Here is a 50460-nt window from a genome sequence, read left to right as displayed (position 1 = left end):
CACCCGCTTCACGCAAGCGATGGGCGAGCTGATTGGCGCGGGCGTTGAGTTGCGCATAGCTGAGTTGTTCAGCCGCAAAAATCAGCGCCGGGGCCTCCGGCGTGGCCAGTACCTGGGCCTCGATCAGGCTGTGCAGGCAGTGTTCGTGCGGGAAGTCGGCGGCCGTGGCATTCCAGTCGCGAACAATCTGTTTTTGTTCAGCAGTGCCAAGCATCGGCACGTCGGCAATGCGCTGGCTGACATTGGCGCAAATGGCCTGCAACAACGCGAGCCAGTGCCCGGCCATGCGTTCGACGGTGCTGCGCTCGAACAGCGCAGTGGCGTACGTCAGGCCTGCGCTGAGGCCGCCGTCATGCTCGGCGGTGTTCAGGGTCAGATCGAACTGCGCCGGGTAGCGCTCCGACACCAGCGCTTCGACCTGCAAACCGGGCAATGCGCGGACCTCGGCGCTGGCCTGGCTCTGGTGGTTGAACATCACCTGGAACAGCGGGCTGTGGCTGAGGCTACGTTGCGGCTGCAAGGCTTCGACCAGTTGCTCGAACGGCAGCTCCTGATGCGCCTGGGCTTGCAGCGCGGTGTGTTTGACCTGTTGCAGCAGTTCGCTGAAGGTGGTGTGCAGGTCAAACCCGGCGCGCAGCACTTGGGTGTTGACGAAGAAGCCGATCAAGCCTTCGGTTTCTGCGCGGGTGCGGTTGGCAATCGGCACGCCGACACGAATGTCAGGCTGGCCGCTGTGGCGATGCAGCAAGATCTGGAACGACGCCAGCAGCAGCATGAACAGGGTGACGCCCTGCTGCCGCGCGACCTGTTTCAAATCATCGATCAGCGCAGGCGCAAGCTCGACCGCCAATCGCGCACCGGCATGGCTTTGCACGACCGGGCGTGGGTGGTCGGCGGGCAACTCCAGAATCGGCTGCTGGTCGCCCAGTTGCTGCGTCCAGTACTGCAGTTGCCGCGCCTGCTCCCCGGCGTCCATCCAGCTGCGCTGCCACAGCGCGTAGTCGGCGTATTGCATGTTCAATTCAGCGAGCCGCACTTCGCGGCCCTGGCTGTAGCCTTCGTACAGGCGCACCAGTTCATCGACCATGATCGGCATCGACCAGCCATCGGAGACGATGTGGTGTTGAGTCAGGATCAGCACGTGTTCGTCAGCAGCCAGATTCAACAGGCGAACCCGCAACAGCGGACCCTGTTCCAGATCGAACGGGCGTTGCATTTCCTGCTGCACGCAGGCTTCAAGGGTCTGGCCGGCAGGCACGGATTCGACCGTCAAGGTCAAGGCGCGCGGCGCATGGATGATCTGCACCGCCTGTTCGCCTTGCTGGCGGAAGGTGGTGCGCAGGGTTTCGTGACGGGCAATCAGCGCGCTGAAACTGTGCTCCAACGCGGCAATGTCCAGCGAGCCGCTCAGGCGCAGGGCCGCAGGAATAATGTAAGCCGTGCTTTCCGGATCGAGCTGCCAGAGGAACCATTGGCGCTGCTGCGCGTAGGACAGGCCCAGCGGCTGACTACGGTCGGCCTTGATAAAGCGTGGCGCATGGTTGCCCTGCCCTGCATCCGCCGCCTGCGCGAAAGCCGCCAGATCACGCGCTTCAAACAGGTCGCGCAACGACAGCTCGACGTCCAGTTGCTGACGGATACGCGAGATCACTTGCGTGGCCAGCAGTGAGTGGCCGCCAAGTTCGAAGAAATTGTCGCTGCGCCCGACTTGCTCGATGTTCAGCACATCGGCCCAGATCGCCGCCAGTTGCTGCTCCAGCTCACCTTGCGGGGCGATATGGGCCACCTGCAACTGGCTGGCATCCGGCGCAGGCAAGGCCTTGCGGTCCAGCTTGCCATTGGCGGTCAGGGGCAGACTGTCGAGGACGATGAAGTGGGTCGGCACCATGTAATCCGGCAAATGGGTGCGCAGTTCGGCTTTCAGCGATTCGCGCAGGGCGTGCGGATCCTGATCAGGCTGAGCCGGCACCAGATACGCCGCCAGCTGCCCTTCGAGGGCCAGCACGATCACTTCGCGCACAGCCGGGTGCGCTTGCAGCCGCGCTTCGATTTCGCCCAGTTCGATACGGAAGCCCCGGATCTTGACCTGATGATCGATGCGCCCGGCGTATTCGATGCTTCCTGCGGTTTTATAGCGAGCGAGGTCGCCGGTGCGGTACAGACGACCGCCGTCGTTGGAAAACGGGTCCGGCACAAAGCGTTCAGCCGTCAGTGCCGCGCGGTTGTGATAACCCCGCGCCAGCCCGGCATGACCGATGTGCAGTTCGCCGCTGCAACCCTGGGCGACCGGGTTGAAATCGGCGTCCAGCACGTACCACGACAGGTCCGGGATCGCCTCGCCAATCGGGCTGGCCGGGTTTTGCGTGTCGGCCTGCTTTATAGGTCGGTACGTCACATGCACGGTGGTTTCGGTGATGCCGTACATGTTGATCAGTTGCGGTGTCTGATCGCCGAAACGTGCGAACCAGGGTTTCAGGCTGGCGACGTCCAGTGCTTCGCCGCCGAAGATGACTTTTTGTAACGATAGCGCCGACGTGGACTCACAGGCCACGTGCATCAACTGCTTGAACGCCGACGGCGTCTGGTTGAGCACCGTTACCCGCTGTTCAACCAGCAGCGCATGAAACTCTTCTGGCGAACGGGTCACGTCACGCGGCACGATCACCAGTCGGCCACCGTGCAGCAGCGCGCCGAAAATCTCCCACACCGAGAAGTCGAAAGCGAAGGAATGGAACAGCGTCCAGACGTCTTTTTCGCTGAATGTGAACCAGTCGTCCGTGGCGGCAAACAGGCGCATCAGGTTGTGATGAGCCAGCAAGGTGCCTTTCGGTTTGCCGGTCGAACCGGAGGTGTAGATCACGTAAGCCAGATTGTCCGGCGTGGTCTGGTGGATCGGGTTTTCAGTGCTGTAATCGTCCAGCGCATCAGCCAGGTCCAGCGTCTGAACGTGGGCTGGAATCGGCAACCGACTCAGCACATTCGCCTGAGTCAGCAACCATTCGATACCGCTGTCCTGCATCAGAAAGCTCAGGCGATCCTGCGGGTAATCCGGGTCCAGCGGCACGTAGGCGCCACCGGCCTTGAGGATCGCCAGCATGCCCACCATCATGTCCAGGCTGCGCTCGGCGGCCAGCCCTACACGCACCTCCGGGCCGACGCCCTGCTCGCGCAGTTTGTGGGCCAACTGATTGGCGCGGCTGTTGAGCTGTTGATAGCTCAATTGCTCAGTGCCCCAGCTCAGGGCAATGGCCTGCGGGGTGCGTTCAGCCTGAATCTCGATCCGCTGATGGGCGCACTGCTCACTCGGGTAGACCGCCAGCTTCTGGTTCCAGTCGCGCAGGGTGTTCTGCCGCTCTTCAACGCTCAACAATGGCAGGTCGGCGATGCGCTGATTGGCATCGTGGCTCATGCCGGTCAGCAGGTTGCGCCAATGCCCGGCCATGCGCGCGATGGTTGCGGCGTCGAACAGGTCAGTGTTGTAGGTCAGCGAGGCCGCCAGGCCGCTCTCGCGTTCACAGGTGTCCAGGGTCAGGTCGAACTGCGCGGTGTGTTTGTCCGATACCTGATAGTCCAGGCGCAGACCGGCCAGTTCGCGGGCCTCATTGCGGCCTTCGTTCTGGTGGTTATAAGCCACCTGAAACAGCGGGCTGCGACTGAGGTCGCGCTGCGGCTGCAAGGCCTCGACCAGTTGCTCGAACGGCAGGTCCTGATGGGCCTGAGCCTGCACCGCAGTGTGTTTGACCTGTTGCAGCAACTCGGCCACGGTGGTCTGCGCAGCAAACTCGGCCTTGAGCACCTGCGTGTTGACGAAGAAGCCGATCAGGCCTTGAGTTTCGCTGCGGGTGCGGTTGGCGACCGGCACGCCGACGCGTATGTCGGCCTGGCCGCTGTAGCGGTGCAACAAGGTCTGCAACGACGCCAGCAACAGCATGAACAGGGTGACGCCCTGCTGCCGCGCCAGTGCTTTGAGGGTGTTCAGCAGTGCAGCGTCCAGTTCGATATTCAGGCGCGCACCGTCGTAGCTGCGCAGCGCCGGGCGTGGTCGATCGGTGGGCAGTTCCAGAACGGGCTGCTGATCGCCCAGTTGCTGTTTCCAGTAAGCCAGTTGGCGCTCCTGCTCGCCCATTTCCAGCCAGTTGCGCTGCCAGATCGCGTAGTCGGCGTACTGGATCGGCAATGGCGCCAGTTCGGCCTCGCGTCCCAGTGTGGCGGCTTGATAGCACTGCATCAGCTCGTCGACCATGATCGGCATCGACCAGCCGTCAGAGACGATGTGGTGCTGGGTCAGCACCAGCACGTGCTGCTGTTCGCTCAGCTCAAGCAGCCTGACCCGCAACAGCGGCCCGTGTTGCAGATCGAAGGGCCGCTGCACTTCCTGATCCACATAGCGCTCGACCGTTTCGCCAGCCGCCAGGTGATCGACGCTCAACCTGAACGACGACGCCGGATGCACGACCTGCAACGCCTCGTCACCCTGTTGTTCGAAGGTGGTGCGCAGGGTTTCGTGCCGCTCGATCAGGTGTTCGACACTGCGCCGTAGCGCCTCGACATCCAGCATGCCGTGCAGACGCAGCGCCAGCGGAATGTTGTAAGCCGCGCTGTGCGGTTCCAGTTGCCAGATGATCCATTGCCGCTGCTGCGCATACGAGAGCGCCGACGGTGCCTGCGTCTCTCGTCTGGCAATCGGCGTGACCCCGTAGAGATTCACCCCCTGGCGCTTGAGCAGGATCGCCAGCGCCTTGCGTTCACGGGCGGACAGCGATTTAACGGAGTCAAGCAACTGTTGCACTGGGGTCTCTCCTGCTAAGCGATCAAATTATCAATTTCCTCCGCTGATAAACGTTTGAGTGCCTCCAGTGATTTAGTCAATTCGTCCAGCGCATGGTCACTTTCGCCATTTTTTTCCTGAAGCGCGGCGCAGAAGTCAGCCAGCACCGGCTGTTCGAACAGGTCCTTGAGGCTGACCTCGCGTTGCAACTGTTCGCGAACCCGCACCAGCATCTGCACCGCCAGCAGTGAATGGCCGCCAAGTTCGAAGAAATTGTCGCCGCGCCCGACCTGTTCGACCTTGAGCACCTCGGCCCAGACCGCCGCGATCTGCACTTCCAGCTCGCCTTGGGGCGCGACGTAGTCCGCTTGCAACTGCCCGGCATCCGGCGCAGGCAAGGCCTTGCGGTCCAGCTTGCCATTGGCGGTCAGGGGCAGACTGTCGAGGACGATGAAGTGGGTCGGCACCATGTAATCCGGCAAATGGGTGCGCAGTTCGGCTTTCAGCGATTCGCGCAGGGCGTGCGGATCCTGATCAGGCTGAGCCGGCACCAGATACGCCGCCAGCTGCCCTTCGAGGGCCAGCACGATCACTTCGCGCACAGCCGGGTGCGCTTGCAGCCGCGCTTCGATTTCGCCCAGTTCGATACGGAAGCCCCGGATCTTGACCTGATGATCGATGCGCCCGGCGTATTCGATGCTTCCTGCGGTTTTATAGCGAGCGAGGTCGCCGGTGCGGTACAGACGACCGCCGTCGTTGGAAAACGGGTCCGGCACAAAGCGTTCAGCCGTCAGTGCCGCGCGGTTGTGATAACCCCGCGCCAGCCCGGCATGACCGATGTGCAGTTCGCCGCTGCAACCCTGGGCGACCGGGTTGAAATCGGCGTCCAGCACGTACCACGACAGGTCCGGGATCGCCTCGCCAATCGGGCTGGCCGGGTTTTGCGTGTCGGCCTGCTTTATAGGTCGGTACGTCACATGCACGGTGGTTTCGGTGATGCCGTACATGTTGATCAGTTGCGGTGTCTGATCGCCGAAACGTGCGAACCAGGGTTTCAGGCTGGCGACGTCCAGTGCTTCGCCGCCGAAGATGACTTTTTGTAACGATAGCGCCGACGTGGACTCACAGGCCACGTGCATCAACTGCTTGAACGCCGACGGCGTCTGGTTGAGCACCGTTACCCGCTGTTCAACCAGCAGCGCATGAAACTCTTCTGGCGAACGGGTCACGTCACGCGGCACGATCACCAGTCGGCCACCGTGCAGCAGCGCGCCGAAAATCTCCCACACCGAGAAGTCGAAAGCGAAGGAATGGAACAGCGTCCAGACGTCTTTTTCGCTGAATGTGAACCAGTCGTCCGTGGCGGCAAACAGGCGCATCAGGTTGTGATGAGCCAGCAAGGTGCCTTTCGGTTTGCCGGTCGAACCGGAGGTGTAGATCACGTAAGCCAGATTGTCCGGCGTGGTCTGGTGGATCGGGTTTTCAGTGCTGTAATCGTCCAGCGCATCAGCCAGGTCCAGCGTCTGAACGTGGGCTGGAATCGGCAACCGACTCAGCACATTCGCCTGAGTCAGCAACCATTCGATACCGCTGTCCTGCATCAGAAAGCTCAGGCGATCCTGCGGGTAATCCGGGTCCAGCGGCACGTAGGCGCCACCGGCCTTGAGGATCGCCAGCATGCCCACCATCATGTCCAGGCTGCGCTCGGCGGCCAGCCCTACACGCACCTCCGGGCCGACGCCCTGCTCGCGCAGTTTGTGGGCCAACTGATTGGCGCGGCTGTTGAGCTGTTGATAGCTCAATTGCTCAGTGCCCCAGCTCAGGGCAATGGCCTGCGGGGTGCGTTCAGCCTGAATCTCGATCCGCTGATGGGCGCAGTGCTCGCTCGGATAACGCCGCACGCTTTGCGTCCAGGCAGTCGGCAATGCCAGCTCACCCAGACGCGCTGTCGCGCAAGCAGCGAGGCTTTGCAGCAGGTGATCAAAGTGCGCCGCCAGTTGCAGAATGCCTTCGGCGCTGAAATGTTGCCGGTCATAACTGAAGCGCACCGACAACACGTCGTTGGCCTCGACCACCAGCGTCAGCGGGTAATGCGCCTGTTCCTGATTGCGCAGGTCGCTGAAGGTCAGGCCCTCCGGCGCACGCTGCAAGGCTTCGGACACCGGGTAGTTCTCGAACACCAGAATGGTGTCGAACAACGCCTCGCCGCTGTGGCGCGCCCAGCGCTGGAGGTCATACAGCGGCGTGTGTTCATGCTCGCGCAGGGCGATGTTTTTCGCCTGCACCTGCTGCACCCAGTCACCGACGGTCTGTTCCGAACGCGGGCTGGCGATCACCGGCAAGGTGTTGATGAACAAACCCAGTTGCTCCTCGACGCCCGGCAATTCAGCCGGACGCCCGGCCACCGTCGCGCCAAAGGTCACGCTGGACTGGCCAGTGTAGCGTTGCAGCAACAGCAGCCAGGCGGATTGCACCAGCGTATTGAGAGTCACGCGCTGCTCACGGGCAAACTCGCTCAAGCGGCGGGTGCCATCGGCGTCGATCAGTTGAATGTAATCGCCATGCCCTTGTAACGGCATCTCGCTCTGTGGCGAAGACTTGAACGCTTGCAGCAAGCGGGTCGGCTCGTCCAGTTCAGCCAGCTCTGTGGTCCAGAAACGTTCGCTGACATCGGCGTCCTGATCCTGCAACCACTGGATGTAATCGCGATAGCGGCCTGCCTGTTTCGTCGGCGCCTGCCCGCTGTAACGTTGCAGCACTTCGCCCAACAGTCGCGAGCTGCTCCAGCCGTCCATCAAGATGTGGTGGCTGGTGTAGATCAAGTGCCAGCGGTCATCGGCACTGCGCACCACCGCCAGGCGCAACAGCGGGCCGTGCGCCAGATCGAAACCTTGCTGACGGTCGGCCTGCGCCCAGTCATCCAGCCAGCTTTGCGGCTTGCCTCGCGCATCCAGCTCGACAAACGGCAGCGTCACCTGACGCAGTACCACCTGCAGCGACTGCTCACTCTGGCTGACAAAACAGCTGCGCAATACGTCGTGATGGTTGACCGCTGATTGCCAGGCGCTCTGGAAACGCGGCACATCCAGCCCGCTGATATTCACCCGCATCTGGTTGATGTAATTGCCCGCGCCCTCGTCGAACAGCGAGTGAAACAGCATGCCCTGCTGCATCGGCGACAGCGGGTAGATGTCTTCGATTTCGCCGGCAGCCAGCGGCAGGCTGTCGAGTTGCGGCTGAGTCAGGCGCGCCAGCGGGAAGTCCGACGGCGTGACGCCCTGATGCCCGGCGATGCAGTGTTCGATCAGCGTGGTCAGCGCCTGCTCGTAGCGGCGCGCCAGGGTGTCGATGGTCGAGGCCTGATACACCTCGCGGCTGAAGGTCCAGTCCAGTTGCAACTGGCCGTCGAACACCTGACCGTTGAGGCTCAGCCAGTTGCCCAGCGGCCCGTCTTCGCACAGCGCAGTGCCGGCTTTTTCGGCGCTCGGCACAAACAACGCGCCTTGTTGTGCGTTGAAGCTGCCGTCGAACTGGCCCAGATAATTGAAGGTGACTCGCGCCTGTGGCAACGCGGCCAGTTGCTGCGCAAAAGCGGATTCACCTGCATATCGCAATACCCCGTAACCAATGCCTTTGTTCGGCACGGCACGCAATTGTTCCTTGATCCCGCACAGGCTCGCACCCGGCGCGATTTGCGGCGTGAGGCGTACCGGGAACAGGCTGCTGAACCAGCCGACGGTACGGCTGAGGTCAGTGTCGTCAAACAGGTCTTCGCGGCCATGCCCTTCCAGCTGGATCAGCACTGACGATTGCTGGCTCCACTCGCACAGCACTTGCGCCAGCGCGGTCAGCAGCAGGTCGTTCACGTGTGTCCGGTACGCGGCAGGCGCGACTTTCAGCAGTTTGTGGGTCAGGTCCTTGCTCAACCACGACGACGCGTGCGCCGCGTCGCGGTTGCGCATCGAGCCTTGGGGCTTGTCGCGAGGCAGCGGCTGATCGTCGCCCTGTAACGCGTGCAGCCAGTAATCACGCTCGGCTGTCAGCGTTTCGCTGCTTGCGTACTGCTGCAATTGCTCGGCCCAACCCTTGAGCGACGTGGTTTTCGCTGCCAGTTTGAGCGGTTGACCGGCTGCCAGCGCGGCGTAGGCCTGTTGCAGGTCTTCCAGCAGCACCCGCCATGACACGCCGTCCACCGCCAAATGGTGAATCACCAGCAACAGACGCTGTTCGCCCTGCGGCAGGTTGACCAGTACTGCACGCAACAGCGGACCGTTTTTCAGGTCCAGGCTGCGTTGCGCTTCGTTCGCCAGGTCGGTCAAGCGTTCCGGGCTGTCCAGTTCGTGAACCCACAGCAGCTCGTGGGTGTTCAGCGCGCCAAAGTTGGCTTGCCACTGGCCGTTGTGTTGCGTGAAGCCAAGGCGCAGCGCGTCGTGCTGTTCGATCAGCGCGGTCAGTGCAGCGTGAAGATCAGTTGCCTCCAGCGTTTGCAGGGGCTTGAGCATCAGCGCCTGATTCCAGTGCTGACGCTCGGGAATGTCCAGTTCGAAGAAGCGCGCCTGAATCGGCAGCAGCGGCAGCGAACCGCTGACGTGCTCCACCGCCGCACCAGGCTTTTTCTCGATCAGCCTGGCCACCGAAGCCAGTTGGCCGATGGTCTGTTTTTCGAACAGTTGCTTGGGGCTGAGCTTGATGCCCTGGCGCTTGGCGCGGGCGATGATTTGCAGGCTGAGGATCGAATCGCCGCCCAGCTCGAAGAAATTGTCGGTGCTGCCGACCTGTTCCAGCTTGAGGACATCCGCCCAGACAGCCGCGAGCTTTTCCTCGATCTCGCCCACTGGCGCGGTATAACGCTGCTTGATCACGCCCGGTGTCGGCAAGGCGCGTTTGTCGAGCTTGCCGTTGGCGGTCAGCGGCAGTTTATCCAGCAGCAGAATCTGCGCCGGCACCATGTAATCGGGCACGCGTGCAGCCAGTTGCTCGCGCAGGCTTTCGATATTGAGACTCGCACCGGCTGCCGCCACGCAATACGCCACCAGTTGCAGACGGGATTCATCTTCGTCAACGGGCAACGCCAGCACGCTGGCTTCCGCGACCGACGTCAGGCCCAGCAGCACCCGTACCACTTCAGCGGGCTCGACGCGATAACCGCGCACCTTGACCTGATCGTCGGCGCGGCCAATGAATTCCAATAGTCCTTGATGAGTGCGCCGCATGCGGTCGCCGCTGCGGTAAACCCGTGCGCCATCCTGCGCAAACGGGTCCGGCACGAAGCGCTCGGCGGTCAGCGCAGGCTGGCCGAGGTAGCCCAGTGCGACGCTGTCGCCGCCAATGTACAGCTCGCCCGCGACCTGAGTGCCGACCGGGTTCAGCACGTCATCCAGCACGTAAACGCTGGCCCCCGGCAACGGCGCACCGACCGGCACCTTGACGGATAGATATAAACCTTGTGGGATCGCACTCACCTCAGATGAAGCAGGCACCTCGTAGGTCAGCACGCCAACCGTCGTTTCGCTCGGGCCGTAGTGGTTGATCACCCGGCAGCCCGGCTTGAGCTGGCGGACCTGCTCGACCAGCGCTGGCGAACAGGCTTCGCCGCCAACGATCAGCGCGTGCTGCGGCAATACATCCGCAGGCTGACCGGCCTGTAGCAGTGCGGCCAGATGACCCGGCACGATTTTCAACACGCCAACCTGATGCACAGCCATGTACGCGGCGAAGGCATCCGGGTCAAAACCCAGCGATTCGGTCAGCACATGCAGCGTTCGCCCCGAACACAGCGCGCCAAACAACACGGTATGGCCGAGGTCGGCGGCGATGGTCGAAACCAGCGCCATGCTCGCCTCGGGGGCCAGTTGCAACTGTTCAAGCAGGCCACGCACATAACTGGCCAGCGCTCCTTGACTGACCAGTACGCCTTTGGGCTGGCCGGTGGAGCCGGAGGTGTGGATCACGTAAGCCGCCGAGTTGGCTGTCAATCGGGTCTCGGGGCGGTGGGTCGGCAAGTCTTGCCACCGCGCAGGCGTCCAGGCCAGGCCCTTACAGCCAGCAACGTTCAGCGAAGTCGCTCGCGCATCGCCTTCGGCACACAGCAGCACGTTGGCCCGGGCATTGCTCAGCATCTGTTGCAGGCGCGCATCGGGCGCTTTGACGTCCAGCGGCATGTACACGCCACCGGCCTTGAAGATCGCCAGCACCGCCGTCAGCCATTCCAGCGAGCGCTCCAGCAATACCGCGACCGGCTGGCCTTCGCGCAGACCCAGCCGGATCAGGTGGTGGGCCAGTTGATTGGCAGCCTGATCCAGCTCCAGCGTCGTCAAGGTGCTGTCCAGGCAGCGGGCGGCCAGCGCAGCGGGCTGGCTTTCGACCTGCCGGTCCCAGAGTTGCAGCACCTGAGGGGCGGGTTCGCGCACGTCGCGCGGCGGCTCGACCGCCAAGGCGCCAAGGCTGAACAGCGGCGCATTCGGCGCGTTGAGCAGCGTTTTAAACAGATCAAGCAGCTCAGGAATGAAGCCCTCGACGGTCGCACGTCGATACAGGTCGCTGGCGTACGTCATGTCGCCGTGGATCAGCGTGCCGTCGTCGGTAATGTCCAGTGCCAGATCGAAATGCGCGCCCTGCTTTTCAAAGGCGTATTCACTGACCTCCAGCCCCGCCAGCTTGAGGGCCGTCTTCTGTTTGAGGACCACGTTCTGATTGAACTTGGCCTGGAACAGCGGGTTATGCCCCAGGCTGCGCTCCGGCGCGAGGTGATCGACAAGCTGTTCGAACGGCACGTCCTGATGCGCCTGTGCGCCGAACGACGTGTCACGAATCTGCGCCAGCAAATCGAGGTAGCTCAGCCGCTCGTCCACCTGGCAGCGCAGTACTTGGGTGTTGATGAAGAAGCCGATCAACCCTTCGGTTTCCGCACGACCCCGGTTGGCATTGGGCACGCCGATACGGATATCCCTCTGCCCGGCCTTGCGGGACAAAAACAGCGAAAAACCCGCCAGTACCAGCATGAACAGGCTCACGCCCTGAGTGCGGGCGAAGGCGTTGAGCTGGTGCGACAGCTCGGCGCCGAAATCGAAGCGCAGGTGTTCGCCCTGAAAGCTTTGCGTGACCGGGCGTGGAAAGTCCTGCGCGGCGTCCAGCAACGGTTGTTCGTCGCCCAGCTGGCTGCGCCAGTAATCCAGCTGACGCTCACCCTCGCCCGCTTCCAGCCAGCGGCGCTGCCAGATGGCGTAGTCGGCATACTGCAGCGGCAACGCCGGCAGACTCGGTTCGCGACCGTCGACATACGCCTGATAACAGTGGACAAACTCCTGAATCATGACGTCCATCGACCAGCCGTCGGAGACGATATGGTGCATGTTCACCACCAGCACGTGCTCATCGCTGGCGAGGCGGAACAGGTGCGCGCGCAGCAGCGGACCTGTGCGCAGGTCGAACGGCTGACGGGTGAGCGCAGTCACTTGCCGCGCCAGTTCGGCGTCACGCCGTTCGCTGTCCGCCAAGGCCGACAGGTCAATGCTGTCCAGCGCGATGGTCTGGTCGTGCAGCAGCACTTGCAACGCCTGATCGCCATCGGTCTGGAACACTGTGCGCAGCACCTCATGGCGCTCGATCAGGTGATCGAAAGCGCGCCGCAAGGCCGGCTCGTTCAAAATCCCCTTCAGCCGCAGGCCGGTGGTCATTTTGTAGGCGTCGCTCAGTGGATCGAGTTGCCAGAGAAACAACAGACGCTGCTGGGCGAACGACAGCGGAATCGCGCTGAAATCATGACGACTGACCGGCACCGGCAACAGGCTGAAATCCTTGCCGTCCTGACGCAGGCGGGCGAGAAACTGTTGGCGTTGTTCCAGCGAAAGGCCGACAAAACGTTTCGCGATACGTGCAGCAGGGGTCCCGGTCATGCGCCAAATTCCTCCAGTGAATCCATGAACTGGTCCATGTCGCTCCAGTCGTTATCCGTCGTGTTGTCGGTCAGCAGGGCCACTTCGGCGGCGAGTTCGCCCAGCAGCGGTTTTTCGAAGAGCACGCGCAGCGGCAGGTTGACGCCCAGCCGGGTCTTGATTCGGGCGATGACTTGCGCGGCGAGCAGCGAATGGCCGCCCAGCTCGAAGAAGTGATCGTCCAGCCCGACCTGCTGCGCGTGCAGGACTTCCTGCCAGACAGCCGCGAGGCAGATTTCCACCTCGCTGTGCGGCGCGCGATAACGGGCCTGCAACTGGCTTGAGTCGGGCGCAGGCAACGCCTTGCGGTCCAGTTTGCCGCTGGGCGTGAGTGGCAAGTCTGCCAACAGCAGCACATGCGTCGGCACCATGTAATCCGGCAGGCTGGCTTGCAGTTGGCTCTTGATGCTCTGGCGCACAGCCAGTTGCTCGGCGTCGCTGTTCGCCGCGACCTGCGGCACCACGTAGGCAACCAGTTGCTTACTGCCTGCCAGCGCAACCGCCAGCACCACAGCCTCGCGAACGCCCGTGCATTGCTGCAGGCGCGACTCGATTTCGCCCAGTTCGATGCGGAAACCGCGAATTTTCACCTGATGATCAACCCGGCCGATGTACTCGATGGCGCCATCAGCACGCAGTCGGGCACGGTCGCCGGTGCGGTACAAACGTTGCCCTGCCACGAATGGATCCGCCACAAAACGCTCGGCGCTCAGGCCCGGCTGGGCGTGATAACCCCGCGCCAGACCCGGCCCGCCGATGTACAGCTCGCCCACCGCACCTTGCGGCAGCAGGTTCAGTTGATCGTCGAGCACGTACAAACGACGCCCCGCCAGGCCTTTGCCGATCGGCACGCCGCGCCAGGACACCTGTTCCGGGGTCAGCGCGCTGCAATCGTGGAGGCTCGACACCACGGTGACTTCGGTCGGGCCATAGGTATTGAGCAGGCGCACATGCCCGAGCCCTGCCTGGTGCCACAGTCGCAGACCTTCGACGGCCATCGCCTCGCCGCCGACGTGAACCTGCCGCAGCACGCCGTAATGCGCGGGCGGGCGGTCGGCAAAATCCTGGGCCAGGGTCAGCCAATAGGCCGCAGGCAAGTCAGCCAGGGTCACACCGTGTTCGAGAATGACTTGATGGAAGGTGGCGCTGTCCCATAAACGCTCGTCACGCAGCACCACCGCCGCGCCACGGCACAGCGGCGGGTAGAACTGTTCGACAAAGCCATCGAAGCTCTGAGTCGCAAATTGCAGAACCCGGTCGCCTTCGCGCAGGTCGCTGTAGCCCGCGCCCAGGCTGACGAATTCGGCCAGCGCGCCATGACTGATCGCCACGCCTTTTGGCCGGCCGGTCGAACCCGAGGTGTAGATCACGTAGGCCAGATTGGCCGGGGCAACGGCGACATTCAGGTTTTGCGCGCTGGCGGCGTCGCTGTTCATCTGATCGATGCACAAGCACTGAATACCAGCCAGTTCAGGCAGCGTCGGCCGCTGTTCGCTGTGGGTCAGCAGCCGTTTCAGGCCGCTGTCTTGCAGCACATGGCGCAAACGGTCGCTTGGCGCGCTGAGGTCCAGCGGCACGTAGGCACCGCCCGCCTTGAGCACGGCCAGCAGCGCGACCGGCATGTCCAGCGAACGGCCCAACGCCACGCCGACCAGCACGTCAGGGCCAACGCCCTGCTCGCGCAGTTGCCAGGCCAGACGGTTGCTGCGCTCGTTCAGCTCGGCGTAGGTCAGGCGCGGCGAATGGCCTTCGCCGGCAAGGATCAACGCGAGGGCGTCCGGTGTGCGCTGCACTTGCGCTTCGAACTGGCAATGCGCGGGGGTTGTGGTGTCGGTTTGGGTGCTGCTGTCGACATCCAGCAGGTGTGTGCGCTCATCGGCCGAGAGCATCGACAGCTCGGCGATGGTTTGCAGCGGATCGGCGCAGACCGACGTCAGCAGGTTGCGCCAATGCGCGGCCAGACGAGCGATGGTCGATTCGTCAAAAATATCGGTGGCGTAGGTGAAGGCCGCGTTCAGTTGCTCGCCTTCTCCGCTGGTGGCGAGCATCAGGTCACTGGCGGCGGCATGTGAACGCTGGGCCAGTGCTTGTTGTTCGGCGGGCAGGTTGGCCACGCGCAGGCCACCGCTCAGTTGTTTGTCCAGCAGATCGGCCACCACCGGCTGATGGTTGAACATCACCTGGAACAACGGGTTGTGGCTTTGGCTGCGCTCCGGTTGCAAGGCGTCGATGATCGCGTCGAACGGCAATTCCTGATGCGCCTGGGCGCCGGTCGAGGCATCGCGCACGGTGTGCAGCAAATCGACAAAGCGTGTCTGCGCCGTGACTTCGCTGCGCAATACCTGGGTGTTGATGAAGCAGCCGATCAACCCTTCGGTTTCACTGCGTGTGCGGTTGGCAATCAGCCCGCCGACGCGGATATCGGTCTGCCCGCTGTAGCGGTGCAGCAGGCTTTTGAAGGTCGCCAGCAGCACCACGAACAGGGTCACGCCTTGACGTTGCGCGAGGGATTTAAGGTGGCGCAGCAGCTCGGGCGCCAGCGCCAGCTCCAGGCGCGCGCCGTCGTGGCTGGGCAATGCCGGGTACGGGCGGTCTGTGGGCAGTTCGAGTACCGGATGCTCTTCACCCAGGTGCTTGCGCCAATAGTCCAGCTGGCGCTCCTGTTCACCAGCCTCCAGCCAACTGCGTTGCCAGACGGCGTAATCGCGGTACTGCACCAGCAACGGCTGAAATGGCAGCGGCTTGCCGGCCAGCAGCGCGTCGTAACCACGCAGCCATTCGTCGATCAACACGTTCATCGACCAGCCGTCGGTGATCATGTGGTGCAGGTTGAGCAGCAGCACATGTTCCTGCTCGGCAAGGCGCAGCACCTGCACGGTAAACAACGGCCCGCGCTGCAAGTCGAAGGTCTGCGCCGCCTGCTCGGCCATCGCCTGCCGCGCGTTCGACCAGCGCTGCTCGGGCGGCAGCAGGCTCAGGTCTATGAGGCGGATGTTTACCGGAGTGGGCGGCGCAACACGTTGAAACGCCCGGTCGCCGTCCTGACCGAAGGTGGTGCGCAGGCTTTCATGACGCTCGACCAGCGCACTGAACGCCCGCTCCAGCAGCGGCAGCTCCAGCGGGCCGTTCAGGCACACCGACATCGGCAGGTTGTAGGCTGCGCTGTGCGGGTCCAGTTGCCAGAGGAACCACATGCGCTGCTGGGCATAGGACAACCCGTCGCGCTCGGCCAGCCCTTCACAGGACGGAATCGGGAACAGCGCGAAATCCATGTTTTCCTTGCGCATGCCTTCAAGAAACAGGCGACGTTTTTCAAGGGGTAACTCGACAAAACGACGAGCGAGTTTCTGGGCATGTTCGGGGTTCATGGGCGGGATCCTTGCTGAATGGGGCTGACCGTCAGGCGGGGTCGTATCAACAAGAACGAATTGGCGGGGAAATATTTAGACACTCATCGTGCCTCACGCTCCAGCGTGGGGATGCCTTGGGTGACGCTCTGCGTCGCACGCTCAAGATCGGACGCAAAGCGTCGGGAGTGGGCGGTGAGCATGAGATCTTGTGGGAGCGAACTTGTTCGCGAAAGGGCCCGTACATCTTTCAACATGCATCGACTGAACGAGAGCCTTCGCGGACAAGTCCGCTCCCACAAACCGAGCATTGGCACAAGCACCCGCAAACAGCTACTTATCCGAATGCCCTTGCGCCATGGCCACCACGACTTTGCGTTTGCCGGTGAACGGCGCTCGGGAGTGGGCGTTTATCGCACGGCAGTTGAGATCTTGTGGGAGCGAACTTGTTCGCGAAAGGGCCGGTACATCTTTCAACATGCATCGACTGAACCAGAGCCCTTGTTCGCGAAAGGGCCGGTACATCTTTCAACATGCATCGACTGAACCAGAGCCTTCGCGGACAAGTCCGCTCCCACAAACCGAGCATTGGCACAAGCACCCGCAAACAGCTACTTATCCGAATGCCCTTGCGCCATGGCCACCACGACTTTGCGTTTGCCGGTGAACGGCGCTCGGGAGTGGGCGTTTATCGCACGGCAGTTGAGATCTTGTTCGCGAAAGGGCCGGTACATCTTTCAACATGCATCGACTGAACGAGAGCCTTCGCGGGCAAGTCCGCTCCCACAAACTGAGCATTGGCACAAGCACCCGCAAACAACTACTTTGCGCTTGCCGGTGAACGGCGCTCGGGAGTGGGCGTTTATCGCACGGTAGTTGAGATCTTGTGGGAGCGAACTTGTTCGCGAAAGGGCCCGTACATCTTTCAACATGCATCGACTGAACGAGAGCCTTCGCGGACAAGTCCGCTCCCACAAACCGAGCATTGGCACAAGCACCCGCAAACAGCTACTTATCCGAATGCCCTTGCGCCATGGCCACCACGACTTTGCGTTTGCCGGTGAACGGCGCGCGGGAGTGGGCGGTGAGCATGTTGTCGAGCATCAGCACGTCGTTTTCCAGCCACGGGAAGCTGACGGTGCAGGCGTCGAGCACGCCGCGAATCTCGTCCAGTAGGGTTTCTTCGAGGGGCGAGCCGTCGCCGTAATAGACGTTGCGCGGCAGGTCTTCCTCATCCACGACATCCAGCAAGGTTTCGCGCACTTCCGGTTGCAGGTTGGAGATGTGGAACAGGTGCGCCTGATTGAACCAGACCGTATCCTGGGTCACCGGATGTCGGGACACGGCCTGGCAGATCTGCCGGGTGCGCAGTTCACCGTCGTCTTTCCACTCGCATTCGATGCGGTGTGCCCGGCAGTAGGCCTCGACCACGCGTTCATCTTCGGTGTTGAACACCTGGCTCCATTCCACATCAAGCCCGTTGCCGTAGTTGCGTACGTACATCAGCTTTTTTTCGATGAAACGATCACGGATGCGCGCCGGAATGCGCCGGTAGATCTCGCGGCTGTCGGCAATCGGCGTTTCGCCGCCGGTCTGCGCCGCGATCATGCTGTAGAACCAGATTTTCATTGGCCAATCCAGCGTGTAGGCCTGTTCGTTGTGCAGCGGGATGCTCTGGTGTGCCGGGTATTCGGTGGAGGTGTAGACCCCTTTGGTCACGTTGCTGCGCGGGGTGGAGCCGAATTCGTAATTGAGCAGCGGATCACCAAAGCCTGCGGCAAACTCACGAAAGGCTTCGGCACCGCCGACCTCGAAACCGCGAAACAGGATGCCGCCTGCGCTGTACAGGTGGTCGGCCACCAGTGGTTTGAATTCGCCCAGCGCTTCCATCAAGTCCAGACCGGGCTCGGGCGCCTGCACCACCATCGGCAAACTGCCCGCCCCCTCCAGCAGCGGCCGGATATCCAAACTCAACGCATGACTCATGATGTCTCTCCCTTGGTGGCAAAAGCGCCCTGACCCCTGCGGTCTGGCGCAACACCCATGTCCAGATTGAACGTACTTCGCGGTTGAAAAATTAGCCGCCTTACGCCGTTTCAACCCCGCCGCGCTTCATCCCCGGCACCTCTGAAACAATTTTTTTCATTTAAACGCAAAATATTCCTACAGGAATCCCGTTCTCATTCGTCTTTAACTGAATGCGAGGCTTTATACCGCCCGCGCGTACAGACCCGCACGTAAATAGAACATAGAGCCCGGCCTTGCCGGCGCTACATCGTGAATCGAGATTGTTTATCCATGTCGAAGAAGTCCCGTTCAAAAATCTGGTTTCTCGTCCACAGCTGGCTTGCCCTGCCCATCTGGTTCTTCGTGCTGATCGTGTGCGTGACCGGCACGCTGGCCGTGGTCAGCAAGGAAATCATGTGGCTGGCCAACCCCGAGATGCGTGACAACCGTCCCTCCGACGACGCGCAACGCATGAGTTTCGAGCAGATTCGCGCCACCATCGAACGCAACGAGCCGGACCTGATCGTCGGCACGATCATGCAGCCTGACGGCGACTACTTTGCCCTGAGCGTGTTCGTGACGTACCCGGACGGCCGCTCGGTGCCGGCCTACGTCAATCCGTACAACGGCGTGATTCAAGGCCTCACGCCGTCGTTCGATTTCCGCCGCTTCACCCGTGCCCTGCACGGCTGGTGGCTGGTGCCGTTCACCAATGGCTACTCGTGGGGTTGGTATCTGGTGTCGATTCTCGGCCTGCCGCTGCTGGCGTCGCTGGTGACGGGGCTGGTGGTCTACAAGAAATTCTGGCGCGGCTTTTTCAAACCCGTGCGTTTCAGCCAGGGGCCGCGGATTTTCTGGGGCGACATTCATCGGCTCAGCGGCGTGTGGTCGATCTGGTTCATCGCAGTGATCTCCATCACCGGCACCTGGTTTCTGATTCAGGCGATTCTTGGCGATAACCAGATCAGTATTTCCAGCAAATCCCAGGTCGCGTCGATCATCCCGCACAGCGCCGTGCCGCTGACTGCCGACGGCAGCCCCGCGCCGACCATCAGCCTGGAAAAAGCCGTGGCCATCGCCAAAGAGCGGATTCCGGGCCTTGAGGCGAGCTTCATCACCCCGCCTTTCAACGCCTACAGCAACATGCAAGTGGGTGGACGCAGCTGGTATCCGCTGATGTTCCAGACCGCCGAAATCAACCCGTACAGCGGCGAAATAGCCGCCTCGCACCTGCTGTCGGACCGCAACAAGCTGGAGTTCGTCACCGAATCCATGCGCCCGCTGCACACCGGTGATTTCGGCGGCATCTGGATCAAGCTGATCTGGGCGTTCTTCGGCCTGTTGCTGAGCATGATGGTCCTCAGCGGCCTGTTGATCTGGAGCAAGCGCACCGCGCTGGCGACGCTTAACGCCCTCAAGCGTGAAGCCAAAACCAGGCCCGCCGCGTACACCCCGGACACACACACTTCGCCACTGGCGACTCGCACCCCGGAGAACAGCCTGTGAGCAAGGTCGCTGTCGCACAACCTGCATCGTCGCTGAGCCGTTTCTGGCACACGTGGCGCTTCCACATCAACGTGCTGCTGGTGCTGATCCCGCTGGGCTTCATGCCCAAGTACTTCTCCGACGTCTCGCTGGATCGCGGCGATCAGGGCCTCGGCCAGCGCGAGGTCGGCGAGATTCAGGTCGGCCCGTGGAGCCTGCGCCTCGCAGAAGACCGCAACGAAGCCCCGCGCCTGTCCGGCCCGTCGGGTTACATGAAAAGCTTCAACGCGGCGCTGTGCAACGCCTGCATCGACCGGGTCAAAGCCACCTACCTGCGCATCGGCAAGCCGCGCAGCCTGCGCACCGCCGGGGTGATTTTCTTCGGCGGCGGCTACCGCATGAGCGCGTTCATGCAGATTCCCGAGACCACCAGCCCCGACTCGGAACTGTGGATCACCCTGGAAGGCTGGGACGGCACCGTGCATCAGACTTCCATCCCTCTGCAACAGGCTTCGCCCACTACGGTGGCGTGGCTGAAAAAACAAGGAGCCAAACCATGAGTGCCCGCCCTTCCCTGCGTTGGCTGACGGCCAGTGCCCTGTGCCTGATCGGCCTGAGCGGCAACGCCCTGGCGCATAACCCGATGTGCGAATGCAAACAGATCGACAACGAGCAGATCCGCTGCACCGGTGGGTTTTCCGACGGCAGCGGCGCGCCGGGCGTGACCCTCGATGTGATCGGCTACGACGAAACCATTCTGGTGCCGGGCAAGCTGGGCGAGGACTCGACCGTGACCTTCAAGCGCCCGGCCTCCGAGTTCTACGTGCTGTTCGACGCAGGTCCCGGCCATGTGGTGGAAATCGATCAGGCGGACATCCCGACCCCATGAGTGCGCCCACCCGACAAATCGTCCGTCCGGCCGGTGCCGGGCATGAAACCCTGTACGTCCTGCTGCTGTGCCTGCTGATCCTCGGCATCGCTGCCGGCGTGGTCAGCCTGCACCGCGAAACGCAGGATGTGCAGAGCATCGCCAGCCACCAACTCGATGCCCGCCGCGACCTGACCGCTGCCGAACAGGGCATCTACGCCGACCTGCGTGTAACGCTGGATGAGATCCGCCTGCTGGCAGAAGAACAGCAAACGCCGATCACCCCGCAGCAACTGGGTGAGGAAGGCTTTGCACCGTTTGCTCAGGACGCCAGTTCGGTCAGCCGTGGCGATCATGCCTGGCAAATGGTCGAGCAGTCCTACCTGGGCTTGAGCCATGCGAAGAGCGTCGCCGGGTCGTTTCTGATGCGCGTCGACTCATCCCGTGGCGAGCAGCCCGACATCTGGATCAACCGCAGCGCCTCCGCAGCCTCTGTCAGCGACCTTGGCGACAAGGCCTTGATCGACGCAGGCTGGAAACAAATCGTTGCGCAATTCGATGCTGGCGTGACCCGTCAGCGCTCGCACTGAAACTCCGCACTCCTTTGAAAGAAGACCGCTTGCCTATGCCTATTTCATTCAAACGCCGCCCTTTCCTTCGCGTTCTGCTGGTGAGCCTGTTTGCCGCCGTGCTGGCCCCGTCCAGCTACGCCGCCGACCCGGCCAAACGTCTGCGCATCGGCATCACCCTGCACCCGTATTACAGCTACGTGAGCAACATCGTCGGCGACAAGGCCGAAGTCGTGCCGCTGATCCCGGCCGGTTTCAACCCGCACGCCTACGAACCCCGCGCCGAGGACATCAAGCGCATCGGTTCGCTGGACGTGATCGTGCTCAACGGCGTGGGTCATGACGATTTTGCCGACCGCATGATCGCCGCCAGCGAAACGCCGCACATCAAGACCATCGAAGCCAACGCCGACGTACCGCTGCTGGCCGCCACCGGGGTTGCAGCACGTGGCGCCGGCAAAGTGGTCAACCCGCACACGTTCCTGTCGATCAGCGCCTCCATCGCCCAGGTCAATAACATTGCCCGCGAACTGGGCAAGCTGGACCCGGACAACGCCAAAACCTACACCGCCAATGCCCGTGCGTACGGCAAGCGCCTGCGGCAGATGCGCGCCGACGCCCTGGCCAAACTGACCAAGGCCCCCAACGCCGACCTGCGCGTGGCCACGGTGCATGCGGCCTACGACTACCTGCTGCGCGAGTTCGGCCTGGAAGTGACCGCCGTAGTGGAGCCGGCGCATGGCATCGAACCCAGCCCCAGCCAGTTGAAAAAGACCATCGACCAACTGCGCGAACTGGACGTGAAGGTGATCTTCTCGGAGATGGACTTCCCGTCCACCTATGTCGATACCATCCAGCGCGAATCCGGGGTCAAGCTGTACCCGCTGTCGCACATTTCCTACGGCGAATACACCGCTGACAAGTACGAGAAGGAGATGGCCGGCAACCTCGACACCGTGGTGCGGGCGATTCAGGAGTCTGGCGCATGACCGCTGCACAGCACCTCGACATCGTCAGCCAGGGGCCGGACATCGCGTTCAATCAGGTGAGCCTGACCCTGAGCCGCACCACGATTCTTGACCGGGTGCATTTCAACGTGCGCGCGGGCAGCGTACACGCGCTGGTCGGGCCGAACGGCGGCGGCAAAAGCTCGCTGATCAAGACCCTGCTCGGGCAGACGCCGCATCAGGGCCAGCTCAGCCTGCAATGGCCTGCCGCGCCGGGCCTGACGGGCTACGTGCCGCAGGCGCTGGAGTTTGATCGCGGCCTGCCCATGACCGTCGACGATTTCATGGCTGCGATGTGTCAGCGGCGTCCGGCGTTTCTGGGCTTGTCGAAGCACTACGCGGCCGCGATTGGCGAAGCGCTGGAACGGGTCGGCATGCAAGACAAGCGCAAGCGGCGCATGGGCGCGCTGTCCGGTGGCGAACGGCAGCGTGTGCTGCTGGCGCAGGGGCTTATTCCGGCGCCGCAATTGCTGGTGCTGGATGAGCCGATGTCGGCGCTCGATGAAGCGGGCATTCAGGTGTTTGAGCGTCTGCTCGGCGACTGGCGTCGCAGCGGCATCACGGTGCTGTGGATCGAGCACGATCTGGACGCGGTGCGACGGCTGGCGGATCAGGTGACCGGGCTCAATCGCCGGGTGCTGTTCGACGAGCCGGCCGCCACGGCACTGACGCCGGAGCGTCTGTTGACGCTGTTTTCTGCCCATCCCCGTACCGCGGATGCCGTTAACGGGAGCGCTGTGTGATGGATTACGAAACGTTTCGCCTGTTCATTCAGGGCCTCGCTTCATCCGGTTATCTGCCCGAAGCGCTGGCCTATGGCTTTGTGGTCAATGCCCTGCTGGCCGGGCTGTTGATTGGCCCGGTGCTGGGCGGTCTGGGCACGCTGGTGGTGGTCAAGCGCTTTGCGTTTTTCTCTGAAGCGGTGGGCCATGCGGCGCTGACCGGCGTGGCCATCGGCATTCTGCTTGGAGAACCCTACACCGGCCCGTATGGCGCCCTGTTCGGTTACTGCCTGTTGTTCGGCATCGTCCTCAATTACCTGCGCAACCGCACCGGGCTGGCACCGGACACACTGATCGGTGTGTTCCTGTCGGTGTCGCTGGCACTGGGCGCGAGCCTGCTGCTGGTGCTGGCCGGCAAGATCAACGTTCACATTCTGGAGAACGTGCTGTTCGGCTCGGTCCTGACCGTCAACGGCAACGACCTGCTGGTGCTGCTGATCGTCGGCTCGCTGGTCATGGGCCTGAGCCTGCCCCTGTACAACCGCATCATGCTGGCCAGTTTCAACCCGCAACTGGCCGCGGTGCGCGGTGTGGCGGTGAAGACGCTGGACTACCTGTTCGTGATTCTGGTGACGCTGATCACCGTCGCGGCGGTGAAAGTCATCGGCGCGATTCTGGTCGGTGCTCTGCTGGTGATTCCGGCGGCAGCGGCCAGGCTGCTGAGCCAGTCGCTGAAAGGCTTCTTCTGGATCTCGGTGGCCATCGCGACCGTCAGTACCCTGTGCGGCATTCTGCTGCCTATCATTTTCGACCTGCCGGTGCCGTCTGGCGCGGCGATCATTCTGGTGGCCGGCGTTGCCTTCGCCCTGGCCGCCATCGCTCGCGGCACACTGCCCGGCCTGAAAGGGAATATTGGATAAATGCCTACTTTACGTACCTTGACCCTGGCGCTGACCATGACGGGCCTGTTCAGCAACAGCCTGCAGGCCGCCGACGCCAACACCGACAACGCTCAACCGGTTCGGGTGCTGGCCAGCCTGCCGATCACCTATGGGCTGGGCGAGATGCTGCTCAAGGACAGCGGCGTGGCGCTGGAGCGCGCAGCGGCCGCCAACCTGCCCGGTTCGCGCCAGACCGCGTACTTCACCGGGCGTGGCGCTGATGCCCTGCGCGGGCTGGCGAACAGCGCCGACGCGGTGATCGGCTTGCGCTCCATCTGGGCCGACGACCCGCTCTACCCCAACGCTCGCCGCAGCAATATCCGCATCGTCGAGATCGATGCGGCCCGTCCGGTGGACGGCAGTTTGCCGGGGATTGCCGTGCAGCCGGGTCAAGGCACCGACGGGCTGAACAGCCAGCCGTGGCTGGCGAGCAACAACATGGGGCGCATGGCGGATGTGCTGGCAGCGGACCTGGTGCGTTTGGCACCGAGTGCAAAGCCGAAGATCGAAGCCAATCTGGCGGCGTTCAAGCAGCAGTTGCTCAAGCTCAGCGCCAGCAGCGAAGCGGCGCTGGCCAGTGCCGACAATTTGAGTGTGGTGAGTCTGTCGGACCGCTTTGGTTATTTGATCAGCGGGCTGAATCTGGAGCTGATCGACAGCCAGGTACTGACCGATGAACAGTGGACGCCCGAGGCATTGAGTACGCTGAGCGCCACCCTCAAGGACAACGACGTGGCGCTGGTGCTGGATCATCGTCAGCCGCCAGAGCCGGTCAAGGCTGCGATTGAAGCGGCAGGCAGCAAGCTGCTGGTGCTGGGGATCGATGGCGCTGATCCGCTGGTGGAGTTGCAGGGGGATATTCAGGGGATTGTAAAGGCACTGGCTGGCAAGGGGTGAGAGGCTCCAACGCAGGAATGCAGTTCAAGACGCTCTGCGTCGCACGAGAGTCAAGGCTGTACCGGCCTCTTCGCGAGCAAGCTCGCTCCCACAAGACTTGTGTATCACGCTCGATCAAGCCGTCTGTGCTTCCATTTTCTGGCGCAGGCTCAGGGGGGCGTGTCGTCGCAAAGAGGACGCGGAGCGTCCAGAACGGCATGGCGACGCGGAGCGTCGCACGATAGGCCAACCTGGCAATCAAGCCGTCTGTGCTTCCATTTTCTGGCGCAGGCTCAGGGGGCGCATGTCGGTCCAGACGTCTTCGATGTAGGCCAGGCATTCTTTCTTGAAGCCGCTTTTGCCCACGGTGCGCCAGCCGTTGGGGATGGCTTTGTAGTCGGGCCAGATCGAATACTGTTCTTCGTGGTTGACCACCACTTGAAAGACGATGTCTTCCCGATCGAATACTGAAGTCATTGCTGCTCTCCGTGATTGTTCAGTGCCGCTGCGCCAATTCGCAGCCGCTATAGGGATTGAACGTATTGCTACGTCGAAAAATTAAAGCTGTGCGACGGCGGCGTTGAGGGCACGGCCAAAGAGGGCGGCGACTTCGTCGATCTGTTCGGCAGTGATCACCAGCGGTGGCAGAAAGCGCACCACGCTGCCATGCCGGCCGCCCAGTTCCAGAATCAGCCCGCGCTTGAGGCATTCGCGCTGGATCAGCGGGGCCAGACGGGCAAAGACCGGTGGATGACCTTGCGCATCGAGCGCCCCTGCCGGATCGACCAGTTCGACACCCAGCATCAGCCCGCGACCGCGAATGTCGCCCAGTTGCGGGAAGTCGCGCTGCAACGATTGCAGATGACCGACCAGACGAGCGCCCATCGCCGTCGCGTGTTCACAGACATTGTGTTCCTGGAGATAGCGCATCACCGCCGAACCGGTCGCCATCGCCATCTGGTTGCCACGGAAGGTCCCGGCATGAGCGCCGGGCAGCCAGGTGTCGAGCCATGAACGGTAAACCACCACCGCCAGCGGCAGGCTGCCGCCGATGGCTTTGGACAGTACCACCACATCGGGAATGATCCCGGCGTGCTCAAAGGCAAACATCTTGCCGGTGCGCGCAAAGCCGCTCTGGATTTCATCGACGATCAGCGCCACCCCGGCCTTTTCGGTGATACGCCGCACACCGCGCAGCCAGTCGAGGTCGGCAGGGATCACCCCGCCCTCGCCTTGCACCACTTCAAGAATGACCGCTGCCGGCAACTGCACGCCCGCTTCAGGGTCATTCAGCAGGTTTTCCAGGTAATGCAGGTTGGCGCGCACGCCCTGTTCGCCACCCAGCCCGAACGGGCAACGGTAATCGTAGGGGTACGGCAAAAACTGCACACCACTGCTGAGCAAGGCACCCAGCGGTTTTTTCGGCCCCAGGCTGCCCATCAGGCTCAACGCGCCCTGGCTCATGCCGTGATAACCGCCTTGGAACGACAACACGGTGCTGCGCCCGGTGGCGGTACGCACCAGTTTCAACGCTGCTTCCACCGCATCGGTGCCGGTCGGGCCGCAGAACTGGATTTTCGCGTCGCTGGCCAGCGCCTGCGGCAGCAGGCCGAACAGGTCCTGCACGAACCGGTCTTTGACCGGTGTGGTGAGGTCCAGGGTGTGCAGTGGCAATTCATCGCTGATCACTTGCTGGATTGCTTCGATGATCACCGGATGGTTATGCCCCAGCGCCAGTGTGCCCGCGCCGGCCAGGCAATCGATGAAACGCCGCCCTTCGACGTCCTCGACGTGAATGCCCTTGGCGCGCTTGAGCGCCAGCGGGATACGCCGTGGGTAGCTGCGCGCATTGGATTCCTGGCGGCTCTGCCGGGCCAGCAATGGCGACTCGTCGAACTGATAGAGCGTCTCGGTCGCTGCCGGAGATATCCGGTTCAACGGCTCATCGATAAACCTGGTAGCGACTGACATCTGTGCAACCCTCAATACGCTGGCTGAATGACCTGATGCATGACGGTGGGTCATGCCGGTTCAGGCGTTTGTTTCTTCCCTTGAAAACGCGCCAGCGCGCTGCGGATTTACACCCGGTGACGAGTTTTTTATCCGCAGCGCCAGCACGCCGACCAGAGGCTGATCAGAACCCTTCCAGCTCCGCCATCAAGTCTGCAAGCCGGTCGAATTTCTGTTCGTCGACCTGCGTTTCGCCAAGGCTCTCCAGATGTCCGGCCAACGCCTGAACGGTGTTGAATTCAAACATTGCCCGCAACGGCACGTTACGTTGCAGCAGCTTCTGCGCACGGGTGACGACCTGAGTAGCCAGCAACGAATGCCCACCCAGTTCGAAGAAGTTATCGGTAACGCCCACACGTTCGACCTTGAGCACATCGGCCCAGATAGTCGCCAGTTGTTGCTCCATTTCCGTCTGTGGTGCGAGGTAATCCTGCTGCGCCTGGCTGACGTCCGGCGCAGGCAGGGCCTTGCGGTCGAGCTTGCCGTTCGGCGTCAGTGGCATCGCGTCCAGAATCACCAGATGCGCAGGCACCATGTAGTCCGGCAGGCTGGCCTTGAGGTGAGCTTTAAGCGCGTCTCGCAGCGCATCGTGATCCTGCAGGGCAGTGTGTGGCACCAGATACGCCGCCAGCACTTTGCCCAGCGGGCCGTCGATGTCCAGCACCACCGATTCACGGATTGCCGAATGCTCCAGCAAGCGGGTTTCGATTTCGCCCAACTCGATGCGATAGCCGCGAATTTTCACCTGATGGTCGACCCGGCCGACGTATTCCAGCACGCCGTCCTTGCGCCGCCGTGCCAGATCGCCGGTGCGGTACAGACGTCCGCCCGGCGCACCGAACGGATGCGGCACGAACACCGGCACCGTGCGCGATGGGTCCGCGACATAACCGCGACCCACCCCGGCCCCGGCAACGCACAACTCGCCGACGGCGCCCAGCGGCACAAGGTCCAGCGCGTCGTCGAGCAGGTACAGGCGGTTGTTGTCGGTCGGCGAACCGATCGGCAGATACGCGCTGCGTGTCGAGTCGGCATCGACGCGGAAGAACGCCACGTCATCGGAGCATTCAGCCGGACCATAGGCGTTCACCAGACCGATAGCCGGGTAGCGTTGCAGCCACTGGCTGGCCAGTTCGGGCGGCAGGGCTTCGCCGGTCGGCAGCATCCAGCGCAGGCTGTCGAGGGTGGCCTGTTCTTCGGCGAGCAGGCCGGTAATCAGCGACGGCACGCTCTCCAGCACGCTGATGCGCTGCGCCTGAACATGCGCCAACAGGGCCAGCGGGTCACGGGCGATGTCGTTCGGCACAATGTCCACCCGCGCCCCGAACAGCGGCGCGGCGAGGAACTGCCAGACCGAGATGTCGAAACTCTGCGAAGCGGTCTGGGCGATCACATCGCTGTCGCTCAGGTTCAGGTACGGCACCTTGCTCAACTGGTTATTGAGCATGCCGCGCTGTTCGACCATCACGCCTTTTGGCAGGCCGGTGGAGCCTGAGGTGAAGATCACGTAAGCCAGGTTATCCGGCGCACTGTAACGCCCCGGATTGTGCTGCGCCAACGGGCTCTGCTGCACGTCTTCCCAGACCCGCAACTGCGGGCGATCAGACGCGGGCAGCGCATCAAGCAACGCCCTACCCTGTTCCACGCACAGCGCACTGCAAACCAGCACCGGCGTGCGGCTCTGGGCGATGATGCCGCTCAGCCGCGAGTTCGGCAGCGCCGGGTCCAGCGGCAGGTAACCGGCACCGGCCTTGAAGCTGCCGATGATCATGCCGAGCAACTCAGGCCCGCGCTCGGCCAGCAACGCCACCGGCTGGTCAAAGCCGACGCCGGCACTGATCAGCGCATGGCCCAATCGGTTGCTGGCGATGTTCAGCTCGGCGTAGCTGACTTCATGGGTCAGGCAACTGACCGCCGTGCGCTCGGGATGCGCGTCAACCTGCGCTTCAAACAGTTCGACATAGCTCTTGTCCAGCGGGTAAGCCTGCTCGCTCTGGTTGCAGCCCTCGATCAGGAACGTACGCTCCTGCTCACTGACCAGCGCCAGCTCGGCCATGTCGCCGTGGAAACCTTCGATCAGCGCCAGCAGCAGGCGTTTGAACTCACCGAGCATGGTCTGCACAGTGGACTCGTCGAAATAACGCTGGTCGTAAGACAGGTGCAGGCCCAGGTCATCACCCGGATAGCAGACCGCTGTCAGCGGGTAGTTGGTGTGGGTGCGGCCGGAATCCGAGGTGGCGTTGAGGCTCTGCGCGCGGTCCAGCACCGAGACTTCCACCGGCGCGTTTTCGAACACGAACAGGCTGTCGAACAGCGGCTGGCCCTTGGGCAGTTCACTGTTTTCCTGAATGGTCACCAGCGGCAGGTACTCGTACTCGCGCAGCTGCATGTTGCTGTCGAGCAACTGGCTCAGCCACTGGCGAACCGTGCAGCGCTGGTCTGCACCCGGCATGCCGACGCGCAGGGCAATGGTGTTGATGAACAGCCCGACGGTGCGCTGCATCTGCGGCAGTTCCACCGGCCGACCGGCCACGGTGACGCCGAACACCACGTCGCGATCACCGCTCATGCGCCGCAGGGTCAAGGCCCACGCCGCCTGAGCGAAGGTGTTGACGGTCAATTGATGCTGCTGGGCCAGTTCGCGCAGTTGTGCGCCGTCGCGTTCATCAAGGCGGGTGTAACAGTCGCCCACCACCATGCCACCGCTGTCACCCGCATGTTCACGCAGAAACGGACGGTCGCTGGGGATCGGCGTTGGCCGTTCAAAACCACGCAGGTTGTGCCGCCACCAGTCACGCGCCTGAACCAGCCCACGGCGTTGCAGCCAGCCGATGTAATCGCGATAGCGCGGTGCCGGGGTCAGTTGCGCCTCGCGGCCTTCGCCCAGCGCGGTGTAAATGTCGAAGAAGTCATTCATCAGCAGCGAACGGCACCAGGCATCGATGAGGATGTGGTGGTTGCTCATCATGAACCAGTAGCGCGCTTCGTCGACGCGGATCAGGCGCAGGTGGAACGGTGGCTGATCGAGCAGATCGAAACCGGCTTCGCGCTCGGACTTGAGCAGGGCCTGCAAGCGCGGCTCTTGCTGGTCTGCCGGTACGTCGCGCCAGTCCAGGTAATCCATCGGCGTGCGGCCCGGTTTATGGATGACCTGCAGCATGGTTTCGCCGATGTCCCAGCAGAACGAGGCACGCAGCGCTTCGTGACGGGCGATCACCGCCTGCCAGGCCTGGGCAAAACGTTCCGGGTCCAGTGCGCTGTTGATGCGGTAGCGGTCCTGCATGTAATACAGGCCGGTACCGGGTTCCAGCAGGGTGTGCAACAGCATGCCCTCCTGCATCGGGGTCAGCGGATAGACGTCCTCTATCTGAATGGCCGGGACCGGCAGCGCGTCGAGTTGCGCCTGATCCAGCTCGGCCAGCGGGAAGTCCGAAGGCGTCAGCCCGCCGCTGCCATCGCTCAGGCAGTGGGCGATCAGCGCTTGCAACTGGTTCAGGTAATCCTGCGCCAACGCTTCGATGGCGGCAGGTTGATAACGCTCGGCACTGAAGGTCCAGCGCAGCAGCAGTTCGCCGCCATACACCTGACTGTCGATGCTCAGTTCGTTGGGCAGCGGCGCATGCGGATCGTGAGCCGCGCCCGCCGACTCTTCCAGCGGGCGGAACAACGCATCGCTGGCGAAGCTCTGGTCGAACTGGCCAAGGTAGTTGAAGGTGATCGGTGCCACCGGCAGCGCCTGCATGGCAGCCTTGCTGGCGCTGTCGGCCAGGTAGCGCAACACGCCATAACCCAGGCCTTTGTGCGGCACCTGGCGCAGTTGCTCCTTGATCGCCTTGATCGAGTCACCCGGCGCTGCGTCGGCAGCCAGTGCCGGCGTAAGGCGCAGCGGATAAGCGCTGGTGAACCAGCCCACGGTACGGGTCAGGTCGATGTCGTCAAACAGGGTTTCACGGCCATGACCTTCCAGCTGGATCAGCGTCGATGGCTGCCCGCTCCAGCGGCAGATCACCTGCGCCAGCGCCGTCAGCAGCAGGTCGTTGACCTGCGTGCGGTAAGCGCTGGGCGCCTGTTGCAGCAGTTGCCGGGTGCGCTCGGCATCCAGTCGCACGCTGACGGTTTGCGCATGACGGTTCTGCTGGCCGCCCTGTGGGTTGTGGCACGGCAACTGCGCCGCCGGGCCGCCCAACTGGCGTTTCCAGATGCGCAGTTCTTCACGTAACGATTCGTTGCCCGCGTACGCCTGCAAGCGCGCCGCCCAGTCACGGAACGCACTGGTTTTGGCGGCGAAGCGCATCGGCATGGCTTCGCTTGCTTGACGATAGGCCGTTTGCAGATCGTCCAGCAGCACGCGCCACGAAACGCCATCGACCACCAGATGGTGAATGACCATCAGCAGGCGTTGCTGGCCCTGAGGGCCGTCGACCAGCAACGCACGCAGCAGCGGACCGTTTTGCAGGTCGAGGCTGCGCTGGGTGTCGGCGTAAAGGGCCGCACATTCGGCCATGTCGGCAACCCGCGCTTGTATCAGCAGCGTTTCGGCGATGACCGCGCGGTGCTCGGCTTGCCACGTGCCGTTCTGTTCGGTGAAGCTCAGGCGCAAGGCGTCGTGCTGTTCAAGCACGGCGCGCAATGCCTGTTCCAGAACACGTGGATCAAGCGCGCTGACCGGTTCCAGCACCAGCGACTGGTTCCAGTGCTGGCGCTCGGGGATCGGCGTGTCGAAGAACCAGTGCTGAATCGGTGTCAGGGCAGATTTGCCTTGCAGCAGGCCCTGCTCGGCCTGAATCAGTTCGCGGGTGGTCGCCACAGCGGCCAGGGTCTGCACGGTCTGATGCTGAAACAGGTCACGCGGGCTGAAATGAATACCCGCCTGACGCGCCCGGCTGACCACCTGAATCGACAGGATCGAGTCGCCGCCCAGTTCGAAGAAGTTGTCGTTGACGCCGACGTTCTCGACATTCAGCACAGCGCACCAGATCGCTGCCAGGTGCTGCTCCATTTCGCTGGCTGGCGCAATGTAATGCTGACGATTGAGTTCCGGGTCCAGCGCCGGCAACGCGCGGCGATCCAGCTTGCCGTTGGCCGTCAGCGGCATGCTGACGAGCAGCATCAGGTGGGTCGGCACCATGTAATCCGGCAGTTGCGCCTTGAGGTGCGACTTCAGCGCTTCACGCAGTTGCGCCTGTTGCACATCGCCCTGCCCGGCCACATCGCTGACCAGGTAGGCGGCCAGTTGCTTGCCCGACGGCGTGTCCAGCGCCAGCACCACCGCTTCGCGAATGGCCTCATGTTCCAGCAACCGGGTTTCGATTTCACCCAGTTCGATACGGAAACCGCGAATCTTCACCTGATGGTCGATACGCCCCAGGTATTCCACCAACCCGTCGGCGCGCTGGCGCACCAGGTCGCCGGTGCGGTACAGACGCCCGCCGTGGCTGGCGAACGGATCAGCCACAAAACGCTCGGCGGTCATGCCGGGGCGCTCATGATAGCCCTGCGCCAGACCGGCACCGCCGATGTACAGCTCGCCGCTCGCACCCTGCGGCACCAGCGCCAGATCGGCGTCGAGAATGTAGGCCACGCGCGCGCCGACGATACGACCAATCGGCACGCTGGCTTCGCCTTCGTCCAGTTGCTGCGGCGCCAGACTGGCCAGCGGCATCACCACGGTTTCAGTCGGGCCATAGGCGTTGAAGAACAGTTCCGGCTGAAAGACTGCACGAATGCGCTGCAAGTGTTCGCCGGTCAGCGCTTCACCGCCGGTGATGCACATGCGCACCGGCAAGGTCTGGCCCTGAGTCGCCAGCCATTGCGCCAACTGACTGCCATAACTGGGCGTGAAACCAAGAATATTGACCTGCTGCTCGCGAATCAGCGTGCAGATTTCTTCGGCGTCCCATTGCCCCTGAGCGCGCAACACCACACGTGCGCCGCTGAGCAACGGCACCAACAGGCGCTCGGTGGCGGCGTCGAAATTGATCGAATAGAAGTGCAGCTCGCAGTCGTCCGGCTGCATGTCGAAGCGACGGATCACCGCCTGGCAATGCATGGCGATCTCGCCATGGGACACCACCACGCCTTTGGGCTTGCCGGTCGAACCGGAGGTGTAAATCAGGTACGCCTGATGCTGCGGCAGGCTGATGAACGGCAGCTCATTGGACGAGAATGACGCCAGCAACGGCTGATCGTCTTCCAGGCACCAGCGAGCCACACCGGCAGGCAACTCGCCCAGCGCAGCAAACAGCGCTCGGTCACTCAGCAGCAGACCGACACCGCTGTCTTCGATCATGTAATGCAGGCGTTCCAGCGGGTATTCCGGGTCCAGTGGCACGTAGGCGCCACCGGCCTTGAGGATCGCCAGCAGGCCGACCACCAGGTCCAGCGAGCGCGGCAGCGCCAGGCCGACACGTACCTGTGGGCCGACGCCGCGCTCGCGCAGCATTCCGGCCAGTTGATTGGCGCGGGCGTTCAGCTCGGCGTAGCTCAGGGTCTGGCCGGCAAACGTCAGCGCCGCTGCCTGTGGACGCCGCCGGGCCTGCTCGGCGAACAGGCTGTGAATGCACTGATCGAGGCGTTGCTCGCCCGCTTCGACGCCGAGACTGTCGAGCACATGCTGACGCTCGGCGTCCTGCAACAGCGGCAACTCGCTGAGGCGTTGTTGCGGGTCGGTGAGCAACGCTTGCAGCAGGTTCAGCCAGTGTTCGGCCATTTGCGCGATGCGCGGTTCGTCAAACAGATCGGTGCTGTAGGTCAGGCAGCAACCCAGGCGGTGATCCAGTTCGGTGACCTCCAGATTGAGGTCGAACTTGGTGGCGCGGGCATCGTTGACCAGGTAGTCGACGGTCATGCCCGCCAGCTCACGGCTCTGCTGGAATTCCCAGCGCTGTACGTTGCACATCACCTGGAACAGCGGGTTGTAGGCTGCGCTGCGGGGCGGTTGCAGGGCTTCGACCAGATGATCGAACGGCAAGTCCTGATGCGACTGGCCTTCGATGACCGTATGGCGCACCTGCTCGAACAGTTGCGCGACGCTCATCTGGCCATCGAGCTGCACGCGCAGCACCTGGGTGTTGAGGAACGCGCCGATCAGCCCTTCGCTTTCCGGACGAATCCGGTTGGCCACCGGCGCACCGATGCGCAGGTCATTCTGGCCGCTGTAGCGATAAAGCAGCACCGCCAGCGTGGCCGTCATGGTCATGAACAGGGTCAAACCGTTGCGGGCATTGAAAGCGCGGACTTTGGCGGCCAGCTCGGGGTTCAGGTCGAAGCGGTACAACTCGCCCTGATGACTTTGCACAGCCGGTCGCGGCCGGTCGCCAGGCAGCTCCAGCAGCGGGTGTTCGTTGCCCAGTTGCGCGGTCCAGTAATCCAGCTGGCGCTGGCGCTCGCCGGCTTCCATCCACTGACGCTGCCAGACGCTGTAATCAAGGTACTGCACCGCCAGCGGCTCCAGCGGAGACGGCTTGCCGTCAAGAAATGCTTCGTAGAGCTGGCCCAGCTCGCGGGCGAAAATGTCCATCGCCCAGCCTTCGGTGACGATGTGATGCAAGGTCAGGACGAAGTAATGCTCCAGCTCCGCAGCCCTGACCAGACAGGCCCGCAGCAACGGCCCGGTTTCCAGATCGAAGGGCTGATGCGCCTCGCTGTCGGCCAGCGCCTGAATGCGCTGCTGACGAACCTCGGCAGGCAGCGCCGAATAGTCCTGCCATTGCACGCTCAGGCCGGTCTGCTCGGAGACGTTCTGGCAGGCCACGCCGTTGACGCTCGGAAAGGTGGTGCGCAGGGTTTCGTGACGCAGGATCAAGGCTTGCAGCGCGGCCTCGAAGCGCTCGATATCAAACACGCCGTTCAAACGCGCCATGCCACCGACGTTGTACGCCGGGCTGTCTGGCTCCATCTGCCAGAGGAACCACATGCGCTGCTGCGAATAGGACAAAGGCACCGGCTGGCTGCGGTCGACGCGGGCAATCGGTTGCAGGCTGTTGCGGGCGCCTGACTGTTGAAGGGTTTGCACCTGTTCGGCGAATGCGCCCAGCTCGCTGGCTTCGAACAACGCCCGCAACGGCAGGTCGATGTCGCACGCCTGACGCACCCGGGAAATGATCTGCGTGGCCAGCAACGAGTGCCCGCCCAGCTCGAAAAAGTCATCGCGCAGGCCGACACGCTGCACGCCCAGCACTTGCCGCCAGACAGCGGCGATCTGCTTTTGCAGGTCGGTTTGCGGCTCGACGTGTTCGCGGGTCTGCCATTGCGGCTCGGGCAAGGCGCGGCGGTCCAGCTTGCCGCTCGGGCTCAGCGGCATGCTGTCGAGGCGCACCAGTTGCGCCGGAACCATATAGTCTGGCAGTTCCAGCGCCAGCGCCGACTTGAGGCGCTCGGCCTGAACGTCCTGCCCGGCTTCGGCGGTGTAGTAACCGATCAGTTGCGGGCCAGCGGCGGTTTCGCGCACCAGCACAGCGGCATGCCCGACGCCCTGCTGGGCCAGCAGGCAGGCTTCGATTTCCTGCGGTTCGACGCGGAAGCCGCGCAGCTTGACCTGCTGATCCAGACGTCCGAGGTATTCCAGCGCGCCGTCTGCCGCCCAGCGCACCCGGTCCCCCGTGCGGTACAGGCGTTCGCCCGTCTGGCCCAGCGGGTCGGCGATAAAGCGCTCGGCGGTCAGGCCCGGACGGTTCAGGTAACCCCGCGCCAGGCCGATGCCACCGATGCACAACTCCCCGGCCACCCCGCGTGGTAGCGCGTTCAGTTCGCTGTCCAGCACCCGGCACAGCACGTTACCCAGCGGACGACCGATGGGTGAACGCAGGCCATCAGCACGCTGGCACTGCCAGTGTGTGACGTTGATCGCGGTCTCGGTGGGGCCGTAACGGTTGTGCAGCTGCACGCCCGGCAGTTGCTCCAGCACACGGTTGCGCAGCTCGCTCGGCAGCGCTTCGCCACCGGAGAACAGGCGACGCAGGCTGCCGCACTGCTGCGCCAACGGCTCATCGATGAACAGCTGCAGCAGAGGCGGTACGAAATGCAGCGTGGTCACGCCGTACTGGTTGACCAATTGCGCGATGCGATGCGGATCGCGGTGTTCGCCTGGGCCTGCCAGCAGCAGTCGGCTACCGGTGATCAGCGGCCAGAAGCATTCCCACACCGACACGTCGAAACTGATCGGTGCCTTCTGCATCAGCACATCGGTTTCATCCAGCGCGTAGGTGTCCTGCATCCATTGCAGGCGCTCGGCCAGTGCAGCGTGGGTGTTGCCGACGCCTTTGGGCTGGCCGGTGGAGCCGGAGGTGTAAATCACGTACGCCAGATGGTCGCCATGCAGGTGCAGGCCCGGCGCGCTGACCGGCCAGTTGTCCAGGTGCAGCGTGTCCATCGCCAGCGTACAGACGCCCTCGGCGCTCGGCAGATCGCCGAGCAGATGGCTCTGGGTCAACAACAGTTCGACGCCGCTGTCTTGCAGCATGTAGGCCAGTCGTTCAGTCGGGTAATCCGGGTCCAGCGGCACGTAAGCGCCACCGGCCTTGATGATCGCCAACAGGCCGATCAGCAATTGCGGTGAACGCTCGGCGGCAATCGCCACCTTGACGTCCGGGCCGACGCCCTTGTCGCGCAGGTAATGCGCCAGGCGATTGGCCTGGGCATGCAGGCTGGCGAAATCGAGGCTGCCGCCCTCCCACATCAGCGCAATCCGCTCGGGGGTGTGCAGCGCCTGGCGCTCCAGCCATTCAGGCAACCAGCTTTGCGCAGGCGTGCAGGCGGCGGCGCTCCACTGCGTCTGTTCGGCCAGTTCATCGGCACCGAGCAATTGCACGTCGCCCAACGCGACCTGCGCCTGCTGGCTGACCTGGGTCAGCAACTGAACGTAGTGCCGGGCCAGACGCACGATGGTGTCGCGCTCGAACAGCTCGTCGGCGTAGTCGAAGGACAGGTTGAGGCGACCGTTACGGTCTTCCTCGCTGTGCAATTGCAGGTCGAATTTGGCCTCGCGGCTGTGCCACGGCAGCTCTTCGGCGAGCAGCCCCGGCAGACGACGCAAGGCACTCAGGTCGCGTTGCTGGTGGTTGAACATGACTTGAAACAAGCCATGCTCACGCGCCTGCGGAAACGCCTCGACCAGTTGTTCGAACGGCACGTCCTGATGCGCCTGGGCGTCGAGTGCGGCCTGGCGGGTCTGGCTCAGCAGGGTCGAAAACGGCAGGCGCGGGTCCAGTTGCGCACGCAGCACCAGGGTGTTGATGAAGAAGCCGATCAAGCCTTGGGTTTCATGCCGCGGACGGTTGGCACCGGGCACGCCGATACGAATGTCGGTCTGCCCGCTGTAGCGATGCAGCAAGGTCTGGAAACCGGCCAGCAAAAACATGAACGGTGTCGATTGCCAGGCTTGCGCCGTGTTACGCACCGCAGCGCTCAGCTCGGCGCTCAGGCGCACGCTGTAGCGAGAAGCGCTGTGCTGGCGGCGTACCGAACGCGGGTGATCGGTGTTCAGCGCCAGGGTTGGCTGTTCGTCGCCCAGTTGCTGTTTCCAGTAATCGAGCTGACGCTCGGCTTCGCCCTGGGCCAGCCATTCACGCTGCCATTGGCCGTAATCGGCGTAGCGCAGCGGCAAAGGCGCGAGTTCGAGGGTCTGCCCCTGAACGGCCGCCGCATAGAGGCGCGAGAACTCGTCGATCAGCACATTCAGCGACCAGCCATCGGCAATGACATGGTGCAGCGTGACCAGCAACTGATGCTCTTCTTCGTCCAGTTGCAACAGCACAACGCGCAGCAACGGGCCGTTTTGCAGATCGAACGGCAGGCGCGCCTGTTCTTCACGGATTGCCAGCGCACGCGCCTGGCGTTCGTCGCCCGGCAATTCGCTGATATCCATGCTGTGCAGCTGGAATTCACCCGCTGCGTCGATGCGTTGCAGGGCAATGCCGTCCTGCTCGTAGAAGCGCGTGCGCAGCGATTCGTGACGCTCGATCAGGCGCTGGAAGCTGCTGCGCAGTGCTTCGGTGTTCAGCTCGCCACGCAGGTACAGCCCGCCAGGAATGTTGTAGGCGCTGCTGGTCGGGTCCAGTTGCCAGAGGAACCACAAGCGGTTCTGCGCCAGCGACTGCGGCAAATGCTCGCTGCCCGGAAGGCGAACGATAGCGTTCTGCGCCTGAAGGTCGCCTTGCGATGCGGCGACCTGCAGCGCTTCGATCTGCGCAGCAAAGGCTGCCAGCGTCGGTGCTTCGAACAGCAAGCGCAGGTTCAGGTCGATACCCAGTGTTTCACGCAGCCGGGCCACCACCTGGGTGGCGACAATCGAGTTGCCGCCCAGCAGGAAGAAATGGCCGTCCGCGCTGACCTGCTCGCACTGCAAATGCTCGCACCAGACGCTGGCGATCTGCGCGTGCAGGTCCGAACCGGTGCTCAGGCCTGGGGTTTGACGAGTCGTGTCGGTCGCGGGAAACAAGGCGTAGCTGTCGAGGCTGCCGTCGGCCAGACGGGTGCGGCAAGCCGAACGCTGCAGTTTGCCGCTGGAGGTCTTGGGCAGTGCGCCCGGGTTGAGCAGCACGACAACGCTCGGCGCTTCTTGAAAGGCCTCGGCCACGGATTGCCGGATGACCTTGATCAGCGCTTCGGGCGGCAGGATTTTCTGCACGCTGCGGCTGATTTCGGCGGCGATGCCGATGCCTTCACTGCCGTCCTGATGGACGGCGAACGCCGCGATGCGACCTTTGCGCACCACATCGACCTCGCGCTCGATGAGCTTTTCGATGTCTTGCGGGTACAGGTTGTGTCCACGGACAATCAGCATGTCTTTCAAACGACCGGTGATGTACAGCTCGCCATGCCGCTGAAAGCCCAGATCGCCGGTGCGCAGCCAAGTCTGGCCGTCATGCTGGACGAACGTTTTGGCGGTGGCTTCAGGGTTGCGCCAGTAGCCGTGGGCGATGCTCGGCCCGCAGGCCCAGACTTCGCCAACATGGTTTTCGTCCAGCACGTGCAGCGTGGCAGGGTCGGCGATCAACACGCCGTGCCCCGGCTGCCCGGTGCCGCAGCTCATCACCGGTTGACCGTCGCCCAGCTCTGCCACATGCCGCGCCAGGGCCTGCGTATTCAGACGCAACGAGGGAATGCCCTTACCGCGCTTGCCGCCTGCCACAAACAACGTGGCTTCGGCCAGGCCGTAGGACGCCATGAAGCTGTCCGGCGTGAAACCACAGCTGGCGAACTTCTCGGCAAAGGCATCGAGGCTGTCCTGACGGATCGGCTCGGAGCCGGAATACGCCACGCGCCAGCGGCTCAGGTCCAGACGCTCCAGCGCCGAATCACTGACCCGTGCGCTGCACAGCTGATAGGCAAAATCAGGCCCGCCGCTGATGGTGCCGCCGTATTCACTGATCGCTTCCAGCCAGCGCAACGGCCGTGTGAGGAAATAGGCTGGCGCCATCAGGATGCACGGCACGCCACTGAAAATCGGCTGCAGCAAGCCGCCGATCAGGCCCATGTCGTGGTACAGCGGCAACCAGCTGACGATCACGTCGTCCGGATTGACATCGATACCGAAGCCATGACGAATCAACAGCTCGTTGGCAACCAGATTGCCGTGACTGACCTGCACGCCCTTGGGCGAGGCCGTCGAGCCCGACGTGTATTGCAGGAACGCGATGTCGTCGGCGTGCAATGACGGGCCCTGCCAGCCTTCAGCCGACGCGCTGTCCAGCGTATCGACGCAGAGCAACGGCGGCGCATCGGCAGCGGCCAGCTCATCCATCTGCAACAGGGCCGGTTGCACATCAGAGGCGGTCAGAACCAGACGCGGCTCGGCATCGTCGATGATCGACAGCAGGCGTTCCTGATGATGGCGACGGTTGGATTCCGGCGGATAGGCCGGCACTGCAATGACTCCGGCATACAGGCAGCCGAAAAACGCAGCGACATAATCCGGACCGCTGTGGAACAGCAGAATCGCTCGATCTCCCGGCACGGCCTGACGTTGCAGCGCCGCGGCAATGGTGCGCGCGCGCAGGTCCAGATCACGGTAGGTCAACACCAGCCCTTGGGTTTTCTCGTCGGTGAGAAAACGCAGGGCCAGCCGATCCGGCGTCTGCGAGGCGCGACGCTGAAGGGCCTGAGCCAGGGTGTCGGGGAGTTCAAACGCATCCATGATGGGGTTCCTGCTAGATCCGGCGTGCCAGATAAGATCTGAATGTCAAGAAAGACGCGCGCCCTTGGGGTGGGGCCGCGCGTGAGGCAAAAGAGCCGGAAACGGTCAACCGGCGGCCCGGTTCAATTGCCGTGAAATGCTGTTGCGCCAACGGGCCAGGTGCTGCTCGGAATACCGTCGCAGATGACGCAGCAATGGCGCTTGTTCGTCGACCAGATAGAAGTGATGCCCTTCGAACATGTCCAGCGAGAAGCCGGTGCAGGTTTCTTCCTGCCAGTCGAGCAGTTGCTCGACGCTGATGCTGTCCTGCTTGCCGCCGAACACATGAATCGGCACGCTCAACGGCTCGCGCTCGCCGTACACAAAGCTGCCGCACAGCAGAAAGTCAGCGCGCAGGATTGGCAACATCAACTGCATCAGTTCTTCGTTGGCGATGACGTTTTCGCGGGTGCCCTTGAGCGTGCGCAATCGGGCGATCAGTTGTTCGTCGGTCTTGGCAATGGCGTATTCGCTAACGTCGCGGCGCACCGGGCCGGCAGTGGCCGAGGCAAACAACGCCAGTGGCGCGGGCAGGCCTCGCTCGCGCAGCGCATGCGCCAGTTCGAAGGCCAACAGCCCGCCCAGGCTGTGGCCGAATAGCGCATAGGGCTTGTCCAGTTCGGCACTGATCTGGTCGGCCAGATGGTTGGCCAGTGGCACGATGTCGGTCTGCAACGGTTCATCCATGCGCATGCCACGACCGGGGAGTTCCAGCGGTCGCACGTTCAGCCACTCGGGCAATTTGCGACGCCAGGGGCTGTAGAACATCGCGCTGGCGCCGGAGAACGGCAGGCAGAACAGCGTCAGGCTCACGGGCGTGCTCATATCGAAACCGTCCGGTGGTGGGCGCGGATGTAAAAGCGGCGATGCGCGTGATCGAAACGCATGGGGTTCTCCTGAGGTATTCCTTGGCCGCAACCGTGGTCGGGCCTGTCACCAATGAGAACGGATGGCGTCTGCAAATAATTAGTGGAGGGTGTCCGTTGCTGGCGCGCAATGCACAGCGCCGCCCTTTTAAAGTGCGCTGATTGGCTTTCGCATTTGACAATAATTATCATTAAGGCTAATTTGTTGCCCCATGTGACGGCGCTGCTCCTCTTGCGGCCCTCCCCCCCATTGGTTTTGCAGCAAGGTGAATTCCATGACGGAACACGTAATCACAAGTAAGTGCGACTCACCGTTACTCCAGGCGTTCGTTGATAACTACCTGCTGCTGGTCAAGATTGCCGCGCGCATCGTCGGCTGCCGGTCCCGCGCCGAAGACGTGGTGCAGGATGCGTTCTTCCGACTGCGTTCCGCGCCCCAGGCCACGCTGACCTTCAAGGCGCAACTCAGCTATCTGTTTCAGATCGTGCGCAACCTGGCCATCGACCATTACCGCAAGCAGGCACTGGAACAGAAATACACCGGCCCTGAGGCCGAGGGGCTGAACGTGGTGATTCAGGGTGCGTCGCCAGAAACCTCACACATCAACTTCTCCAGCCTGGAGAAAATTGCCGATGCATTGGGCGAGTTGCCGCCCCGCACCCGCTACGCGTTCGAAATGTACCGCCTGCACGGCGTGCCGCAGAAAGACATCGCCAAAGAGCTGGGCGTATCGCCGACACTGGTCAACTTCATGATTCGCGATGCGCTGATTCATTGCCGCAAGGTCAATGGCGCCAGCGCCGAAGCCTGATCGCGGAACATTCACGCACGCAAAAAAATCCGGAGCACTGGCTCCGGTTTTTTTGTTTCAGCCTGACGGTCTGTTGATCGATCAGCGGCTGACCTGATATTCAGGCTGCACTTCCGGCATGGCCGAGGAGTGGTGGTTGAGAATCTTCCACTCATTGCCAACGCGGTGGTACAGGAAGGTGTAACGCGCCTGCACCGTGCTTTTCTTGCCGTCAGCGGCCGTCAGGGTGAACGTGTAGACACCGCTGTCCACGGCCGCGTCCGGGCCCAGCCGACGAATTTCCCGGTAGTTGATCTCACCGGCCGGCTTGAGCGCCAGGAAGTGATCGAAGTAGTCCTTGATCTCAGCCGGCGTTGCACGCACTTTGTTCGAGACCGTGGGCTGCAGGACGGCGTCCGGCGTGTAGAGGGAAACGACCGTTTGCGAGTTCCCGGTCTTCAGGGCCTTGTTCCAGCGGTCGAACAAGCCGGCGATTTCCTTGTCATTCACGTTGCTTGGCTGCTCGGCCACCATGCGGTACGTGTAGCCGGACGGCTGGGCAGCGGCCTGTACCATCGGGGCGCTCACAACCAGCAACAGGGCCAGGGCGGTCAATTTGGTTTTCATCGCTACTCTCCTACGGGGGATCTGTTCAGGGATTCAGTGAGTGCTACTTTGCCCGCCCCGCCCCGGCGCGCCATCGGCCAACCGGGGTTATCTGTGTATGCCAACCGGCAGATGGGCTTTACCTCCTGATAGAGTTCTAATAGCGTCACTTCCCCCTATGCCCGCACTGACAGACCTTCGCTGGAGTCCCTCATGCAAAGCCCTCCCCACGATCCGGCAAGTGCGCTGGCCATCCGTAATCAGTATCGCCAGTCGCAAAGTCGCGCCGCGCGCCTGCGTCTGCTGGTCGACACCGGCCAGGAACTGACCCAGCTGCCACCTGAAGCCATGCGCCAGCGCGTCTTGCAGCGCGCTTGCGCGTTCGTGGCCATGGACCACGGTCTGTTGCTGGAATGGGGGGCCGGCAACGGCGTGCAGACCACCGCCAGCCACGGCAGCGGGGAACGCCTGAACAGCCTTGAAACCGTCGCCGACCCGCGGGTTATCGGCCCACAGTGGCTGGAACGCTCCGGCACCGACTCGCCCAGTGTGCTGCTGTTGCCGTTGCGCGGTGCTGACGACGGGGCTTTCGGTGCGCTGCTGCTGGCCAATAGTGTCGCCATCAACCCGCCCGACAACGAAGACATCGAGTCTTTGCAACTGCTCGCCACGCTGCTCGCAGCGCACCTGGAGAACAACCGTCTGCTCGACGCGCTGGTGGCCCGGGAGCGAACCATGTCCGAGCTGGTTCGTCAGTTGTTCACCGCGCAGGAAGACGAACGCAAACGCGTGGCCTACGACCTGCATGACGGGCTGGCCCAGACCCTCGCCGGGCTGCACCAGCGCCTGCAGGGTTTCGCCGGTCGTTGCCCGGACCTGCCCGAACCGCTGGACGCCGACCTGCAAGCCATTCTCAAGCTGGCGCAGCATTGCGTTGGCGAAGGACGGCAGTTGATCAGTGGCCTGCGCCCGAGTGTGCTGGATGATTTCGGCCTGCTGCAGGCGGTCGACAAGGAAGCCGACCGGCTGCGTGAAGCGGGAATCGCCGTGCAGTGGACCGCGCGCTCCCTGACCCGCTTGCCCAGCCACCTGGAGATCGCGCTGTTTCGCATTGCTCAGGAAGGCATCAACAATGTGCTCAAGCACGCCCACGCCAGTTGCGTAGAATTGGCGCTGGAACTGAGTGAGGACAAGCTCTCACTCAGGCTGCAAGACAACGGCCGTGGTTTTATTACCGAAAAGCCACTCAATGGCGCTGGCGTTCAAAAACTGGGGCTGGTGGCCATGCAGGAACGCGCCAGCCTTCTGGGCGGCCACCTGACCTGCGTCAGCCGTCCCGGGCGTGGCACACGATTACGCGCCATCGTCCCTTTCAACGCAGACAAGGCAATGACATGACTGACACCGTGCGACTGGTTCTGGCAGACGATCATGAAGTGACCCGAACCGGGTTCGTCTCGCTGCTGGCGGGCCATCCGGAATTCGAGGTGGTCGGTCAGGCGGCAGACGGCCAGCAGGCCATCGACTTGTGCCAGGCGCTGCAACCGGACATCGCGATTCTCGATATCCGCATGCCGGTGCTCAACGGACTCGGCGCCGCACGCATTCTTCAGCAGCGCATGCCGGGCCTGAAAGTGGTGATTTTCACCATGGACGACAGCACCGACCACCTGGAAGCCGCCATCAGCGCGGGCGCGGTGGGCTATCTGCTCAAGGACGCGAGCCGCGATGAAGTGATTGCAGGCCTGCAACGCGTGGCACGTGGCGAAGAAGCGTTGAACAGCGCCGTGAGTGCGCGCCTGCTGCGGCGCATGACCGAACGCAACACCGGTGGCGGGAGCGCGCCGGTCGCCCTGACGCCTCGCGAGCGCCAGGTGTTGGGGCTGGTGGCGGGCGGCTTCAGCAACCGGGAAATCGGCGAAAAACTCGGCATCACCACCGGCACCGCCAAGGCGCACGTGGAAAAAGTGATCGGCAAGCTGGGCGCCTCGGACCGCACCCAGGCGGCAGTGCGCGGTGTGGCACTCGGTCTGGTGAGCCAATCGACGAGCGACTGGCAATGAGTGCATCGGGCAGCAGCCGCTGGGAAGACCTTCCCTTGCGAGGCAAGGCGCTGGTGGCGATTTCCCTGCCGCTGGCGATGCTCATGTTTTCGCTGGTGCTCATCTACATCGCCGAACGCCAGACCGCGCAGGCGGAGGAAGATGTGCGGCGCGTGCTGCTGGTCCAGGGCGACATTCAGACGCTTCATACTCAGATCGCAGAAGCGGCGGCAGGTGTGCGTGGCTATCTGCTGACCCATCAGGAAGACTTTCTGCCCGGCTACATCAACGCGCAACCGCGTATCGATGCAGCGCTGACCCGACTCAACACCAATGTGCGTGACGAGCAGATGCGTGAACACCTGAAAGCCATCGACCCGCTGATTCACACCAAAGTCGACGGCCTGGAAAAGCTGCGCTCGATGAGCATGGAGGACCGCACAACCGTTGCGAGCATTCTGGTTGAAAACAAGTACGTTCTTGATCAGTTGCGCGAACGGATCGGCATCATGCGCGAGCGCGAAGACGCCCTGCTCGCCGAACGTACGGAAGCGGCGGCGGCCACCCGCGAGCGATTGTTGCGCTCGACGCTGCTGGCCGCAGCCTGCGGCATCTTCGGCGCCATTCTCGCGGTGCTGATGTTGTCCAAAGGCATTGTGGCGCGGGTGCATCAGGTGCAGCGCAATGCTCAGCGCCTGGCTCTGGGCCACCCTTTATTACCGCAGCCCCCGGAAAAAGATGAGATCGGTCAACTCGGTACGCGCCTGGTCGAGGCCGGTCAATTGCTGGCCGAACGCGAGCGTGCGCTGCGCGATAACGAAGAACGGTTGCGCCTGATCATCGAAGGCGTCAAGGATTACGGTATTTTCGCGCTGGACCGCGAGGGTTACGTCACCACCTGGAACGCGGGTGCCGAACGTATCAAGGGCTACACCGAACAGGAAATCATCGGCCAGCATTTCTCGGTCTTTTACCTGCCTCAGGAATGCCCGCAACACCCCGACATGGCGTTGCACGAAGCCACGGTCAACGGGCGATACACCGAAGAAGGCTGGCGCCGCCGCAAGGACGGCAGCCGTTTCTGGGCCAGCGTGGTCATCACCGCGCAATACGACAGCCATGATGAACTGCGCGGCTTTTCCAAGATAACCCGTGACATCAGCGATCGCCGTGTGGCCGAAATCGCTCTGGGCACCGCCCGCGAAGAGGCCGAGCGTGCCAGCCGGGCAAAAAGTGAATTCCTCTCGCGCATGAGCCACGAACTGCGCACGCCCCTGAACTCCATTCTGGGTTTTGCCCAGTTGCTGGACATGGACTCGCCCGCCAGCCAGAGACCCCAGGTGGGGCACATTCTGCGAGCGGGCCAGCACTTGCTGAAGCTGATCAATGAAGTCCTCGACATCGCCAGAATCGAAGCCGGGCATGTGTCCCTGAGCCTCGAACCCGTGCCGTTGTCGAGCGTGCTCAAAGAGGCGCTGGTGCTGGTCTCGCCGATGGCTGCCGACGCCAACATCGAGCTGCGCGAATCGCCACAACTGCCTGACGAACTCGGCGTGGTCGCTGACCGCCAGCGCCTGATTCAGGTGTTGCTGAATCTGCTGTCCAACGCCATCAAGTACAACCGGCCCGATGGCAAGGTGTGGATTGAGGTCGGGCAATCAGAAGAACGAGTCACGGTAAGCGTGGTGGACACCGGTTACGGGATTGCGCCAGAACGTATCGGTCAGTTGTTCAAGCCCTTTGAACGGCTGGATGCCAACCCGAGCGTCGAAGGCACCGGCCTGGGCCTGGCGCTGAGCAAGAGCATGCTGGAAATGATGCACGGCGGGCTGTCAGTGGACACCACACCGAACGAAGGCTGCCGCTTCACCCTTGAATTGCCGTGTGTGCTGGTACACCCGCCCGCCGTCCCGGTGCCGCGCGCACCTGATACGGCCCCGGCCTCCCGGCCCGCCGCCCGTCCGGCGTATCATGGCAAGTTGCTGTGCATTGAAGACAACCTGTCGAGCATGGCCCTGATCGAAACGCTGCTGCAGCGCAGACCGGGCATTCAACTGCTGTCGAGCATGCAAGGCCAGCTCGGTCTGGACCTGGCCCGCCAGCATGCGCCCCAGTTGATTTTGCTGGACCTCAACCTGCCGGACCTCAAGGGCATGGAGGTGCTGCAGCGGTTGCGGCGCTTGCCGGCGACGGTCAACACGCCGGTTCTGATGATTACTGCCGACGCCAGCGTCAACACCCAACGCGAACTGAAACAGGCCGGAGCCACGGCCATTCTGATCAAACCCATTCAGGTGCCGGTGTTTCTTGCCCTCCTGGACCAGTACTTGCCGGAGCCCGTATGAGCGGAGACTTTCGTATCCTGATCATTGACGACCAGCGGCCCAACCTCGACCTGATGGAACAGTTGCTCGCCCGAGAGGGACTGACCAATGTGCTGAGCAGCACCGAGCCATTGCGCACGCTGGACCTGTTCAACAGTTTCGAGCCCGACCTGGTGGTGCTGGATCTGCACATGCCCGAGTTCGATGGCTTCGCGGTGCTGGAACAGCTCAACCGCCGCATCCCGGCCAATGACTACCTGCCGATCATGGTCCTGACCGCCGATGCGACACGCGACACCCGCCTGCGTGCCCTGGCACTGGGCGCGCGGGACTTCATCAGCAAACCGCTGGATGCCCTGGAAACCATGCTGCGCATCTGGAACCTGCTGGAAACCCGCGCGCTGTACAAATCTCTGCGCAAACTGGTGCCACCGGAACACATCGAGTTGCTGCGCCAGACACGAACGCCTGCGCAGCAGTGAGGCAACCTCTTATTTGATGAGCGTCACGGGCACCGACACTTCATGGATCACGCGCGTGGCCACCGAGCCCAGCAACAGGCCGCCGAAGTTGCCAAGCCCGCGAGTGCCCATCACCACCGCATCGCAACCGAGCCGCTGAACGGCGGCTTCGACCTGCTCGGCGACGTTGCCCAGATCGACGTGGGCCTCAAACGGCACGCCAGCGGCTGCCAGAAGAGCCACGGCATCGTCCAGCACGCGCTTGCCTTCATTGGTGAGCCCGGCTTTCACACCCTCGATCATGTCAGGCGCCAGATAGAGGCTGTAATCGATGGGGCTGGCCTGCACGTTCAGCACATGCACTTCAAGTGACTTGGTGAGATCGCCAGACAGCTCGATGACGTAACCGAGGGCTCGCATGGCGTGCTCCGAGCCGTCAAAAGGGACCAGGACTTTGTGCATGTGGGGTTTTCCTTGTGGGGTTATACCCACAACATAGCCCGAGCCCGACAGCGCCGCCACTGGAATAAGCGCTTCTTTTGACCCGCAACAACCGGCACCCTCGGCGCGGTCGATCAATGGCCTTCGAGAAACTTCGCCGCCTGATCGAGCAGCAGCATCGGATTTTCCGCTTTGTGGATATCGACCGACAGCAACTGACGAAAACGTCGTGCGCCCGGGAACCCCAGACCGAGGCCGAGCATATGCCGAGTGACGTGGTGCATGTTGCCACCGCTGGCGATATGCGCCGCAATGTAAGGCCGCATCGCCTCCAGTGCCTCGTGACGGCTGATGACCGGCGCGACACTGCCGAACAACCGCTGATCCACGTGCGCCAGCAGATACGGGTTGTGATAGGCCTCGCGGCCCAGCATCACACCCTCAAAGGTCTGCAAATGCTCGCTGCACTGCTCCAGCGTCTTGATACCGCCATTGAGGACGATTTCCAGATCAGGAAAGTCGGACTTCAACTGCGCAACCACGTCATAACGCAACGGCGGGATATCCCGGTTTTCCTTGGGTGACAGCCCCTCAAGAATCGCAATGCGCGCGTGAACCGTAAAACTCTGGCAACCCGCTTCCTGCACCGTGCCGACGAAATCACATAACTCGGCATAGCTGTCACGGCCATTGATGCCAATCCGGTGCTTGACCGTGACCGGAATACCTACCGCGTCACGCATGGCTTTCACGCAATCAGCCACCAACTGCGGGTGAGCCATCAGGCATGCGCCGATCATGTTGTTCTGCACCCGGTCACTCGGGCAACCGACGTTCAGGTTGACCTCGTCATAGCCCGCCTCTTCAGCCAGCCGCGCACACGCCGCCAGGTCCGCCGCCGTGCTACCGCCCAACTGCAACGCCAACGGATGCTCCGCCTCGTGATGACGAAGAAACCGCTCACGGTCACCATGCAGCAAGGCCCCCGTGGTGACCATTTCTGTGTACAGCAATGCGTGTTTGGACAGCAGACGCATGAAGTAGCGGCAATGGTGATCGGTCCAGTCCATCATGGGGGCGACGGAGAAGCGGCGGGACAGTGCCGCAGCCGAATCGCTGATTGTTGCTGGGGCTTCTATTTTTTCGATGCTCATCAATACTGATCTTTAAGGCAGCGGTTTATGGCCATTTTTGCTTGTTTTCCGAGAGCTGTCGGTACGTCTAACAGCTCAAATCAGAAATGTACCCATTCAAAAAGGGCAGCGATCAGACCACGCAAGCGCGAGGACAGTACTGCTTACTGCACGCAGATGCGGACCAACCGAGACGATCAGCGAGTTTATCAGGAAACTCAAACGTTCGAGCGCAAGCAGGTCGATCAAGCGTGGATGGAGCGACCTGAGGCAGAGCTGGCCGTACCGGGTGCGATTGAGCGCATGAACCGCAAGACGGTCAGCGTCAAACAGATGATTGATCGATACCTTGACGAGTACAAGAAGGTTCGCCTTCTGGGTAAGACCAAGCGGGCGACCCTTACCGCCATCAGCGAGAGCTGGCTGGGAGAGTTAGCAGATTCAGATTTGACCAGTCAGAAGCTGGTTGAGTATGCGCAGTGGAGAATGGGCAAGGAAGGCGGCGGAGTCCAGGCGCAAACCGTAGGCAATGATCTGTCGCATCTCGGAGCGGTGCTGTCCGTAGCAAAGCCAGCATGGGGATACGACGTTGCCCCTCACGCGATGTCGGACGCGCGGATCGTCCTGCGTAAATTGGGAATGGTCAGCAAGAGCAAAGAGCGTACTCGGAGACCTACGAAGGACGAGCTCGACGCTCTGTTTACTCATTTTTTTGAGATGCAGATACGTAAGCCGTCTTCGATCAATATGCCCAAAGTACTGGGGTTCGCAATATTTTCCACGCGTAGGCAGGAAGAAATCACTCGCATTCGCTGGGACGATCTGGATGAAAAACGCCAGGCTGTGCTGGTCAGAGACATGAAGAATCCTGGACAGAAGATCGGCAACGACGTCTGGTGCCACGTTCCTGACGAAGCCTGGGCGATCCTGCAGAGCATGCCTAAAGGGTGCCTAGAGATTTTTCCCTACAACTCAGATTCGATATCTGCCGCATTCACGCGAGCTTGTAAGTATTTAGAGCTGAAAGATCTGCGCTTTCATGACATGCGACATGACGGCATAAGCAGGCTTTTCGAAATGGACTGGGATATACCTAGGGTATCGAGCGTCTCAGGCCATCGTGACTGGAATTCGCTACGCCGGTACACGCACCTGCGAGGACGCGGTGACCCCTACCAGAGCTGGGGGTGGCTCAAAAAGATTGTGAACGCAGAAGTTGACCTTGGCGTACGCGTAAAACAGCACTAGCACAGCAATAAACCTCGCGGCGACGTTCCCGCGGCGAACCAAAAAATTGAAGAAAGACTTTTATTTTAAAAGTCTTTTTAATCTTGCGTAAATTTGGCTTAACTATAACTCAATTCACGCAGTTAAAAGCGCTACACCTCATTTGTCCTGAGAATGGAATCCCTCCGAGTAGGAACCATGGTGTCAATTGGCAGAGATGAAATCATCATATTCACTTTTCCTCTGACCAGAAACGTCAAGCAAAGCTCGACCAATTTACTTATGCACTTTTCAAACTTAACCTAACTGACTATTATTGTGCAGCTTAGTTCCTTAGCACCTTCGCTGAAACTAGGCTGCAGCATATGTTAACTTACGTGATCTACAACATTCTCATGGGAATTAATCCCAATCAAATCTATCAACTGAGAATCTGTCATATTACTACCGTCTGAAAACTGAATCTGCTTAACACCATTGTTAGGATAAAGAAGACTGTAGTCCAGCACGACCTGATCTCCTTCGATGCCGTCGGTAATCACCATACTATTGCCGGATGGAGTGGTTGTAACCGTCAATGACGCCGCTGTGATACCGGCGCCGAACTTCAGAACGGGCACGTCACCGGCGGCATATGCGTTATCTATCTCCAGGTAGCCATAACCAGCATTGTAGATAAAGGTGTCATTGCCACCGCCACCGTGGATCACATCCTGGCCGCCCTTGCCATCAAAGGTCTGGGCGCGAGCCGATCCATTCAGCGTGTCATTCCCGAAGGTCCCGGTCGAATTCTTGATCTCTAGCAGCTGATCCTTCATCGTGACAAGATCCTCAAACGCCAAGGAGCTGCCGTCAGAGAAC

The 50460-nt window shown here is 62.3% G+C and carries 26 protein-coding genes; 14 read left to right on the top strand and 12 right to left on the bottom strand.

Translation table 11 applies throughout. From position 1 onward, the window contains the following. The 4 genes from BW686_RS24300 to BW686_RS24285 form a co-directional block, all read right to left on the bottom strand. Positions 1-4789 (bottom strand): non-ribosomal peptide synthetase (locus BW686_RS24300; protein ID WP_084920320.1); only part of this gene is annotated, 4789 nt, incomplete at its 3' end. 14 nt (positions 4790-4803) lie between these two features. Continuing rightward, a complete protein-coding gene (locus BW686_RS24295) occupies positions 4804-12663 on the bottom strand; it encodes a non-ribosomal peptide synthetase (protein ID WP_084920317.1) in 7860 nt (2619 codons plus the stop codon). Continuing rightward, entirely contained in the window at positions 12660-16070 is a 3411-nt protein-coding gene (locus tag BW686_RS24290; protein WP_179149371.1) for a non-ribosomal peptide synthetase, read from the bottom strand. The genes BW686_RS24295 and BW686_RS24290 overlap by 4 nt, the downstream gene beginning before the upstream one ends. A gap of 987 nt (positions 16071-17057) precedes the next feature. Then, positions 17058-18035: a TauD/TfdA family dioxygenase gene (locus tag BW686_RS24285; RefSeq protein ID WP_084920314.1), complete on the bottom strand. Its 978-nt coding sequence runs from the start codon at positions 18033-18035 to the stop codon at positions 17058-17060. 312 nt (positions 18036-18347) lie between these two features. Here BW686_RS24285 and BW686_RS24280 point away from each other — a divergent pair, with 312 nt between their 5' ends. From BW686_RS24280 to BW686_RS24245, 8 genes are read left to right on the top strand one after another with little or no spacing between them, the layout of a single operon-like run. Beyond that, positions 18348-19562 carry a PepSY-associated TM helix domain-containing protein gene (locus tag BW686_RS24280; RefSeq protein ID WP_084920311.1) on the top strand — a complete coding sequence of 405 codons (1215 nt, stop codon included), beginning with the start codon at positions 18348-18350 and terminating at the stop codon, positions 19560-19562. Beyond that, positions 19559-20101 carry a thiamine pyrophosphate-binding protein gene (locus tag BW686_RS24275; RefSeq protein ID WP_084920308.1) on the top strand — a complete coding sequence of 181 codons (543 nt, stop codon included), beginning with the start codon at positions 19559-19561 and terminating at the stop codon, positions 20099-20101. The genes BW686_RS24280 and BW686_RS24275 overlap by 4 nt, the downstream gene beginning before the upstream one ends. After that, positions 20098-20430, top strand: coding sequence for a hypothetical protein (locus tag BW686_RS24270; protein WP_007253098.1), 333 nt, complete (start codon positions 20098-20100; stop codon positions 20428-20430). The genes BW686_RS24275 and BW686_RS24270 overlap by 4 nt, the downstream gene beginning before the upstream one ends. Then, entirely contained in the window at positions 20427-20999 is a 573-nt protein-coding gene (locus BW686_RS24265; RefSeq protein ID WP_084920305.1) for a DUF6162 family protein, read from the top strand. Before BW686_RS24270 ends, BW686_RS24265 begins: the two co-directional genes overlap by 4 nt. Before the next feature lie 35 nt (positions 21000-21034). After that, positions 21035-21967, top strand: a complete 933-nt coding sequence (locus tag BW686_RS24260; protein WP_084920302.1) for a metal ABC transporter substrate-binding protein — start codon at positions 21035-21037, stop codon at positions 21965-21967. Further along, positions 21964-22728, top strand: a complete 765-nt coding sequence (locus BW686_RS24255; RefSeq protein ID WP_084920299.1) for a metal ABC transporter ATP-binding protein — start codon at positions 21964-21966, stop codon at positions 22726-22728. The genes BW686_RS24260 and BW686_RS24255 overlap by 4 nt, the downstream gene beginning before the upstream one ends. Further along, complete coding sequence (locus tag BW686_RS24250) at positions 22728-23627, top strand: metal ABC transporter permease (RefSeq protein WP_054087386.1); 900 nt, start codon at positions 22728-22730, stop codon at positions 23625-23627. The genes BW686_RS24255 and BW686_RS24250 overlap by 1 nt, the downstream gene beginning before the upstream one ends. Further along, a complete protein-coding gene (locus BW686_RS24245; RefSeq protein WP_084920296.1) occupies positions 23628-24545 on the top strand; it encodes a metal ABC transporter solute-binding protein, Zn/Mn family in 918 nt (305 codons plus the stop codon). Between the two features lie 237 nt (positions 24546-24782). Here BW686_RS24245 and BW686_RS24240 read toward each other — a convergent pair whose 3' ends face one another. The 4 genes from BW686_RS24240 to BW686_RS24225 all read right to left on the bottom strand — a co-directional run bounded on the left by BW686_RS24240 (position 24783) and on the right by BW686_RS24225 (position 40533). Then, positions 24783-25001, bottom strand: a complete 219-nt coding sequence (locus BW686_RS24240) for an MbtH family protein (protein ID WP_084920293.1) — start codon at positions 24999-25001, stop codon at positions 24783-24785. A gap of 81 nt (positions 25002-25082) precedes the next feature. Then, positions 25083-26495 carry an aspartate aminotransferase family protein gene (locus BW686_RS24235; RefSeq protein WP_179149370.1) on the bottom strand — a complete coding sequence of 471 codons (1413 nt, stop codon included), beginning with the start codon at positions 26493-26495 and terminating at the stop codon, positions 25083-25085. Between the two features lie 163 nt (positions 26496-26658). Then, a complete protein-coding gene (locus BW686_RS24230; protein ID WP_084920287.1) occupies positions 26659-39669 on the bottom strand; it encodes a non-ribosomal peptide synthetase in 13011 nt (4336 codons plus the stop codon). Between the two features lie 105 nt (positions 39670-39774). Continuing rightward, positions 39775-40533: a thioesterase II family protein gene (locus BW686_RS24225; protein ID WP_084920285.1), complete on the bottom strand. Its 759-nt coding sequence runs from the start codon at positions 40531-40533 to the stop codon at positions 39775-39777. A 316-nt stretch (positions 40534-40849) separates the two neighbouring features. Here BW686_RS24225 and BW686_RS24220 point away from each other — a divergent pair, with 316 nt between their 5' ends. Further along, positions 40850-41386 carry an RNA polymerase factor sigma-70 gene (locus BW686_RS24220; RefSeq protein WP_084920283.1) on the top strand — a complete coding sequence of 179 codons (537 nt, stop codon included), beginning with the start codon at positions 40850-40852 and terminating at the stop codon, positions 41384-41386. An 81-nt stretch (positions 41387-41467) separates the two neighbouring features. Here BW686_RS24220 and BW686_RS24215 read toward each other — a convergent pair whose 3' ends face one another. Then, complete coding sequence (locus BW686_RS24215; protein ID WP_084920280.1) at positions 41468-41992, bottom strand: SgcJ/EcaC family oxidoreductase; 525 nt, start codon at positions 41990-41992, stop codon at positions 41468-41470. A gap of 192 nt (positions 41993-42184) precedes the next feature. Here BW686_RS24215 and BW686_RS24210 point away from each other — a divergent pair, with 192 nt between their 5' ends. The 4 genes from BW686_RS24210 to BW686_RS24195 are packed head-to-tail and all read left to right on the top strand — an operon-like array spanning position 42185 to position 46819. Further along, positions 42185-43369 carry a sensor histidine kinase gene (locus BW686_RS24210; RefSeq protein WP_084920278.1) on the top strand — a complete coding sequence of 395 codons (1185 nt, stop codon included), beginning with the start codon at positions 42185-42187 and terminating at the stop codon, positions 43367-43369. Then, positions 43366-44034 carry a response regulator gene (locus tag BW686_RS24205; RefSeq protein WP_084920275.1) on the top strand — a complete coding sequence of 223 codons (669 nt, stop codon included), beginning with the start codon at positions 43366-43368 and terminating at the stop codon, positions 44032-44034. Before BW686_RS24210 ends, BW686_RS24205 begins: the two co-directional genes overlap by 4 nt. After that, positions 44031-46358 (top strand): ATP-binding protein, encoded by a 2328-nt coding sequence (locus BW686_RS24200; RefSeq protein WP_084920273.1) that lies wholly within the window; start codon positions 44031-44033, stop codon positions 46356-46358. Before BW686_RS24205 ends, BW686_RS24200 begins: the two co-directional genes overlap by 4 nt. Continuing rightward, complete coding sequence (locus tag BW686_RS24195; RefSeq protein WP_084920271.1) at positions 46355-46819, top strand: response regulator; 465 nt, start codon at positions 46355-46357, stop codon at positions 46817-46819. The genes BW686_RS24200 and BW686_RS24195 overlap by 4 nt, the downstream gene beginning before the upstream one ends. Before the next feature lie 9 nt (positions 46820-46828). On the opposite strand, the gene BW686_RS24190 is transcribed toward BW686_RS24195, so the two are convergent. Together BW686_RS24190 and dusA are read right to left on the bottom strand one after the other, a co-directional pair. Then, on the bottom strand, positions 46829-47260 hold the full coding sequence (locus tag BW686_RS24190; protein ID WP_084920269.1) for a universal stress protein: 432 nt from the start codon (positions 47258-47260) through the stop codon (positions 46829-46831). A gap of 113 nt (positions 47261-47373) precedes the next feature. Then, positions 47374-48393, bottom strand: a complete 1020-nt coding sequence (gene dusA, locus BW686_RS24185) for a tRNA dihydrouridine(20/20a) synthase DusA (RefSeq protein ID WP_084920266.1) — start codon at positions 48391-48393, stop codon at positions 47374-47376. A 156-nt stretch (positions 48394-48549) separates the two neighbouring features. Here dusA and BW686_RS24180 point away from each other — a divergent pair, with 156 nt between their 5' ends. Continuing rightward, complete coding sequence (locus BW686_RS24180; RefSeq protein ID WP_084920262.1) at positions 48550-49620, top strand: tyrosine-type recombinase/integrase; 1071 nt, start codon at positions 48550-48552, stop codon at positions 49618-49620. A 347-nt stretch (positions 49621-49967) separates the two neighbouring features. On the opposite strand, the gene BW686_RS24175 is transcribed toward BW686_RS24180, so the two are convergent. Continuing rightward, positions 49968-50460, bottom strand: a 493-nt coding sequence (locus BW686_RS24175) for a calcium-binding protein (RefSeq protein ID WP_218775762.1), incomplete at its 5' end; no start/stop codon positions are given.

Source organism: Pseudomonas syringae, from assembly GCF_002157375.1.
In the GTDB taxonomy this organism is placed as follows: Bacteria; Pseudomonadota; Gammaproteobacteria; order Pseudomonadales; family Pseudomonadaceae; genus Aquipseudomonas; species Aquipseudomonas syringae_T.
Note: the sequence above shows the minus strand (reverse complement) of the source record. Positions and strands in the feature narration are given on the sequence as shown.

Coding starts and splice junctions, on each gene's coding strand:
- BW686_RS24255 (WP_084920299.1), top strand. CDS start 21,964: ATGACCGCTGCACAGCACCTCGACATCGTCAGCCAGGGGCCGGACATC.
- BW686_RS24290 (WP_179149371.1), bottom strand. CDS start 16,070: ATGAACCCCGAACATGCCCAGAAACTCGCTCGTCGTTTTGTCGAGTTA.
- BW686_RS24245 (WP_084920296.1), top strand. CDS start 23,628: ATGCCTACTTTACGTACCTTGACCCTGGCGCTGACCATGACGGGCCTG.
- BW686_RS24280 (WP_084920311.1), top strand. CDS start 18,348: ATGTCGAAGAAGTCCCGTTCAAAAATCTGGTTTCTCGTCCACAGCTGG.
- BW686_RS24200 (WP_084920273.1), top strand. CDS start 44,031: ATGAGTGCATCGGGCAGCAGCCGCTGGGAAGACCTTCCCTTGCGAGGC.
- BW686_RS24250 (WP_054087386.1), top strand. CDS start 22,728: ATGGATTACGAAACGTTTCGCCTGTTCATTCAGGGCCTCGCTTCATCC.
- BW686_RS24210 (WP_084920278.1), top strand. CDS start 42,185: ATGCAAAGCCCTCCCCACGATCCGGCAAGTGCGCTGGCCATCCGTAAT.
- BW686_RS24235 (WP_179149370.1), bottom strand. CDS start 26,495: ATGTCAGTCGCTACCAGGTTTATCGATGAGCCGTTGAACCGGATATCT.
- BW686_RS24220 (WP_084920283.1), top strand. CDS start 40,850: ATGACGGAACACGTAATCACAAGTAAGTGCGACTCACCGTTACTCCAG.
- BW686_RS24260 (WP_084920302.1), top strand. CDS start 21,035: ATGCCTATTTCATTCAAACGCCGCCCTTTCCTTCGCGTTCTGCTGGTG.
- BW686_RS24225 (WP_084920285.1), bottom strand. CDS start 40,533: ATGAGCACGCCCGTGAGCCTGACGCTGTTCTGCCTGCCGTTCTCCGGC.
- BW686_RS24195 (WP_084920271.1), top strand. CDS start 46,355: ATGAGCGGAGACTTTCGTATCCTGATCATTGACGACCAGCGGCCCAAC.
- BW686_RS24205 (WP_084920275.1), top strand. CDS start 43,366: ATGACTGACACCGTGCGACTGGTTCTGGCAGACGATCATGAAGTGACC.
- BW686_RS24295 (WP_084920317.1), bottom strand. CDS start 12,663: ATGACCGGGACCCCTGCTGCACGTATCGCGAAACGTTTTGTCGGCCTT.
- BW686_RS24270 (WP_007253098.1), top strand. CDS start 20,098: ATGAGTGCCCGCCCTTCCCTGCGTTGGCTGACGGCCAGTGCCCTGTGC.
- BW686_RS24265 (WP_084920305.1), top strand. CDS start 20,427: ATGAGTGCGCCCACCCGACAAATCGTCCGTCCGGCCGGTGCCGGGCAT.
- dusA (WP_084920266.1), bottom strand. CDS start 48,393: ATGAGCATCGAAAAAATAGAAGCCCCAGCAACAATCAGCGATTCGGCT.
- BW686_RS24180 (WP_084920262.1), top strand. CDS start 48,550: ATGCGGACCAACCGAGACGATCAGCGAGTTTATCAGGAAACTCAAACG.
- BW686_RS24230 (WP_084920287.1), bottom strand. CDS start 39,669: ATGGATGCGTTTGAACTCCCCGACACCCTGGCTCAGGCCCTTCAGCGT.
- BW686_RS24190 (WP_084920269.1), bottom strand. CDS start 47,260: ATGCACAAAGTCCTGGTCCCTTTTGACGGCTCGGAGCACGCCATGCGA.
- BW686_RS24215 (WP_084920280.1), bottom strand. CDS start 41,992: ATGAAAACCAAATTGACCGCCCTGGCCCTGTTGCTGGTTGTGAGCGCC.
- BW686_RS24285 (WP_084920314.1), bottom strand. CDS start 18,035: ATGAGTCATGCGTTGAGTTTGGATATCCGGCCGCTGCTGGAGGGGGCG.
- BW686_RS24240 (WP_084920293.1), bottom strand. CDS start 25,001: ATGACTTCAGTATTCGATCGGGAAGACATCGTCTTTCAAGTGGTGGTC.